The sequence below is a fragment of the Bradyrhizobium sp. WD16 genome, from assembly GCF_024181725.1.
Lineage (GTDB): Bacteria > Pseudomonadota > Alphaproteobacteria > Rhizobiales > Xanthobacteraceae > Bradyrhizobium_A.
Map to the genome: position 1 here is coordinate 5789734 of NZ_CP028908.1, position 57076 is coordinate 5846809.

Consider the following 57076-nt stretch of genomic DNA (forward strand, 5'->3'; position numbering starts at 1 on the left):
GCCTCGTCTCCATCGGCGGCCAGCAGAAGCCGTCGATCCGGGTGCAGATCGATCCGGGCCGGCTCGCGACCAAGGGCCTGTCGCTCGAGGATGTCCGCAGCCAGCTCGCGGTGACCACGGTCAACGGCCCGAAAGGCGCCATCGACGGCGACAAGCGCGCCTATACCATCTACGCCAACGACCAGCTGACGATCGCCAAGGACTGGAACGACGTCATCCTCGCCTATCGCAACGGCGCGCCGCTGCGCATCCGCGATGTCGGCGAGGCGGTCGCCGGACCCGAGGACGTCAAGCAGGCGGCCTGGGCCAACGGCAAGCGCGGCATCTTCCTCGTCGTCTTCAAGCAGCCCGGCGCCAACGTCATCGAGACGGTCGATCGCGTCAAGGCGGCGCTGCCGCAGCTGGAGCTGGCGCTGCCGCCGGCGATCAAGATCGACGTGCTCAGCGACCGCACCCAGACCATCCGCGCCTCGGTCGCGGACGTGCAGTTCACGCTGGCCATCACCATCCTGCTGGTGGTGGCGGTCATCTTCGCGTTCCTGCGCAACGTCTGGGCCACCATCATTCCGGGCATTACCGTGCCGCTGGCGCTGCTCGGCGCCTGCGCGCTGATGTGGATGACGGGCTACACCCTCGACAACCTGTCGCTGATGGCGCTCACCATCTCGGTCGGCTTCGTCGTCGACGACGCCATCGTCATGCTGGAGAATATCAGCCGCTACGTCGAGGAAGGCGAGAACCCGATGAAGGCCGCCTTCAAAGGCGCCAGCGAAATCGGCTTCACCATCTTCTCTATCAGCCTGTCGCTGATCGCGGTGCTGATCCCGCTCTTGCTGATGGGCGGCATCATCGGCCGCCTGTTCCGGGAATTCTCCGTGGTGCTGTCGATGACCATCGTGGTCTCGGCCTTCGTGTCGCTGACGCTGACGCCGATGATGGCCTCGCGCTTCCTCAAGCCGCATACCGGCCACGAGAGCCATAGCCGGATCTACAATGCCAGCGAACGCGTCTTCGACGGCATGCTTGCCGGCTACGAGTGGATGCTCGACCGCGCGCTCAAGTTCCGGCGCATCACGCTCGCCGTGTTCCTGATCTCGCTGGCCGCGACCATCGCCCTCTTCATCATCATCCCCAAGGGCTTCTTTCCGCAGCAGGACACCGGCCTGATCACCGGCCAGACCGAGGCCTCGCAGGACATCTCCTTCAAGGACATGCTGCGCAAGCAGCAGGAGCTCGGCGCCATCGTCCAGGCTGACCCGGCGGTCGCCAGCGTCGCCATGGCGATCGGCGGCGGCGGCGCCAACGCCCTCAATACCGGGCGGTTGTTCATCTCGCTCAAGCCACGTGACGAACGCGACGTCTCCGCCGACCAGATCATCGCCCGGCTGCGGCCGCAGGCCGAGAAGGTCGAAGGCGCACGGCTGTTCCTGCAGGCGGCCCAGGACGTCCGCATGGGCGGCCGCGCGACGCGCACCCAGTACCAGATGTCGCTGCAGGACGCCGATCTCGACGAGCTCAACAGCTGGGCGCCGAAGATCCTCGACAAGCTCAAGACCCTGCCGCAGCTGCGCGACGTCGCCACCGACCAGCAGACCCAGGGCAACACCCTGACGCTGACCATCGACCGCGACCAGGCCTCGCGTCTCGGCATCCAGCCCCAGGTGATCGACGATACGCTCTACGACGCCTTCGGCCAGCGGCAGGTGGCGACCTATTTCACCCAGACCAGCACCTATCGTGTCATTCTCGAGGTGCCGCCGGCGCAGCAGGCCGATCTCGAGACGCTGAACCGGATCTATGTCAAATCGCCAACCACCGGCCAGAACGTGCCGCTGTCATCCTTCGTGCATTGGACGACGCTGCCGGTGCAGCCGCTCTCGATCGGCCACCAGGGACAATTCCCGGCGGTGACGATCAGCTTCAACCTCGCCCAGGGCGTGGCGCTCGGCCAGGCGACGCAGGCGGTCGAGCAGGCCCAGCGCGAGCTGCAGGTGCCCGGCGCGCTGACCATGCGCTTCCAGGGCACGGCCCAGGCCTTCCAGCAGTCGCTCAGCACGGTGCCGCTCTTGATCGTCGCGGCGCTGGTGGTGGTCTATCTGATCCTCGGCATCCTCTACGAGAGCTACATCCACCCGCTGACGATCCTCTCGACGCTGCCCTCGGCGGCGCTGGGCGCGATCGCCGCCCTGATGCTCGGCGGCTACGATTTCAGCCTGATCGCGCTGATCGGCGTCATCCTGCTGATCGGCATCGTCAAGAAGAACGGCATCATGATGGTGGACTTCGCCATCGCCGGCGAGCGCGACCAGGGGATGTCGAGCGAGCAAGCGATCCGCCAGGCGGCGCTGCTGCGCTTCCGCCCGATCATGATGACGACCATGGCCGCGCTGCTCGGCGCCGTGCCGCTGATGCTCGGCCACGGCACCGGCTCGGAGCTGCGCCAGCCGCTCGGCTGGGCGATGGTCGGCGGCCTGCTGGTGAGCCAGGCGCTCACCCTGTTCACGACACCTGTGGTCTATCTCTATCTCGACAAGCTCTCCAACTGGATCAGCCCGCGCCGCAAGGCCGAGCCCGAAGGCGCCGTCGCCGGCGCCGAGAGCGAGGAGCCCGAAGAGCGGCTGCGGACCGCGGCGCGCGGCTGACGCAAGCCGTCGTTGCTCCCCGGCTTTCGCCGTCGCCCTGACGGGCGCCGTTGCCGGATCAAGCCACCCGTTCGGACCGCCGTGCCGGATCTAGTGTGGTGGATCTGACGCTCGTTTCAGTATTGCAGCGAGTTCTTCGAACGAGCGTCAGATCCAAAACCACACTAGAATCATAATGATGCTAGTGTCCCCTTGTTTCCAACGTTCGTATGAGCGCCTGCTGCAATGGGATACGAACGTTGGAAACAGGACACTAGTGTGGCGTCTCGCAATTGCCTATGCCCTTTGCGGCAAGCCCCTGTAGGCAATTGCGAGACATAAGCCACACGAGCTTTTTGATTTTGCTAGTGTCCCGATGTCTCCGAATGACCGTGCGAGGGTGAGGCAAACGAAGCGGTAATTCGGAGACGGGACACTAGTGTCCCGGTTCTAACGTTCGTCCCTTGCAGCGCGCACCTCTACGAGCGTCAGATCCACCGCACTAGTGGCCTTGGCGCGTCCGGCAATCTGTCCTCCAGCGGCTTGACGATGCGCAGCATCCGCCAGTCGCCGGGAATCCCTTCGGCATGAAAACCATGCCGCCGCAGAAAGCCCTGGCTGCGGTCGTTGGTGCGCAATACCTCGGCGACGAGCACGTCAGCGTCGTCGGCGAGCGCGCGCTGCTCGAGTTCGGCCAAGAGCGCGGAGCCGACCCCCTGGCGCTGCCAGGCATCATGCACCGACAGCGCAATCTCGAAGCTGCGCCGCGCGGCGTCGAGATGGGTGCGGGCCTCCGCAATCAGGCTGCGGTAGCCGTCGACCACCGTCTCCACCAGCAGCGCGAAACGGCCGCCCTCGCCTTGCGCCAAGGTCCGCGCCAGTTCGCCCGCCGGCAGCTCGCTGCCGGCGCCGGCCAGACGGTCGTAGCGCGAGCGCGGCGTCAGCGCGCGGAAATAGGCCTGCAGCGCGCCGGCGTCGGCGCGCGCGACCGGCCGGATCAGCAGCACGCGGCCTGAGGGCAGCGCCGTCAGCACCGGGGCGCGCACGTCGTCCAGCGGGATCATCTCGGCATTCGCAGGAGCCGGCAGGGCGAGGGTCACGTCATGCTCTCCAGAACGGCTTGTCGATCTCGTACACGACATCGCCGCGCGACAGGGCGACGTCGTTGAGGTCGCGCTCGGTCCAGGCGGCGAGTTCGCGGCGCTCGGCGGCTCGCCGGCGCCAGGTCCGCAGCAGGGTCGCCATGCGGCTCAGGGGGGATGTCCCATCACCCCCGACATCATGACCAAGATCATGACCAAAGCTCATGTTCGTCGTCTGCAGGCAAGGCATCGCAGCCTCCTTCAACGGGTGATTAGCGGAAGGATCAGCCCGACACTGCCGGTTGACAAACGACACTTTCTCCCCAGATTCATGAGATAATATCATGCGATCGGGAACCCGATGCCGCGCCTGCCCTCCCTCAATGGCCTGCGAGCTTTCGAGGCCGCCGCGCGCCACCGCAGCTTCACGCTGGCCGCCGCCGAGCTGAACGTCACCCAGACCGCCATCAGCCATCAGATCCGCCGGCTCGAGGACGAGCTCGGCGTCAAGCTGTTCGTCCGCGAAGGCCGGTCGTTGTCGCTCACCGCCACCGGGCGCGACTACCTGCCCGGCATCCGCGCGGCGTTTCAGGATCTGCGCCTTGCGACCGACCGGCTGAAGCAGGGCAGCGACGGCCGCGTGCTGACGGTGAGCACGCTCGCCTCCTTCGCCGCGAAATGGCTGCTGCCGCGGTTCGGTGCCTTCCAGGAGCGGCATCCCGACATCGACGTGCGGATCACGACCTCGACGAGCCTCGTCGACTTCAAGAAGGACCGGGTCGATGCGGCGATCCGTTATGGGCGGGGCCAGTGGCCGGGCCTCAACGCCACCTGGCTGATGGCCGATGAATTGTTTCCGGTGTGCAGCCCGGCGCTGCTGCAGGGGCCGAACGCCCTGCGCAAGCCGGAGGATCTCGCCCGCGCCACGCTGCTGCACACCACCGGCTACAGCGACGACTGGCGGCTGTGGACGACCGTATTCGGCGTGCCGCTGCCCGCCGGCGCCCGACAGGGGCCGACCTTCGACCTGTCGCTGATGACCGTGCAGGCAGCGATCGACGGCATGGGCGTCGCCATCGGCCGCAGCGCCTATGTGCGGGACGATCTGGAGAAGGGCCGCCTGGTGGCGCCCTTCGACATGGCGCTGCCGGCCGACGCCGGCTTCTATCTGGTGGTGCCCGAGGGGGCGCCGGCCAATGCGACGCTGACGATGTTCGGCGCCTGGCTGGTCGCCGCCGCGCGCGCCGAGGGCGAGGCTCAGCCCGCCAGCTTGGAGAAGTCGGGCTGACGCCGCTCGGCGAAGGCGGCGAAGGCCTCGCGCGCCTCGGCCGATTTCAGCCTCTCCTGGAAGATCACCCCTTCCCGATCCATCTGGCCGCCGATCACGGCGGCATCGCGCATCAGGCGCTTGGTCGCGGCGAGCGCGCCGAGCGGCCGCCTGCTCAGCGCGACCGCGGCAGCCCGCGCCCTCGCGTGCAGCTCGGCCGACGGCACCACGGCGTTGGCGAGGCCGAGCGCCGCCGCGCCGGCGCCGTCGATGACTTCACCCAGCGCGAACATGGCAAAGGCGCGGGCATAACCGATGCGCGCCGGCATCAGCAGGCTCGATGCCGCCTCGGGCACCAGCGCCAGATTGACGAAGGGCGTCGACAGCCGCGCGCTGTCGGCGACATAGACGAGGTCGCAATGCAGCAGCATGGTGGTGCCGACACCCACCGCATTGCCCTGCACGGCAGCGACCAGCGGCCGCGTCGCGGAGGCAAGAGCGTTGAGAAACCGCAGCACATGGCGCTCGCCCTGATGCTCGCCGCGCGACTGCGCGCTGAAATCGGACAGGTCGTTGCCGGCCGTGAAGCTGTCGCCCTCGCCCTGCAGCAGCACGACGCGGATGGCGGGATCGCTCTCGGCGCGGCCGAGCGCGTCGGCCAACGCGCCATACATCGCATTGGTCAGCGCATTCTTCTTGTCGGCCCGCGACAGCGTCACGGTGAGGATGCCGGCGTCGCATTCGGTCTTCACATGGTCGGTCATCAACGCGGTCCTTGCTGGTCGTTTCTGTCGTGTTCAGGTCACGTCTCTAGGAAATTTCGTCTGCAGGCTGGCGAGCCAGCGCGACACGGTGGCGATCTCCGCGTCGGAGAAGCCCTCGGTCAGCACTGCATTGAGCGCTTCGCTGCGCGCCGCGGCCTGCTTGCGAAGACGGCGGCCGGCGGCTGTGAGATGAATCCGGCAGGCGCGGCCGTCGCTGCCGTCGGACCTGCGCTCGACGAGGCCGGCGCTCGTCATGCGGTCGATCAGCCCGGTCATGGCCGAGGGCACGATGTCGAGCGCCGCGGCGACATCACCGATCAGCGCGCCGTCATGGCTGCCGAGCCAGAACAGCACGCCGGCCTGGGCGGCGGTCAGGCCACGCTCGGCGAGCTGCTTCTCGGTCCAGCGCTGCAGCCGGCGCTGGCCGACGCTCAGCAGGAAAATGAGGCGACGGTCGGGAGCGGTCATTGGCCCCAGGATATATTTCGCACACGAAATATCAACTGGCTTTGCCGGTCCCGGCTGCGACAATCTGCCTTCAACTCCTGTCGATCAACCATCGATTTACCGCTTGATGAAAATTAAGAGGACCTGGAACGGTCATATACGTCTTGACGTACCTGAAGCCTGCTTTGAAGGCTGCGGTTCACGGCCGATGGGGAGCTTGTTGATATAAGCATCCTGAAAATAAGCGGACTGCCGCCGGTCGCATTTGGCGAGCGGTACGAGATCCGCATCGGGTCAGACTCGGTCGTCTCCAATCCCCCCCTGCTCCACCGGCACGACGTCGACCGCGACATCGAGCGCCTGGGCGCCGGAACCGAGAAACACGCCGTAGATCGGCGAGACGTCGGAGAAGTCGCGTCCGGTGGCGAGCACGATGTGATCGTTGCCGACGTCGATCGCATTGGTCGGATCGATGCCGAACCAGCCGATCTCCGGGCCGCACCAGACCGCGACCCAGGCATGGGAGGCATCGGCGCCGGCGAGACGCTGCGCGCCCGGCGGCGGAATGGTGCGGATGTAGCCGCTGACATAGGCCGCCGGCAGGCCGAGGCCGCGCAGCGCGGCGATCATGATATGGGCGAAGTCCTGGCAGACTCCGCTGCGCTGGGCGAAGGCCTCCTCGAGCGGCGTCGACACCGCGGTGGAGCTCGGATTGTAGGCGAAGTCGCGGCGGATGCGCCGGGCGAGATCGCGGGCGCCGTCGACGATGGGACAGCCGCCGGCGAAGCTCGCGACCGCGTAGGCCGTGATGTCCTCGAAGAGCGCGATGCGCGGGCTCGGATAGAGGAAATGCACCGGCGAGCGCGCATCGAGCGTCGTCACGCTCAAGGCGCGCTCGGCCACCGCCTGCCAGGCGGGGCTTGCGCCGGCGAGAAGTCCCACCGGCCTTTGCACCTCCACCCGCGCCGTCGCTTCGATCCGCAGCTCGGTCAGCGCGGTATCGATCAGCACCACGGTGACGTCGTTGCCGAAGAAATCGCGCTCGACGATCGACTGGCGCGGCGCCGGCCGCACGCTCAGCGCATGACCGAGCCGATGCTGGCCGCCACCATCGGACGGGGTCAGGCGCAACGCCAGCTTCGCCGTGGCGACGCGCTGCTCATAGGCGTAACGGGTGACGTGCCGGATGTCGTAGATCACGCCAGCCCACTCTTGGTCCTCGAGCGCAATTCGCCCGGCCGCTGGAGGAAGTAGCGCGCCGCGACCGCATCGGCGAAGCGCATCAGGGTCTGCTCGAAGCCGAGCACCATGGACGGGCCGACCGCATTGGCGCTGACGCTGGCGATCTCGCCGGCGAACAGGTCGATGAAGCGCCTGGGCTCCTCCGGAATGCCGTCGTCGCTCAGGGTCGGCAGCGTGGCGATGTGGTCGCGCAGCTGGTTGACCTGGAAACTCACCGAGCGCGGATTGAACGGGTCGAGCAGCGCCATGTCGCGCACCGGCGCCAGCGCGACGCCGCCGAGATAGCGCGAGCGGTAGGTGATCTGGGAATCGATCAGGTCGAGCAGGATGTCGAGGTCGCCGGCGCTGGCCTTGTCGCCGGCGAAGACGCGCGAGAACCGGCAGGTGTTGATGGCCCGCTCGACCCTGCGGCCGATGTCGAGAAAACGCCAGCCGGCGACGCGGTTGATGTTCTCCTGCGACAGGCCCGACAGCGCGGCGAGGCTGACCAGCGCCCGATCGGCGACGTCGAAGGCGTCGGCTTCCGTGGCGAAATCGCCCGCCTTCACCGAAAGCTGGGCCTCGAGCACGCCGAGCAGTTTCCAGCTGTCGACCGACAGGCGCTCGCGGATCACCGAGGCCGCGCCATAGGCCATGCGCAGGCTGGACAGCACCGAACCGTATTCGGCTTCCGAGCCGATCGCCGCCAGGAGGCGCGTCAGCAGATCCTCGTTGGCGTCAGCGACGGCGACCGCGCCCCAGGCGACCAGCATCCCGCCGAGCCGCTGCAGCGGCTCGACCGCATCGCCGGCGGCGAGATCGAGGTCGGTGGTCCTGGCGCTGAGACATCGGACGATGCGCAGCACCGCCTCGGCGCGTTCGAGATAGCGGCCGAACCAGAACAGATTGTCGGCGGCCCGGCTCGGCAGATTGCCGAGGATGCGGCGGATGGCGACATTCTCCTGCGACGGCAGCAGGCTCTCGGCCACCACCGGGCTCTGCGACACCACCCAGACATCGGCCGACTGGACGCCATCGCCCATGCTGACCGCGCGCGCATCCGCCGTGTCGGAGATCAGGCAGAAGCCGCCGGGCATGACGTGCCAGCCCTCCGGCGTCGCCGCGGCGAAGACCCGCAGCACGAACGGGCGCGGCACCAGGCGCTCATTCTCGAACACCGGCGCCGTCGACAGCCGCACCACCTCCTGGCCGACAAAATCGATGCCGCGCCCGGCGACGGCGGCGCGGATGCGGGCCCGGGCGGAGGGATCGAGATCGGAGGCGATCAGGTTCTGCCGGTCGGGGAAGCCGGGCACGCTGCCCTCGAAGGCGCCGGCGATCGCCATGGTGTCGAGATTGTCCAGCACCTTGTCGCGCGCCTGCGGCTGGCCGCACCACCAGGTGGCGATGTTGGGCATGCGCAGGTCCTCGCCGGTGAGCTGGCGGGCGAGACGCGGCACGAAGCCGAGCAGCGCGCGGGATTCGATGAAGCCGGCGCCGGGCATGTTGGCGACCGTGACGTTGCCGGCGCGGATCGCCGACAGCAGTTGCGGCACGCCGAGGCGCGAGGCGCCGTTGAGCTCGAGCGGATCGAGGAAATCGGCGTCGACGCGCCGCCAGATCACATCCGCCCGCTTCAATCCGGCGATGGTGCGGACATGCACCTTGCCCTCGTGGACCACGAGGTCGTCGCCCTCCACCAGCAGGAAGCCGAGATAGCGCGCGAGGTAGGACTGCTCCGCATAGGTCTGGCTGTAGGGGCCGGGCGTCATCAGGCAGATGCGCGGCTCCGAGCGGTCGGCGGCGGCCGCGAGGCCGCCGCGGAAGGCGCGGAAGAACGGCGCCAGCCGCTGCACGTTCATGCCGGCATAGGCGGCATGATAGGCCCGCGACATCGCCAGCCGGTTTTCCAGCGCATAGCCGGCGCCCGACGGCGCCTGGGCGCGATCGTTGAGCACCCACCAGCGGCCGTCGGGGCCGCGGCCGATATCGGCGGCGTAGAGATGCAGCCAGCGGCCGCCCGGCGGCGTGACGCCGACCAGCGGCCGCATGAATTCGCGGCTGCCGCCGACCACCGCCGCCGGCAGGATGCCGTCGCTGACGAGACGGCCGGGCCCATAGACGTCGGCGAGCAAGGCCTCGAACAGCGCCGCGCGCTGGGTGATGCCGGCGCAGATCTCGTCCCAGTCCGAAGGCTCGATCAGGAGCGGCAGGCTCGACACCGGCCAGATCCGTTCCCTGGCCTCGTCGCCGACCCGGTAGGATACGCCGAGATCGCGCAGATAGCGGCGGGCGAGCGCGGAGCCATGCTCGATTTCCGCCGCGGTCAGTTGCCCGAGCAGGTTGCGCCAGTGCCCCTTCGGCTGGCCGTCGGCGCCGATCAGTTCATCGGGAATCCCGGGCAGCGGCCGGTAGGCCGCCAGGGCGGCGGCCCAGCCGTCGGCCTTGGAAACCTGCGAAATGGGGCTGCCCGCGGCCAATGTCATGCGCTCTTCGGTTCGCCTTGGTCCAATTCATGCCGCCGCCGATACGTCCATCATCGCGCCCGGACAGGTCGTCGCAGGTCGAGCGTCAGCGGAAATTCGCCCGGCGGCTCCTCGGCCGGGGAATCGACCGGTCCGCCAGTATGGCCGTGATCCTGGAACCGCGCCAGCCGCCGCGCCTCCGCCTCATAGGCGTTGACCGGCATGGTTTCGTAATTGCGACCGCCGGGGTGGGCGACGTGATAGACGCAGCCGCCGAGCGAGCGCCGGCTCCAGCTGTCGATCAAATCGAAGGTCAGCGGCGCATGGACCGCAATGGTCGGGTGCAGCCCCGATGCCGGCTGCCAGGCCTTGAAGCGCACGCCGCCGACCGCCTCGCCGGAGACGCCGGTCCCGCTCAGCGGTACGCGGCGGCCGTTGCAGCTGACGACATGGCGGCCGGGCACCAGCCCGCTGGCCTTGATCTGCAGCCGCTCCACCGAGGAATCGACAAAGCGGACGGTGCCGCCGGCCACGCCCTCCTCGCCGAGCACGTGCCACGGCTCGAGCGCCTGGCGCAGTTCGAGCCGGACGCCGCCATAGTCCACCGCGCCGTAGAAGGGAAAGCGAAACTCGCGCTGCGCTTCGAACCAGGCCGGCTCGAGGCGATAGCCGGCCGATGCGAGATCCGCGAGGACGTCGAGGAAATCGGCCCAGACGAAATGCGGCAGCATGAAGCGATCATGCAGCGCCGTGCCCCAGCGCACCAGGTCGCCGCTCCGGGGCGCACGCCAGAACCAGGCGATCAGCGCCCGCAGCAGCAACTGCTGGGCGAGGCTCATGCGGGCATCCGGCGGCATCTCGAAGGAGCGGAATTCGATCAGGCCGAGCCGGCCGGCGGGGCCGTCGGGCGAATAGAGCTTGTCGATGCAGATCTCGGCGCGATGGGTATTGCCGGTGACGTCCGTGAGCAGATGGCGGAACAGACGGTCGACCAGCCACAGCGGAATGTCGCCGGCGGCCGGATCGGGCACCGTCGCGAGCGCGATCTCGAGTTCGTAGAGACTGTCCTGGCGCGCCTCGTCGAGCCGCGGCGCCTGGCTGGTCGGTCCGATGAACAGGCCCGAGAACAGGTAGGACAGCGAGGGATGCCGCTGCCAGTAGATCAGGATGCTGCGCAGCAGATCCGGCCGTCGCAGGAGGGGCGAGTCCGGCGGGCTCGCGCCGCCCATCACTACGTGATTGCCGCCGCCGGTGCCGACATGGCGGCCGTCGACCATGAATTTGTCGGTGCCGAGGCGGCACTGGCGCGCGTCCTCGTAGACGGCGGTGGTGGTCGCCACCGCCTCGCGCCAGGTCGTCGCCGGATGGATGTTGACCTCGATGACGCCGGGGTCGGGCGTCACCTTGATGACATTGAGCCGCGGATCGACCGGCGGCGGATAGCCCTCGATATGCACCGGCAGGCCGCAGTCACGGGCGCTGCGCTCGACGATGGCGATCAGCGCGAGATAGTCCTCGAGCCGCTCCACCGGCGGCATGAAGACGCAGAGAACGCCCTCGCGCGGCTCGACGGTGAGCGCGGTGCGGACGACGCCGCCGATCTCGGACGCCGCGACCGGAGCCGGCCCGGAGCGCGGCGTTGCGACGGGCGGCGGCGGCACCACCTGCAGGCGGGCCAGCTCCGCCGCCGTCGGCAGCGGCGGCAGCGGCTGGGTCGGGTCCTGCTGATGGATATAGGGATAATCCGCGGCGCCGACATAAGGCAGGGCACCGAGCGGCAACCGCCAGCCGATCGCGGAATCGCCGGGCATCAGGAACAGACGACCGCGCCGCAATTGCCAGATCTCGCTGCGCCAGCGCCACTCCCGCGCTTCCGCATTCCACGGCTGCACCGGCAGCACATAGCCGGCCGGCGTGCCGAGGCCGCGCTCGAACGCCCGCACCATGCGCGAGCGCTGCTCGGGATCGTCGATGCGCGGATCGAGCACGTCGACATCGACCGGCAGCTCGCCTTCCTTGAGCAGCCAATGCGCCGGGTCCTCATAGGCCGGCAGCACGTTCTGCGCATCGAGGCCGAGATGGGCGGCGATGGTCGCGATGAACTGTGCGGCCTGCGGCACGGCGGCCGCGTGAGCGTCGCGTTCGCGGGCGACGAGATCCGCATCCTGCCAGATCGGCAGCCCATCCTTGCGCCAATAGAGCGCGAAGGCCCAGCGCGGCAGGCTCTCGCCGGGGTACCATTTGCCCTGGCCGTAGTGCAGCAGGCCGTGCGGCGCGAAGCGCCGGCGCAGCCGCCGCACCAGATCGTCGGCATAGTGCCGCTTGGTCGGACCGACCGCGTCCGTATTCCATTCGGCGCTCTGGAAATCGTCGATGGCGATGAAGGTCGGCTCGCCGCCCATGGTCAGACGCACGTCCTGCGCGGCCAGATCGCCGTCGATGCGCTCGCCCAGCGCGTCGAGCCGCTGCCAGGCCTCGTCGGAGAACGGCCAGGTCACCCGCGGCGCCTCATTGATGCGCGCGACATCCATCTCGAAGCCGAAGGCGGTCTCCGCCGGCTCGACCATGCCGGAGATCGGCGCCGCCGAGCGGTAATGCGGCGCGGCGAACAGCGGAATATGGCCTTCGCCGCAAAGCAGGCCCGAGGTGGCGTCGAAGCCGATCCAGCCCGCGCCGGGAATGTAGATCTCCGCCCAGGCGTGGAGATCGCAGAAGTCGTGCGTGGTGCCGGCGGGACCGTCCAGCGGCGTCACGTCGGCGCGCAGCTGGATCAGATAGCCGGAGACGAAACGCGCAGCGAGGCCGAGATGACGGGCGATCTGCACCAGGAGCCAGGCGGAATCGCGGCACGAGCCCGAGGCGAGCGCGAGCGTGTCCTCCGGCTGCTGCACCCCCGGCTCCATCCGGATGACGTAAGCGATCTCCTTCTGCAGGCGGGCATTGAGCTCGACCAGCATCGACACCGTGGGCGTCGGCCCCTTCGGCACGCGCGCCAGCAGCGCCGAAAGCCGCGGGCCGGCGGGTTCGGGCATGCGGTAGGCGGCGAGTTCGCCGGTGAGGTCTTCGGGATAATCGAAGGGAAAGGTCTCGGCGAACGGTTCGACGAAGAAGTCGAACGGGTTGACCACCGCCATGTCGGCGGTGAGATCGACCTCGACCGCGAAGACCTCCGTCGGCTCGGGGAAGACGAGGCGCGCGAACCAGTTGCCGTGCGGATCCTGCTGCCAGTTGATGAAATGGTTCGACGGCGTGATCCTGAGCGAATAGCTCGGAATGCGGGTGCGGCTGTGCGGCGCCGGCCGCAGCCGGACGATCTGCGGACCGAGCGCGACCGGCCGGTCATAGGCATAGCGCGTGAGGTGGTGGAGCGAGACGAGGATGGACAAATGCTGAGGTCCCGCGTTGATGAGGCCCCGGCAGAGTTGAGCGCAATCGGCACCCTGTCAACGCGCTGTCGGCAACTCAGCGGGGCGAAGACGCGATTATGCCGGCAACGGCGGCACGATGCCCAAAACCAAGGCCGCCGCGGCCTGATTTAGCGGCAGCCCCGGATTACGCTCCCGCGCGCCGGAACCGTTGCCGGCGGCAACCGTTGTCTGCCTCCTGTCCGGTCACGAGGACCCTCCATCGATGCGCCTGTTCAAATGCGCGGTTTGCGCCCAGCTCCTGCATTTCGAAAATACCCGGTGCGAACGCTGCGGCCACGTCCTCGGCTACGATCCGGTTCAGAACCAGCTGCTCGCGCTGCAATCGGGCGGCGAACAATGGCGATCCGTTGCCGCGGACGAGGCCGCCTATCGCTTCTGTGCCAACGCCGACCATGGCGCCTGCAACTGGCTGATTGCGGCCGCGTCCACCGAGCGCTTCTGCCTCGCCTGCCGCCACAACGGCATCATTCCGGACCTGTCGCAGCCGCAGAACCTCACCGACTGGCGGAAGATCGAAATCGCCAAGCATCGGCTGTTCTACACCTTGCTGCGGCTGCGCCTGCCGCTCGCGACGCGCGCGCAGGAGGCGGGAGGACTCCAGTTCAATTTCCTCGCCGAGCTTCCCGCCTCGGCGCAGGCGCCGGTGATGACCGGTCACGACAGCGGCGTCATCACGCTCGCCGTCGCCGAGGCCGAAGACGCCGAACGCGAGCGGCGGCGCGCGCAGATGGGCGAATCCTATCGCACCCTGCTCGGCCATCTGCGCCATGAAGTCGGCCACTATTTCTGGGGCCGCCTGGTGCGCGGCCAGAACGAGCTCGATGCCTTCCGCGCGACATTCGGCGACGAGCGGCGCGACTATCAGGAGGCCTTGCGGATTCATTACGGTACGGGCGCCCCGTCGGACTGGCAGAACGGCTTCGTCAGCGCCTACGCCACCTGCCATCCCTGGGAGGATTTCGCCGAGACCTGGGCGCATTATCTCCACATCATCGACACCCTGGAGATGGCGCGCGCCTTCCATCTCCAGGTCGAACCGCCGCTCGACGAGGGCGGCATTCTCCAGGCCCGCATCGATTTCGATCCATACAGGATCGCGCAATTTGACACCATCATCGACGGCTGGGTGCCGATCACCTTCGCCATGAACAGCATCAACCGCTGCATGGGCCATCCCGACCTCTATCCCTTCGTGCTGTCGCCGGCGGTGATGGGCAAGCTCGGCTTCATCCACGACCTGGTGCGGCAGAAGGCGGCGCCTCTCCCGGCAGGCGCGGCATCGCCGGCGGATTGAGGTCGGAACGGCACAGGACCACCTGCAAGATTTGCGTTTCTCGCCACGGCGGAAACTTGTTAGCATCCGGTCTCATCGAAACATGTGAAGGGTGCATGGTGGGTTCTCATCAGGAGCTTCTGCAGGCAACGGCCTGCGACCTCGTCCGGCGGCTGCGCGACAACGAGCTGCGTCCGCACGATCTGCTCGATGTGCTGGAGACGCGGATCGCGCAGGTCGACGGCAAGGTCAACGCGCTGCCGACGCTGTGCTTCGATCGTGCCCGCAGCGCCGCCGACGCCCTCGTCAGGAGGCCGGCCGCCGAACGCGGCGTGCTGGCCGGCCTGCCGGTGCCGATCAAGGACCTCACCGCCGTCGCCGGCGTCCTCACCACCCAGGGCTCGCCGATCTTCCGCGATCATGTGCCGCAGACGTCGGACATCCTGGTCGAACGGCTCGAGACCAGCGGCGGGCTGGTCTACGCCAAGAGCAACACGCCGGAGTTCGGCGCCGGCGCCAACACCTTCAACGAGGTCTTCGGCGCCACCCGCAATCCGTGGAATCTGGCGCGCTCGGCCGCCGGCTCCTCCGGCGGCGCCGCCGCGGCGCTGGCCAGCGGCACGGCCTGGGTCGCCCATGGCTCCGACATGGGCGGCTCGCTGCGCAACCCGGCGAGCTTCTGCGGCGTCGTCGGGCTGCGGCCGAGCGTCGGCCGCGTCGCCCATACCCCGGAATTCAAGATCGATCGCAGCCTCAGCGTCCAGGGCCCGATGGCCCGCAACGTCGAGGATTGCGCGCTGCTGCTCGACGCCATGGTCGGGGAAAGCGCCGCCGATCCGCTGTCGCTGCTGACGCCGCCCACCTCCTTCCTCGCCGCGGCGCGCTCCGGACGCAAGCCGCGCAAGGTCGCCTATTCGCCCGATCTCGGCATCACCCCGGTCGATCCCGAAGTCGCCGCCATCACCCGCAAGGCGGCGGAAGCCTTCGCCAAGGCCGGCGTGATCGTGGAAGAAGCCCATCCGGACCTGCGCGAGGCCCACGACTGCTTCCAGACCCTGCGCGCCTTCGACTTCGCCGTCACCAAGGCCGAGCTGCTGCGCGAGCACAGCGACCTGCTCAAGCCCGAGGTGATCTGGAACATCGAAAAGGGGCTCGCTCTTTCGGTCGAGGAGATCGCCAAGGCGGAAGCCCAGCGCCTCGCACTCGCCTCGCGCATGCTCGCCTTCTTCACCGACTACGATCTCCTGCTGGCGCCGGCGACCATCGTCGCCGCCTTCCCGGTCGAGCAGCGCTATCTCGCCGAATGCGCCGGCCATCGCTTCGACAACTATGTCGAATGGCTGGCCATCGTCTATGCCATCACGGTGACCTGCTGCCCGGCGCTGTCGCTGCCCTGCGGCTTCACCGCCGAGGGCCTGCCGGTCGGCCTGCAGATCGTCGCGCCGCCGCGCGCCGAAGCCGGCCTGCTCGCCGGCGCCCGGGTGCTGGAGGACATTCTCGGCCTGCGCGGTTCGACGCCGATCGAGCCGCGGGGATAGCGGCGTCGATCTCCTCGTTCTCACCTCGTCCCGCGATCGGCGTCTCGCATCTGGCCCCCCTCACCCGGCGCTTCGCGCCGACCTCTCCCCGCAAGCGGGGCGAGGTGACGATGGGGCGAGGCATTGCCTTCACCTCTCCCCGCTCTTGCGGGGAGAGGTCGGATCGCATCAGCGATCCGGGTGACGGGCGGACGCGGCGCGCTGCGACTTGCGCGCTCAGTCGTCCTTCTTCTCGACGTTCCAGAACACCGGGGTGGCCGGCCCGACGATGAGTCCGGTGATCTCCTTGCGCCAGACGCTCGGCTGGGTGAACTGGCCGAGCGGGATGTAGATCACCTGGTCGTAATTGCGCGCCTGGATCTCGGTCGCGATCTTCTTCTGCTCGTCAAGCGACTTGGCGCGCACGAAGGCGTCACGCAGTTCTTCCATCTTGGCGTCTTCCGCCCAGCCGAACCAGCCGCCGTTCTTGCCCCTGCCGCCGACCGAAACATTGGCGACCGGATTGGCGATATCCGGAGCGGCCCAATTGGTGAAGAACATGTTCCAGCCGCCCTCCTTCGGCGGCTTCTGGCTGACGCGGCGCGTCACCACGGTCTGCCAGTCGGTCGCCTGGACGTCGACCTTGAAGCCAGCCTCGCGCAGCAGCTGCGCCGAGACGATCGGCTGGGCCTTGAGCTGGACGACGTCGCCCGGCGCCATGATGACGACGGGAGTGCCGTCGTAACCCGACTCGGCGAGCGCCTTCTTCGCCGCGTCCATGCCGTTGCCCTTGACGAGGCTCTCCGAGCCGACATCGGTGGCGAGCGGCGTGCCGCAGCCGAACACGGCGCCGCAGAGCTTGTAGTATTTCGGATTGCCGACCATGGCATCGAGCACATCCTTCTGCCGCAGGGCGAGAAGGGCCGCCCGCCGCACCTTGACATTGTCGAACGGCGGATAGAGAAAATTCATCCGGCCGATGGTCTGGAAGCCCATCTCGCTGAGAGTCCTGACGACGAGCTCGTTGTCCTTCTCCAGGACAGGCAGCATGTCCCAGGACGGCTGCTCGACGAAATCGATGTCGCCCGACTGCAGCGCGTTGACCGCGGTCTGCGCGTCGGCCATCGTCACCCACTCGACACGATCGACCTTCACCACCTTGCCGCCGGCGGTCCAGCTCGGCGCCTCCTTGCGCGGCACGTAATCGGCATTCTTGACATAGACGGCCTTCACGCCGGGCTGAAATTCCGCCTGAACGAATTTGAAGGGGCCGGAGCCGATCTGCTCGGTGATCGGCTTGTCCGGCGGCGTCTCGACGATGCGCTTGGGCATCATGAAGGGAACCACCGACGACGGCTTGCCGATCGATTCCAGCACCAGGGCGTAGGGTTCTTTCAGCTTCAGCGTGATGGTCTTGGCATCGGTGGCCTCCAGGCTGGCGGTGAAGTCCATCAGCTTCTGGCCCATGCCGTCGCGCGCCGCCCAGCGCTTGAGCGAGGCGACGCAGTCTTCGGCGGTCACCGGCTTGCCGTCGTGCCACTTCAATCCGTCGCGCAGCGTGAAGGTATAGGTGAGCTTGTCGTCGGAGATCTTCCAGTCCGCCATCTGCGGCTGGACCTTGAAGTTGGCATCCGTCGCCAGCAGCGTGTCGTAGACCATGTAGCCGTGATCGCGGCTGATGTAGGCGGTGGTGATGATCGGGTCGGTCACCCGCAAGTCGGAATGCATCACCGCGACCAGCGTCTTGGTCTTGGCCTGCGCCGGGCTCGCGCCGATCAGGCCCGACCATGCCAGCGCGGCCGCCACCAGCAGCGCACCCAGCGCCGTGCCGCGCTTTGCATGATGAAAGACAGACCTACCCTGCGGCGGGATGCTGACACGGGGGACGAACGACATCGACGATCTCCTCATTGGCTGTCACACGATTGGCCGTCACACGGCTATCGATTGGGCATCACGGCGACTAATTGTGCAGAGCACTGCTGCATAACGCATTGAGCGCGATGACAAATCGAGACTTGCATCAAGCGCGTGAAGCGTCAATCCGGATTTGACGCATGCGCCATCGCCCGACGTCGACGCAGCGGCGCCGCAGCGCCATGCGTGGCGCGAATGCAAAGCGACGCGATTTCCATTGTGCGCCCAACGCGGATCGATATCCTGCCGGCGCCATCGAGCAACGATGCGCAGCGAAAAAATGCAAGGTGCGAGCGAGATGGATCCGTCCAAACTGCCATTCGATGCCGACGTGATGCTGCAGGGCCTGCGGCCATGGGTCGAATGCGAGAGCCCGACATGGGACGCGGCCGCGGTCGAACGCATGCTCGACCTCGCTTGCCGCGACTTCGCCCTCGCCGGCGCCAACATCGAGCGCATCGCCGGTCGCGGCGGCTTCGCGGGCTGCGTCCGCGCGCGCTTTCCTCATCCGAAGCAGGGCGCGCCGGGCCTTCTGATCGCCGGCCATCTCGACACCGTGCACCCGATCGGCACGCTGGCGCAGCTGCCGTTCCGGCGCGACGGCAGCCGTTGCTACGGGCCCGGCATCCTCGACATGAAGGGCGGCAATTACCTCTCGCTCGAGGCGGTGCGGCAATTGCAGCGCGCCGCGATCGCGACACCGCTGCCGGTGACGTTCCTGCTGACGCCGGATGAAGAGGTCGGCACACCGTCGACCCGCGATCTGATCGAAGCCGAGGCCGCCCGCAACAGATATGTGCTGGTGCCGGAGCCGGCGCGCGGCGAGACCGGCGTCGTCACCGGGCGCTACGCCATCGCCCGCTTCAATCTCGAGGCCGCCGGCAAGCCGAGCCATGCCGGCGCAACGCTTGCCGCCGGGCGTTCCGCCATCCGGGAAATGGCGCGGCGGATCATCGAGATCGACGGCATGACCACCGCGGACTGCACCTTCAGCGTCGGCATCGTCCATGGCGGCCAATGGGTCAACTGCGTCGCCTCGCACTGCACCGGCGAGGCGCTCAGCATGGCCAAGCGCCAGGCGGATCTCGATCGCGGCGTCGAACGCATGCTGGCGCTGTCCGGAACGGAGAACGAGGTGACCTTCACCGTCACCCGCGGCGTGACGCGGCCGGTGTGGGAACCCGGCGAGAAGACCATGGCGCTGTTCGAGACCGCCCGACGCGTCGCCAGGACGCTCGGCATCGAACTCACCCACAGCAGCGCCGGCGGCGGCTCCGACGGCAATTTTACTGGCGCCATGGGCATCGCCACCCTCGATGGCCTCGGCGTCCGCGGCGACGGCGCCCATACGCTGCAGGAACATATCGAGGTTGAGAGCCTCGCCCAGCGCGGGCGGCTGATGGCCGGCCTGCTCGCGGTCCTGGAGTAGCCGGCCGCTTCGCGGCAGTGCGGCAGAGCCCTGTGCAGAAAACCAGAAGCGCTTGCAGCGCAAGCCGGGTTGGCACAGTATTTGCTGCCTGAAATCAGCGAAATAGCATGAAGAGCGTCATGTCCTCTGCCCTCTCTCCAATCCTTGGCCGTCACGGCGATCGCCCGGCGCGTGATCCGCAGGGCGGCTCGGCGCCCAACTCCGCGCGAAACTGAAGGCAGCACATGTTCGCCTATCTCGTTCGTCGCCTGCTCGCCTCGATTCCCGTCATGGGCATCGTGGCGCTGTTCGTCTTCCTGCTGCTGCGGCTGACGCCGGGCGATCCGGCGGCCATCATCGCCGGCGACATGGCGACACCGGAGCAACTCGATCGCATCCGCACCTCGCTCGGTCTGAACGAGCCGCTGCACATCCAGTTCATCACCTGGATCGGCAAGATCCTCCACGGCGATCTCGGCGTGTCGCTGATCTCGAATGTGCCGGTGCTGACCATGATCCATCAGCGCCTCGAGCCGACGCTCAGCATCGCGATCACCACCATCGTGCTGGCCGTCGCCGTTGCCGTGCCGCTCGGCGTGGTGGCGGCGTGGCGTCACGGCACCTTTATCGACCGCTTCGTCATGGGGCTGAGCGTGCTCGGCTTCTCGGTGCCGGTGTTCGTCGTCGGCTATGTGCTGGTGCAGGTTTTCGCCATCGACCTGCGCTGGCTGCCGGTGCAGGGCTTCCGCAGCATCAGCAAGGGGATCGGGCCGTTCTTCGAGCGCGCGCTGCTGCCGACGCTCGCGCTGTCGTTCATCTATATCGCGCTGATCGCGCGCATGACCCGCGCCTCGATGCTCGACGTGCTCGGCGAGGACTATATCCGCACCGCACGCGCCAAGGGTCTCGGCGAACTGCCGGTCCTGCTGCAACACGCCCTGCGCAACGCCGCGGTGCCGGTCATCACCGTGATCGGCACCGGCTTCGGCCTCCTGATCTCCGGCGTCGTCGTCACCGAAAGCGTGTTCAACCTGCCCGGCATCGGCCGCCTCACCGTCGATGCGGTGCTGGCGCGCGACTATCCTGTGATCCAGGGCGTCATCCTGCTCACCAGCGGCCTCTATGTGGCGATCAACCTCGCCATCGACGTCGCCTACACTGCCCTCGATCCGCGGATTCGCTACTGATGGCGCTCGAACCCATGCCCGATACCGCGCCGGTCGCCCTTGCCCTGCCGCGCGCCACGCGGCTGAACTTTCTCACCGCGAGCCCGATCGTCACCACAGCCACGGTCTGTCTGCTGCTGGTCGTTGCCTCGGCGGTGTTCGCGCCCTGGCTGGCGCCGCATGACCCGCTGCAGCTCGCCCCGGCGCTGCGGCTCAAGCCGCCCGGAGACGGATTTCCCCTGGGCACCGACGCCTACGGCCGGGACCTGCTGTCGCGCATTCTCTATGGCGGCCGGATATCGCTGCTGATCGGCATCGGCGCCGCCGTCGTCAGCGTCGCCATCGGCCTCGCCATCGGCCTCGTCTCCGGCTTCTTCAAATGGGTCGACGCCGTGGTGATGCGCATCATGGATGGACTGATGGCGATCCCGAGCATCCTGCTCGCCATCGCCGTGATCTCGCTGTCGGGCGCCAACCTCAAGACCGTGCTGATCGCCATCGTCATCCCCGAGATTCCCCGTGTCGTCCGGCTGGTCCGCTCGGTGGTGCTGAGCGCACGGGATGAGCCTTATGTCGAGGCGGCGATCGCCATCGGCTCGAGCCTGCCCAAGATCCTGTGGCGGCACCTGATGCCGAACACCTTCGCGCCGCTGATCGTCCAGGGCACCTATATCTGCGCCTCGGCGATTCTCACCGAGGCGATCCTGTCCTTCCTCGGCGCCGGCATCAGCCCGGAAACGCCGACCTGGGGCAACATCATGGCGGAGGGCCGCGCCGTGTTCCAGATCAAGCCGTCGCTGATCTTCTGGCCCGGCCTGATGCTGTCGGTCGCCATCCTGTCCATCAACCTGATCGGCGACGCGACCCGCGACGCGCTCGATCCGCGCATGAAGAAGCGCGAGGGCGGGGCATGATCGCGCGTCGACGCCGGAATTGGGTGCGGACGCATCAAGAGCCCCTCGCCCGGATCGCTGACGCGATCCGACCTCTCCCCGCTGCCGCGGGGCGAGGTGAAGACGGCCATCATGGGTTGCACTTCACCTCTCTCCGCTTGCGGGGAGAGGTCGGCGCGGAGCGCCGGGTGAGGGGGATTCGATGAAAAGTCCCGGCCTCATGGTTCAAAGGGTTCGACTCGTCGGAGAACGAAGGCACCGTGAGTGAGCATAACGTGATCAAGGACGCGACCGCGCCGGTTCTCGGCATTCAGAACCTCGTCGTCGAGTTGCGCGCCAGAGGCGGCCAGCAGCGGATCATCGACGGCATCTCGCTGGACGTCCATCCGGGCAAGACGCTCTGCATCGTCGGCGAAAGCGGCTCGGGAAAGTCGGTGACCTCCCTCGCCGTGATGGGATTGCTGCCGAAAGCATCCCTCACCGCCTCCGCGGGCAGCATCCGTCTCGCCGGCGAGGAGATCCGCACCGCCGGCGATCGGCGGCTGCGCCAGCTCCGCGCCACCCGCATGGCGATGATCTTCCAGGAGCCGATGACGGCGCTCAATCCCGTGGTGCCGGTCGGCCGCCAGATCGACGAGGTGCTGCGCACCCATACCTCGCTCGACGCCAGGACGAGGCGCCAGCGTATCCTGGCGATGATGGAGCAGGTGCATCTGCCGGACGTGAAGCGGATCTTCGCCTCCTACCCCCACCGCCTCTCCGGCGGCCAGCGCCAGCGCATCATGATCGCCATGGCGCTGATCCTCGAGCCCAAGCTCCTGATCGCCGACGAGCCCACCACCGCCCTCGACGTCACCACCCAGAAGCAGATTCTCGGCCTGATCCGCGAATTGCAGCGCAACCACGACACCGCGGTGCTGTTCATCACCCACGACATGGGGGTCGTCGCCGAGATCGCCGACGAGGTGGCGGTGATGCGCGCCGGCCGCGTCGTCGAACGCGGTCCGTTGCGCCAGGTGCTGAGCCGGCCGACCCAGGACTACACCCGCAATCTCCTCGCCACGGTGCCGAGCCTCGTGCCGCGCCCGCCCCGGCCGGAGCAGAACGAGCCGGTGGTCCTCGACACCACCGGCCTCGGCAAGGTCTATCGCGAGCGCTCGATGTTCGGCGCCGCGCGCGAAGTCATCGCCGCCGCCGACGTCAACCTGACCTTGCGCAAGGGCCGCACCCTCGGCATCGTCGGCGAAAGCGGTTCAGGCAAGTCCACCGTGGCGCGCTGCATCGTCCGCCTGATCGATCCGACCTCGGGCGGCATCCGCCTCCGCGGCAACGAGATCTCGTTCCTGTCGCGCCGGCTGCTGCAGCCGCACCGCAAGCGCATCCAGATGATCTTCCAGGATCCCTACCGCTCGCTCAATCCGCGGCTGACGGTGGGCGAGACCATCGCCGAAGGCCCGGTGAATTACGGCCTGCCCCACGGCGAGGCGCTGGCACGGGCGCGCGAGCTGTTGCGCCTCGTCGAGCTGCCGGGCGATGCCATCAGGCGCTATCCGCATCAGTTCTCGGGCGGCCAGCGCCAGCGCATCGCCATCGCCCGCGCGCTCGCCATGGAACCCGACGTGCTGGTGGCGGACGAAGCGGTGTCGGCCCTCGACGTTTCCGTCCAGGCGCAGGTGCTCAAGCTGCTCGACGACATCCAGGCGCGTCTCGGCATCGGCTTGTTGTTCATCACCCACGACCTGCGCGTCGCGGCACAGATCTGCGACGACGTCGTGGTGATGCAGCATGGCCGCATCGTCGAGCAGGGTCCGGCTGGAGAAATCCTCAGCCGGCCGCAGCAGGCCTATACGCGGCAGCTCATCGATGCCGCCCCGGGCCGGGAGTGGGATTTCGCCAATTTCCGGCCGGTGGCGGCGGCGCCGGCGTTGTCCTGAGACATTCCGGTCATGCCGTAACACGCCTTCCTTCGGTGCTGCCGAGATGCGAGCCTGACGCCTCTTCAAGGATGAACGGTCCGAGCACTTCAGCTGACGTAGAGAGCGTTCAAGACGATCAAGAACAAGGCCAGCATCACACCATGACCGCATTCCGCATCGCCATCGGCGGCTTTCTCCACGAGACCAACACCTTCGCCCCGACCAAAGCCAGCTACGAAGGCTTCGTGCATGGCGGCGGCTGGCCGGCGATGGCGAGCGGCGAAGCGGTGCTCGCGCGGATCCGCAACATCAATGTCGGCGCCGCGGGCTTCATCGACGAGGCCGAGGCGCGCGGCTGGCAACTGATCCCGACCCTGTGGTGCGCCGCGAGTCCCTCGGCCCATGTGCGCGAGGACGCCTATGAGCGCATCGCCGGCGAGATTGTCGGCGGCATCGCCGCCGCCGGCCGGATCGACGCCGTCTATCTCGACCTGCACGGCGCCATGGTGGCCGAACATCTCGACGACGGCGAGGGCGAGGTGATCGCGCGCGTGCGGCGACTGATCGGCCCCGACGTGCCGCTGGTCGTCAGCCTCGATCTTCACGCCAATGTCACGCCGAGAATGGTGACCGAGGCCGACGCGCTGATCGCCTACCGCACCTATCCCCATGTCGACATGGCGGACACCGGCCGCGCCGCGGCGCGGCACCTCGCCTTGCTGCTCGGCACCGGGCGCCGCTTCGCCAAGGCGTTCCGGCAGCTGCCCTTCCTGATTCCGATCAGCTGGCAATGCACCATGATCGAGCCATGCCGCTCGATCTATCAGCGCCTCGCCGCGCTGGAGAGCGAGGCGGTGCCGACGCTGTCGTTCGCGCCCGGATTTCCCGCCGCGGATTTTCCCGACTGCGCTCCGGCGGTGGTGGCCTATGGCGCCACCCAGGCCGATGCCGATCGCGCCGCCGATCAGGTCTACACTCTCGTCGCTGATGCCGAGAACGCCTTCGACGGCCGCATCTTCGATCCTGACGAGGGAGTCCGCCATGCCATGATGCTGGCGGCTCGGGCCACCAGGCCGGTGGTCATCGCCGACACCCAGGACAATCCGGGCGCCGGCGGCGATTCCGACACCACCGGCATGCTGCGAGCCCTGCTGCGCAACGGCGCGACCCGCGCTGCGATCGGCGTCGTCGTCGACCCCGAGGCGGCGAAACTCGCCCATCAGGCCGGTGCCGGCGCCACCGTGCGGCTCGCGCTCGGCGGCAAGTCGGGCATTCCCGGCGACGCGCCGCTGGAGGAGACCTTCACGGTGGAAACCCTGTCCGACGGCTGCTTCATCGCACCCGGCCCCTATTTCGGCGGCGGCGAAATGAATCTCGGGCCGTCGGCCTGTCTGCGCATCGGCGATGTCCGCGTCGTGGTCGGCTCGCGCAAGGCGCAGCTCGCCGACCAGGCGATGTTCCGCTTCGTCGGCATCGAGCCGACCGAGCAGGCCATTCTCGTCAACAAGTCGTCGGTGCATTTCCGCGCCGATTTCGAGCCGATCGCGGAGACCATCATCGTCTGCGCCGCGCCGGGGCCGATGCCGGCGGACACCGCCGCGCTGCCGTGGACGCGTCTGAAGCCGGGCATCCGCGTCCGGCCGAACGGGCCGCCCTTCTCCGGCCACTGAGTCCTCTCACCCCCTTCTGTCTCTCATCTGGATCCTTTCCCATGGCCACCATCGACCGCATCGAAAGCTTCGCCGACGAACTGACCGCGATCCGCCGCGACATCCACGCCCATCCCGAGATCGGCTTCGAGGAGCACCGCACGTCGGGCATCGTCGCCGACAAGCTCGCGGCCTGGGGCGTCGAGGTCCATCGCGGCGTCGGCGGCACCGGCGTCGTCGGCGTGCTCAAGGGCAAGAGCGACGGCACGAGGCGGATCGGCCTGCGCGCCGACATGGACGCGCTGCCGATGGACGAGAACACCAACCTGCCGTGGCGCTCGACCGTCCCCGGCCGCTTCCACGGCTGCGGCCATGACGGCCACACCACGATGCTGCTCGGCGCCGCGCGCTATCTCGCCGAGACCCGCGATTTCGCCGGCACCGCCGTCTTCATCTTCCAGCCGGCGGAGGAAGGCCTCGGCGGCGCCCGCGCCATGCTCGCCGATGGCCTGTTCGAACGCTTTCCCTGCGACGAGATCTACGGCCTGCACAACTCCCCCGACCTCGAGCCCAACCAGGTCACGATCTTTCCGGGGCCGAGCATGGCGGGCGCCGACTTCTTCGACATCACCATCCACGGCTACGGCAGCCACGGCGCCATGCCGGACCGCGCCAAGGACCCGGTGGTGATCGCGATCGCTCTCGGCCAGGCGCTGCAGACCATCGTCAGCCGCAACGTCAATCCGCTGCAGTCGGTGGTGCTGTCGATCACCCAGATCCATGCCGGCTCGGCCTACAACGTCATTCCCGGCGAGGCGAGGCTCGCCGGCACGGTGCGGGCCTTCTCCGACGACGTCCGCAAACTGGTGCGCGAGCGCATGCGAGCCATCGCGGCCGGGATCGCGGCAGCGTTCGATGTCGAGATCGAGGTCGACATCCGCGACCTGTTCTCGGTGCTGGTCAACCACGAGGAGCATGCGGACGCCGTCGCCGCGGTGGCGCGCGAAGTCGTCGGCGCCGACAAGGTTTCCACGGCGACGCTGCCGAAGATGGGCAGCGAGGATTTCGCCGACATGCTGCAGGCGGTGCCCGGAGCCTATTTCTGGATCGGCCACGAAGGCAAGGTGCCGCTGCACAATCCCGGCTACGTGCTCGACGACGGCATCCTGCCCGTCGGCGCCAGCCTCTATTCGCGCATCGTCGAGACGCGGCTGCCGCTGGGAAAATCGTAAACGGGCGGCGCGTCCCTCATAACAAGAGCCCCTCACCCGGATCGCTTGCGCGATCCGACCTCTCCCCGCAAGCGGCTCTCAGATTCACGCATTCGGGTGGCGACCGAGGCGCCCTGACCTTCATTCTCGTCATGGCCGGGCTTGTCACCGGAAGTCGGATGTTTCCGACTTCCGGCACGAGAAAAAGAACGCGATCCGGCCAGAGCCGGATCGCCATGCCATCCACGTCTTTCAGGTCGAGAGTCCCCAAAGTCGTGGATGCCCGGCGCAAGGCCGGGCATGACGATAGAAAGGCCGAAAGAGTGGCCGCTTTCTCGCCTGCGGATCAGATCTGTGAATCTGATAGCCGCATGGCGGGGAGAGGTGAAGAACCCGCTCAGGTCGGCTTGAGCTCGAACTTGGCGACGTCGCGGGCGCGCTCGGAATTGGCCTGGGCGCGGTGATCGGTGGCGATCGCCGAATAGACGGCCGGCAGCACGAACAGCGTGAACAGCGTGCCGATCGACATGCCGGCGACCACCACGAGGCCGATGGAGAAGCGGCTCGCGGCGCCCGCGCCATGGGCCGTCAGCAGCGGCAGCAGGCCCGCCACCATGGCGGCCGTGGTCATCAGGATCGGCCGCAGCCGCACCCGCGCCGCCATCTCGATGGCCGAGCGGCGGTCGAGTCCCTCCTTGAGCTGGAGCTCGTTGGCGAACTCCACCATCAGGATGCCGTGCTTGCTGATCAGCCCGACCAGGGTGAGCAGGCCGACCTCGCTGTAGATGTTGAGCGTCGCCATCCCGAAAAACAGCGGAATCAGCGCGCCGCTGATCGCCATGGGCACGCTGATCAGGATGACGAGCGGATCCCTGATGCTCTCGAACTGGGCGGCGAGCACCAGGAAGATGATGATCACCGCGAATCCGAACGCCACCACGATCTGGTTGCCTTCCTGAACATACTGCCGCGAGTCGGCGAGGAAGTCGTGGTTGAAGCCGGCCGGCAGCTGCTTGGCCTGGTTCTCCAGGAACTCGACCGCCGTTCCCATGGTCACGCCCGGCATCGCCACCGCCGAGAAGGTGGCGGAGTTGAGCTGGTTGTAATGGGTCAGCGCGTTCGGGTCGGTCGCCGTCTCGATCGAAACCAGCGTCGCCAACGGGACCTGCGAGCCGCCCGGCGCCGGAACGTAGTAATTGTCCAGCATCTCCGGCGACAACCGCTTGTCGCGCGGCACCTGCGGGATCACCTGATAGGAACGGCCCTCCAGATTGAAGCGGTTGATGTAGTTGCCGCCCAGCATCACGGCGAGCGTGTTGCCGATCTGCTGCATGGTGATCCCGAGCTCGTTGGCCTTGGCGCGGTCGATCTTCACCCGCACCACCGGCTGGTTGAAGTCGAGGTCGCTGTCGGACACGATGAACAATCCGCTCTTGCGCGCGGCGTCCTTGAGCTTCTGCATCTGCTCATAGACGGTGCGGAAGCTCTGGGTGCTGTTGATCACCATCTGGATCGGCAGGCCGCCCGGACCGCCGGGCAGCGCCGGCAGGTTGAAGGCGAAGGCGCTGACGCCCTCGATCTTGCTGAGCTCGTTCTGCACCTCCTGCTTCATGGCGGTGGAGGAGCGCTTGCGCTCGTCCCACGGCTTGAGGATCATGCCGGCGATGCCCTGGCTGGGCGTCGGCGTGCCGTTGATGACGAAGCGCAGATCGGTCTCGGGGAACTTGGCGAAGGCGGCATCCAGCCGTTTGCCGTAATAATTCAGGTAGTCGATATTGGCGTATTTCGGCGCCTTGGTGATCGAGAACAGGATGCCCTGGTCTTCCTCGGGCGCCAGCTCCTTGTTGGTATTGAGGAACATGAAACCGACGAGACCGAGGATCGTCGCCGCGAACAGCGCGGTGATCGGCCGATAGTCCAGCGAGCGGTCGAGCTGCCGGCCGTACCAGCGCGTCACCGACTGGAAGATGCCATCGACGAGCCGCGCGAAACGCCCCTGTTCGACATGGGTGAGCAGCACCGAGCACATCATCGGCGACAGCGTCAGGGCGATCACCCCCGACACGATCACCGAGCCCGCCAGGGTGAAGGCGAACTCCTTGAACAGCGCGCCGGTGACGCCACCGAGGAAGCCGATCGGCGCGTAGACGGCCGCCAGCGTGATGGTCATGGAGATGACCGGCCCGACGATCTCGCGGGCGCCTTGCAACGAGGCCTGGACGGGCGACTTGCCCTCCTCCAGATGTCGATGGATGTTCTCCACCACCACGATGGCGTCGTCGACCACGAGTCCGATGGCCAGCACCATGGCCAGCAGGGTCAGCAGATTGATACTGAATCCGAGCGAGGTCATGAAGATGCAGACGCCGACCAGCGACAGCGGGATGGTGACGACCGGGATGATCACCGACCGGAACGAGGCCAGGAACAGGAAGATCACCACGACGACGATGCCGACGGCTTCGATCAGCGTCTTCTCGACCTCGTCGATCGAGGACTGGATGAACTTGGTCGAGTCATAGGCCACCGTCATCTTCATCGACGGCGGCAGGTTGCGCTGGAGTTCGGGAAACAGCGCGCGCACGCCCTTGACGATGTTGAGCGGATTGCCCTGCGGCGTCGACTGCACGCCGATGAAGATGGCCTGCTGGCCGTTCATCGCCACGCTGGCGTCGGTGCTCTGGGCGGCGAGTTCGACCGTGGCGATGTCCTCGATCCGCACCAAGGCGCCGTCCTTCGCCTTGACGGTCATGCGCTTGAACTGGTCGAGATTGGTCAGGTCGGTATTGGTGGAGACGTTGCTGACGGTAAGGTAGCCCTTGGTCTGGCCGGCGGCCGCCTGGAAGTTGTTGGCCTGGATCGCCGCCGCGAGGTCCGCCGACGACACGCCGCGGCCGGCCATCCGCACCGGATCGAGCCAGATGCGCATGGCGAAGGTCTGGCCGCCGAGGATGTCGGCGGAGGCGACGCCGTCAACCGTGGACAGGATCGGCTGCACCACGCGCGTCAGATAGTCGGAGATCGCCGAGCCGCCGAGTTCGTCGCTGGCGAAGCCGATATACATCACCGCCGTGGTCTGGCCGGTGGATTTCAGGATCACCGGGTCGTTGGCTTCCTTCGGGATCAGGTACTTCACCGAATTGACCTTCGACAGCACTTCGGTGAGCGCCGCATTGGGGTCGGAATTCAGCTTGATGAAGACCTGGATCGTGCTGGTGCCCTGCACCGAGGACGACGTCATGTAGTCGACGCCCTCGGCCGAGGCCACCGCCTGCTCGATGGGCGTCGTAATGAAGCCCTGCATCAGGTCCGGCGAGGCGCCGGGATAGGCGGTCGTGATGGTCACGACCGTGTTGGACAGCTTGGGATATTGCCGGATCGGCAGCTTGAAGGCGGCCTGGAGGCCGATCAGCAGGATCAGCGCGCTGACCACGACCGACAGCACGGGCCGCTTGATGAAGATATCGGTAAACGACATGCGTTGACTCCCCTGCCGCTCAGTAGCGCGGCGGGTTGGCGGGGATCGGCGGCGGCGGTTCGGACGAGATCGCGACCGCGGCGCCGGACTGGAGCTTGAGCTGGCCGACGGCCGCAACGCGGTCGCCCGCCTTGAGCCCGGTCAGGATGACGGTGCGGCCGTTGACGCGGTCACCGGTGCGCACGAAGGTGCGATCGGCGGTCAGCGTCGTCGCGCCCTTGTCGTCCTTGGCTTCCTTGATGAGGAACACCGAGTCGCCATACAGCGTGTAGTCGACCGCCGTTTCCGGCACCGTCACCACCGCCGGCTCCGGCGGCAGCACCACCGTGGTGGAGGCGAACATGCCGGGCTTGAGGCTGTGGTCCGCATTGTCGATCGTCGCCTGCACCTTGATGTTGCGCGTGTCCGAATTGATCTGCGGCTCGATCGTGGTGATCTTGCCCTCGAACGTCCGGTTCGGAAAGGTGTCGACCTTGACGCGCACGGTCTGGCCCACCGCGATCACCGCGCGCTGCTTCTCCGGCAAGGTGAAGTTCAGGAACACCTTGGACAGGTCGGTGAGCGAGACGATCTTGCTGCCGGCGCCGAGGAACTGGCCGACCTCGACGAGACGAACGCCGAGATCGCCGCCGAACGGCGCCTTCACCAGCTTCTGAGAAATGATCGCCTCGGTCTTGGCGATCGCCGCATTGGCCTGATCATAGGACGCCTGCGTCTGGTCGACCGTCGCCTGCGGCCCGAACTGGCGCGACGCCAGCGACTTGGCGCGCTCCAGCGCCAGCTGGGCGGCGGTGGCCTGAGCCTTGTAGCTCAACAAATCGGCCTGATCAGGCTCGTCAAAGATCTGCAGCAGCGGATCGCCGGCATTCACATGCGCGCCCGCCTCGAACAGGATCTTGGTGACGCGGCCGGCGACGTCGTTGCTGATATCGACCTGATGCACGGCGGCGAGATCGCCGATGCCGTAAAGCAGGTTCGGGACCACCTCGGACGTCGCCTCGGCGACCGACACCGCGACCGGCGGCGGCTTCATGCTGGCGAAGAACTTGGCGATCATCATGTTGCGGAAGGCATTGAAGCCCCACAAGCCGCCGGCGAGCACCACCAGCAACAGGCCGACGATGATGAACCAGCGCCGCATACGCACCGGGCGGGCGTGCGGCTTTTCGTCGATGCTCTTGGCCGAGATGGGAGCCTGGGTCGATGAGATGCTCATGGCTGTGCGCTTTCGGAAACAAAGGACTTGGCGGTCTCGGCAACCTGTAATGGCTCCGGGAAATACGTCGCGATTGCGTGCTCTTTGAGGCCCATTCCGCGGAGCAGGAACTCGCTGACCTGCAGCTCCAGGCCGTGAATATCACCAAAGGCCAGGGTTGCGGGCCGCGGGATATACGACAGGGCGATCATTTGAATCAACTGGTGAGCGAACCAGAACAGATTCATCCGGGGGCCCGGCAGCGGCGACGCGTCACCGTCGGCGATCGCGCGCTGCAGGGAGGCGGTGAAGATCGGCTCGATGATGGCGCCGACCTTGGCATGCAGCAGGCGGGCGAACTCGCCATCCTCGAGATGGCTGGACACCAGCAGCTTGATTCGCTGGATCTCCTCCTCGTCCGGACGCTCCACCACCGCCTCGAGAAAGTGGCGGACCATGTCGTGGACGGCTCGGACCAGCGTCGCGGTGGACGGCTCCAGCGCCTGCAGCCGCTGCAACTCCGGATCGGCCTCGCAGGCCTCCCGCAGAATCTCGGCGTAGAGCGCCGACTTGCTGGGGAAGTGCTTGAACAGCAGCGCCTCGGAGATGCCGGCGGCGGCGGCGACGCTGCGCGTCGTCGTCCCGGCGAAGCCGTGGCGGGCAAAGCAGGCCCGCGCGGCGGCCACAATGGCCTCGCGGCGGGCTTCGTTGGTCAGGCGGACGGGGCGCGTCGGACGCATGGTGCGCTAAGTAAGCGCTTACTTAGAAAAATCAAGAAATATCTCGCAACTGCGAAGGCGTCCGCAAGGAGCGAGCGGCGGTATAATAATACCAGCGATCGAGGCAGTCCTCGCGCGAGCCTTGGTCCTTCGCTGCTCTCACTGCACACCGGGCAAGCGCTGATCCGCCTCGCCTTTGCAACGGCATCGCAGTAAGCGGAGGAGCTGACGGATTCCAGATGAGGAGAACGATCCGATGGTGCTACGTGCGGGCCGCGAATTCCTGGCCATTCCCGGCCCGACCACGATGCCCGACGAGGTGCTCGCGGCAATGCATCGCCCGGCCATGGACATCTACGCCGGCGAGCTGATCGCGATCACCGACAGCCTGCTCGCCGATCTGTCCAGGCTGTTCCGTACCGCCGGCCGCTCCTACATCTATATCGCCAACGGCCACGGCGCCTGGGAGGCCGCGCTTACCAATGTGCTCTCCCGCGGCGACAAGATCCTGGTGCTGGAGAGCGGCCGCTTCGCCGTCGGCTGGGGCGAGGCCGCCGCCAGGCTCGGCGTCGAGGTCGAGATCCTGCCCGGCAGCTGGAGCCGCGCGGTGCGCCCCGAAGCGGTGGAAGCCCGGCTGAAGCAGGACAGCGGCAGCCGCATCAAGGCGGTGCTGGCGGTGCAGGTCGACACCGCATCGGGGGTCGTCAACGACATAGCCGCCATCGGCCAGGCGATCCGCGCCGCCGGTCACGACGCGCTGTTCATGGTCGATGCGGTCGCCTCGCTCGGCTGCATGCCGTTCGCGATGGACGACTGGCGCATCGATGTGGCGATGTCCGCCTCGCAGAAGGGCCTGATGACGCCGCCCGGCATCGGCCTCGTCGCCGCCGGACCGCGCGCCCGCGACGTCCATCTCAAGGCCGATCTGCGCACGCCCTATTGGGACTGGACCGCCCGCGAAGGCGAAGAGCACTACATGAAGTATTCCGGCACGCCGCCGGTGCACCTGCTCTACGCCTTGCGCAAGGCGCTCGACATGCTGTTCGCCGAAGGCGCCGAGAACACCTTCCGCCGCCATCGCCTGCTGGCCGAGGCGGTGCGCCAGGCGGTGAGCGTCTGGGCCGAACGCGAACGCCTCGCCTTCAACATCACCGCGCCCGGCGAGCGCTCCGACACCGTGACCACGGTGCTGGTGCACGGCACGCCCTCGGCCGACGATCTGAAGGATTTCTGCCGCGACACCTGCGGCGTCGTGCTCGGCAACGGCATCGGCGCCCTCTCCGGCCACGCCTTCCGCATCGCCCATATGGGCCACATCAACGCGCCGATGGTGCTCGGCACGCTCGGCGTCACCGAGGTCGGCCTCAACGTCCTGCGGATTCCGCACGGCACCGGCGGCGTGCAGGCGGCGACCGCCTATCTCGGCGACAGCCTGCGCGCTTGACCCTCTCGCCGGCGGGTCGATGGGGGCGTGACGACCATCGACGCCGTCCGCCGAAACTTTCGGCGCCGCATTTTTTTTTGCGTGGCCGTCTGGTCACGCCGCAGAACACCGAAGCTCACACATCTCCGCTTCTCGGTCGAGCGCGGATGGACAACCTCCTGCAAGCCCGCAACTAACGCCCACAACGGGTGTCCCGCCTCCGACCTTCGTCAGCTCCCACGGCTGCATTAACCGGCTCACCAACGCGTATGCGAAGACGGTCCGCGGCCACCGAGGGGACACAATGATGCAGTGATGTCGATGCGAATCAATTCAGATTCGCAACTCGGAAAGGGAAGTCAAATGGGAAAGAACGAGAAGACCGGCGATAAGACGGGGCAAATCGCTTCCAAGGGACTCCGTGATCCAGCCTCCTTGTCCAAGTCGCAGATCAAGACCTTGGCCGCTTCCGCACTCACGCAGCGGCCAGACCACAAGTCGAAGCCGTCGACGAAGAAATAAGCGACACGATCTTCAGCACAGAGGCCGTCGGGATCGTCATCAGTCCCGACGCCTGATCCCATTCGTCATCGCCGTTGCTTGCACCCAAGTTCGGCGCAAGCACTTTTGCATTTTCATCGTCTTGAACGAGAAAGCCCACAGACACGCACTTGTGGGCGCGGCGGCTGCCAATTTCGGATAGCCATTGCCAGCTCGGGATCGGCTGGCCGCTATCGACCCATTCGATCAGTACGAGTTGAGGACGAATTTGCATGGATCGAATCTCGCTGCGTCGTGGTTAGCAGGTTCTTAGCTTCGCGCCCCGTTCGTGTCCGTATTGATTTTTGGGTGTCCAACTCAGGACAGCAGCCCTCGGCGCGACGAAGAACAGACCGAAGGCGGCGGCGGCGAAGCTGATTTCCGCGCGGATGAAGACCATCGCAAGACACGATTGCCGCGATACGCAATGCAGCGAGGCAGGCACACGACCTGTCATTTCGCCGAAGTGACGCGGCCCGGATCGACCTCGGGCTGCTCGCGAGGATCGTCTCGGCCCAGCCCAGCGCCCCAGGCGAGCGCCTCGCCTCCCGGCCCCGCCCCGGAGAGTGCCGGCGAGACGCTGCCCCCTTTCCCTCAATCGCGCGACGGCAGGCCGCGGGTCTTGCCGTCGATCGCCTTCATCAGCTCGCGCAGGCCGTCGCCGACGTGATGCACGGCGGCCAAGTCGAGGCGGTCGCCGTAGAGCTTGGGCAGCGCCTTCGAGAGCAGCCAGCGACGGGTCTCGAGCCGCAGCCGCGAGCGCGCGACATTCACGCGATCGGGCACCAGCACGTTCCCGCCTTCGCGCACGACATGGTCGTTGCTGGAATCGTCGGCGATCTCGAGGAGTTCGTCGGCCATGAGGTGATAGCCGATCTCGCGGGCGCGGCGGTAGCGCCCGGCGAAGCCGTCGACATCGGCAATCATCCATTTGATGATCGTCGACGGATCCGGCATGCCGGCATCTCGGCAGACGGCGCGCAGGGTGCGGCCCTTGGCGAGTTCGTCGCAGACGCGCTCGCTTACCGCGGCACGGTCGTAAAGCGGGACAAAGGTCATGGCGAAGCCTCCTGGCTGTGGGCATGAAAAAACCCGCTGCCGGGATCGGAAGCGGGGTCAGGACTGATCAGCGAATGAAGTGGGACGCCGGCGGCGTGCACTCGTGCACCTGGTGCGGCGGATCCGACGCTCGTTTCAGCATTGCAGCGAGTGCTCGCCGCAAAGGGATACGAACGTTGGAAACGGGACACTAGCAAAATCAAAAAGCTAGTGTGGCTTATGTCTCGCAATTGCCTACGAGAGGCTTGCCGCAAAGGCGGTCGGCAATTGCGAGACGCCACACTAGTGTCCCGTCTCCGAATTACCGCTACGTTTGCCTCGCACTCGCACGGTCATTCGGAGACATAGGGACACTAGCAAAATCAAAAAGCTAGTGTGGCTTATATCTCGCAATTGCCTACGAGAGGCTTGCCGCAAAGGCGGTAGGCAATTGCGAGACGCCACACTAGCGACGATGACCAATTCGGCGTTACCGGTCAAACAGAATGGCGCGGTGGTGGAAAAACCGACGCCTCATCGCCCGGTAAACTTCGCCGGACGCTTCTCGAGGAACGCGCTGACGCCCTCGCGGAAGTCCTCGGCGGCGCCGGCCTGCTGCTGATACTGGCGCTCGAGATCGAGCTGCTGCTCGTAGGAGTTCTCCTCGCTCTGCCAATAGAGCTTGCGGATCAGCGACAGCGCGATGGTCGGCCCGGCGGCGAGATCGCGGGCGAGCGTCATGGTCTCGTCGATCAGCGCGGCATCGTCATGGACGCGGTTGATCAGGCCCCAATCGAGCGCGGTCTGCGCCGGCAGCCGCTCGCCGAGCAGCGACAATTCCAGCGCGCGGGCGCGGCCGACGAGGCGCGGCAGCAGCCAGGTCGAGCCGCAATCCGGCACCAGGCCGATGCGGCGGAAGGCCTGCAGGAAATAGGACGAGCGCGCCGCCAGCACGATGTCGCCCATCAGCGCGATGCTCATGCCCGCACCGGCCGCCGGGCCGTTCACCGCCGTGATCAGCGGACAATGCAGGTTGCGCAGCCGGCGCAGGAAGGGATGAAAGGCGGTCTCGAGCGTGACGCCGGCGTTGCTGCGCGAGCCGGCCTCCATGTTGCGGCCCTGGAGATTGGCGCCGGTGCAGAAGGCGCGGCCGGCGCCGGTGATGACGGCGCAGCGCACCTCGGCGCGGCGATCCTCGATGGCGTCGAGCGCCTCGCCGAGCCCCTGCAGCATGTCGACGGAGATCGCGTTCATGACCTCCTGGTGGTCGAGGCGAATGACCGCGACCGCGCCGTCGAACGTCAGGGTGACGTGCTTGAACTGCATAATCGTCCTCTTTGATTTTCCGCGTCGCGGGCGGCGTTTCCTCGTCGATGTGGCCGCATCATCTGGCGTTCGCGCGGCGCTGTCCATGCCCTGCGCAATGTCGATGCAGCGTGCAGACGCAAGACGGCGGCGAATGATCAGCGGAGTGCCGCAACTCACAGCGGCAGCATGGTGGTGTATTTGAGCTGGCGCAGGGCGAAGTCGGACTGGGCCGAGGCGACCTTGGGATGCGCCAGCAGGCGGTGCATCAGGAAGTCCTCATAGGCCGCGACATCGGCGGCGCGGATGATCAGCACGTAGTCGTGCGGCCCGGTGACCGAGAAGCATTCCAGCACATTGGGCTGATCGGCGATGAAGCGCTCGAACGCCTCGCGCGATTCGGTGCTGTGGTCGCGCAGATTGGCATGGACGAAGACGCAGACCCCGAGGCCGAGGCGCGAGGGATCGAGCAGCGTCACCCGCGAGGAGATCAGACCGCTGGCCTCGAACTCCTGAAGCCGCCGCCACACCGTGGACTGCGACATGGCGAGGCGCTCGGCGAGGTCCTTGAGCGACAGCGTCGCATCGCGCTGGATTTCCCGCAGCAGCCGGCGGTCGGCATCGGACAGGGTCATTGAAAAAGTCTAGTTCAGAAATAATGTTGCGTGAACGGAAATCGTCAGCGATCCCGGGAGCTTGGAACCGGGTCGGCCGATCTCCCGACGGCGCGGTGGCGGCGGCCTTCGCCGCCGCGGCCCTGCACGGCAGCGCCGGAATGGGCGCCTATGCGCCGCCAAAAGCGCGGTGATGCGCCTGACCGAGGCGCTTGCCGCCGAGCTCGGACCGCATGGCATCAACGTCAATTGCGTGCTGCCCGGTGTCATCGACACGCCGCCCAACCGCGCCGCCATGCCAAAGGCCGATCCTGCGACATGGGTGCGGCCGGAGGACCTCGCCGCGGTGGTCAGGTTCCTGGCCTCGGACGAGGCCGGCGCCGTCCACGGCGGGCTGCTGCCGGTGACCGGCCGGCGCGGATCGAGGGTTGCGGTAGATCGATCCCCGGGCGGCGCCGCCGTGGCTTCTCCGGCGGCCCGACAGCATGTAGAGAATCGTCGCATGAACGCGCCCCCCCGCCTGGCCATCCGCCACTCCACCTGCCCGCACGACTGCCCCTCGACCTGCGCCCTCGACGTCGAGGTGATCGACGGGGCGACCATCGGCCGGGTGCGCGGTTCCAAACTGCAGAGCTACACGGCGGGCGTGGTCTGCGCCAAGGTGGCGCGCTATGCCGAGCGCATCCATCATCCCGACCGGCTGCTTCATCCGCTGCGGCGCATCGGGCCCAAGGGCTCGGGCCGGTTCGCGCAAGTGAGCTGGGACGAGGCGCTGGACGAGATCGCCGAGCGCTTCAACGCGGCCGAGCGCGAATTCGGCGCCGAGTCGGTGTGGCCCTATTACTATGCCGGCACCATGGGCCACGTGATGCGCGACGGCATCAATCGCCTCGCCCACGTGAAGAAGTATTCGCGCTTCTACAGCACGATCTGCTCGACCATCGCCTGGGCCGGCTATGCCGCCGGCACCGGCAAGGTCGCCGGCGTCGATCCGCGCGAAATGGCGAAGTCCGACCTGATCGTGATCTGGGGCACCAATCCGGTGTCGACCCAGGTCAATGTCATGACCCACGCGACGCGGGCGCGAAAGGATCGCGGCGCGCGCATCGCCGCCGTCGACATCTACGACAACGACACCATGAAGCAGGCCGATATCAGGATCATCCTGCGGCCCGGCACCGACGGCGCCTTCGCCTGCGGCGTCATGCATGTGCTGTTCCGCGACGGCTATGCCGACCGTGGCTATCTCGCCCGCTATACCGACTGCCCGGACGAACTCGAGGCGCATCTGAAGAGCCGCACGCCGGACTGGGCGGCGGCGATCTGCGGCGTGCCGGCCGCCGAGATCGAGGCCTTCGCCCGCGAAGTCGGCGAGACCCGGCGCACGTTCTTCCGCCTCGGCTTCGGCTTCACCCGCAGCCGCAACGGCGCGGCGCAGATGCACGCGGCGCTGTGCATCCCGGCGGTGACCGGCGCCTGGCAACATGAAGGCGGCGGCGCCTTCTTCAACAACGGCGCGATCTGGAAGCTGAACAAGGCGCTGATCGAAGGCAGCGAGACCATCGACGGCACCGTGCGGCAGCTCGACCAGTCGAAGATCGGCCGCATCCTCACCGGCGACGCGCAGGCGCTGCAGGGCGGGCCGCCGGTCAAGGCGATGCTGATCCAGAACACCAATCCGGTGAATGTCGCGCCCGAACAGGCGCTGGTGAAGCGCGGCTTCGCCCGCGACGACCTGTTCGTCGCCGTGCACGAGCAGTTCATGACCGAGACGGCGCAGATGGCCGACCTCGTGCTGCCGGCGACCATGTTCATGGAGCACGACGATATCTACACCGGCAGCGGCCAGCAGCATCTCTCGCTCGGGCCGAAGCTGATCGAGCCGCCGGGCGAGTGCCGCTCCAACCACGAGCTGCTGCAGGCGCTGGCGCCGCGCGTCGGCGCGGAGCACCGCGCCTTCAAGCTGACGCCGCGCCAGATCATCGACGAGACGCTGAAGGCCAGCGGCCATGGCGACCTCGAGAGTTTCGAGGCCGAGGTGTGGCGCGACCTGCAGCCCGACTTCCGCACCTCGCACTTCCTCGACGGCTTCGGCCACGCCGACGGCAAGTTCCACTTCAAGGCGGACTGGGCCAGGGTGCCGGTGCCGCGCAACATCGCCCTCGGGCCGTGGCAGGACATGCCCGCCCTGCCCGACCACTGGGCGGTGATCGAGACCGCCGACGCGCGCCACCCGTTCCGCCTCGCCACCAGCCCGTCGCGCAGCTTCCTCAACAGCACCTTTGCCGAGACGCCGTCGTCGAAGGCGCGCGAGGGGACGCCGTCGGTGATGATGCACCAGGACGACGCCCGCGCGCTCGGCCTCGCCGACGGCGAAGCGGTGACGCTGGGCAATGACCGCGGCGAGACCACGCTGCGGCTCGTGGTGGTCGAGGGCGTGCGACGCGGCGTGCTGATCGCCGAGTCGATCCACCCCAACCACGCCCATGCCGGCGGCAACGGCATCAACGTGCTGACCGGCGCCGACGCCGTGGCGCCGTACGGCGGCGCCGCGTTTCACGACAACAAGGTGTGGGTGAAGAAGGCGACTCTCTGAGGCTGCGCGCGGCGCAGGTTTCGGGGCCCCTCACCCGGATCGCCGACGCGATCCGACCTCTCCCCGCTGACGCGGCTCTCGTATTCACACATCTGATTCGCAATAAAGCGGCTAATCTCTCAGCCTTTCCATCGTCATGCCCGCGCTCGTCGCGGGCATCCACGTCTTCACGACGCTGCAGCAAGCAAGTCGTGGATGGCCGGGACAAGCCCGGCCATGACGACAGTGGAGCGCAGAGCGCATGTTTTCACTCCGTCGTCGCCGCCCTGATGTGTGAATCCGAGAGCCGCTGACGCGGGGCGAGGTGAAGAAAGCGCTCAGGCGCCCGCCTTGCGCTCGGTCTGGATCACGTCGAAGCCCTCGAAGCGCGGATGGCCGACATAGAGGCTCTCCCCGGTGGCGTTGCCGGCGCGGGCATGCGCCGCCCTGAAATGCTCCGAGCGCGTCCAGTCCTCGAAGGCGGCGCGGCTCGTCCACAGGCTATGACTGGCATAGAGCCGGTGATCCTCCGCCTCCGGCCCCTTCAGCAGGTTGAATTCGATGAAGCCTTCGACCTCGCCGAGATAGCTCTCGCGCGTCGCCCACAGCTGCTCGAACGCCGCCTCCGCGCCCTTCTTCACCTGAAACCTGTTCATTGCGATAAACATCGACGTCGTCTCCTCGAACCGCACCGTGCTGCACCCGGACGGCATGTTGTCGCACGAAGCCCGGACCGAGGATATCAGAGAAACGCCGACGCCAGCGCCGGCGGCTGCTCGAGCGCATGGGCGGCATATTCCAGCGCGCTCCTGATCGCGGCCCGGCCGGTCGGGCCGCCGAGACACAGCCGCACCGCTTCGGGCGGCGGCCCGCCGACGACGAAGGCATCGCTGGCGACGACGCCGATGCCGCTGGCGCGCATGTGCTCGACGAAAGCGGTGCGGGTCCAGGACGGCGGCATCGACACCCAGATGTTGAAGCTGAGCGGATCGCCGCGATAGGAGCCGCCGGGCAGGATCTCGGCGGCGAGCTTCTGGCGCGCGCCGGTCTCGGCGCGGATGAAGCGCAGCAACGTGTCGGCGGTGCCGTCCTCGATCCAGCGTGTCGCCAGGGCGACGGTCAAGGGCGAGGCCATCACCGTCGCCGAACGCAGCGCCGAGGCGAACGGCCAGGCCGAGCGCGTGTCCGGCACCACCACATAGGCGGCGCGCAAGCCGGCACCGATGCATTTGGCGAGCCCGGCGACATGCCAGGTCAGGTCCGGCGCGATCGCGGCGAACGGAGCATGGCCGTGGCCGTGCTCCGGAATGAAGCCGTAGGCGTCGTCCTCGACGATCGGCAGCTTGAAGCGGCGCGCGATCGCGACGATGTCGCGGCGGCGCTGGTCGGGAATGGTCAGGGTCGTCGGGTTCTGCAAGGTCGGATTGAGATAGATCGCCTTGGGCTTGAGCTTCTTGCAGGCGTCGGTCAGCGCCTGCGGTTCGATGCCGTCGCCGTCCATCGGCAGGCCGACCAGCGCGATGCCGAGCTGCGCCGCGATCGAGCGGATGCCGGGATAGGTGACGGCCTCGCACAGCACGGTGTCGCCCGGACGGGCGAGAATGGTGAGAATGCCGAGCAGCGCCGGATGGGCGCCCGGCGAGACGAAGATGCGCTCCTGCGCCGGCACCAGCGCGCGGCGGCCGAGCCAGCTCGACGCGGCGTCGCGATCGGCCCCGGTGCCGCCGAAGCCCTGGTAGCGCAGCAGCGCGACGATATCGCGCGAGACGTGATCGAACCCCGCCTGCATTCGCGCGATCAGTTCCGGATCGTCGGGTTCCGGCGGCAGGTTCATCGACAGGTCGACCGGGCGCGGCGGCAGCGCGGCGAGAACCCGGCGCGGCCGCGGCTTGTCGCGCACGAAGGTGCCCTGCCCGACCTTGGATTCGATCAGCCCGCGCTTGCCGGCCTCGACATAGCCGCGCGCCACCGTGGTGAAATCGAGATCGAGCCGTTTGGCGAGCTTGCGCTGCGGCGGCAGGCGGTCGCCGACGACGAGCCGTCCGGCGGCGATGTCGTCGGCGATGGCGTCGGCAATCGCGAGATAGCGCGGCTTGTCGCTCAGCGACAGATCCGGACGCCAGTCGGCCATGGCTGGGACCCTGTTTTCGAAGTTGCATCACGGCGATACGGCGATGGAGCGGGCACGGCGTCCAGTCAATCCGCGAATTGACTGGACCTTACGGCGCGGGCTCCGGACCTCACGAAACATGACAGATTGTCGGCGCGACCGCCTGCTCATTTGCATGGCGTTCTGCCTAGACTTTGCAGGCAATGGTTTTGCGGACGCCGTGGCAATTCTGCCGCAGCCGGTCAAGTTTCCATTCAAGATTGAATGGATATTTGAATGCAAATTGACTGCTGTGCTGCACCGTTAGGCAGACGCCGTGCTGGCATGGCCGTTGCAATATCCTTCCTGTCCGCGAGACGGATTCAGCGAAGGAGCACACGATGCCCGCAGTCACCATGCCTGCCCGCCAGAAGGGTGATTTTCTGGTCGATTATGAGGAGAAGGTTTTCGAAGACGTCAAAGCCAAGCCGGGCGAAAAGGCACTGGTGACGTTCCACACCGTCGCCTTCGAAGGCTCGATCGGTTTCGTCAACATGCTGCAGGCGACGCGGCTGATGCGCAAAGGCTTCGAGACCTCGATCCTGCTCTACGGTCCCGGCGTCACGCTGGGCGTGCAGCGCGGCTTTCCCAAGATCGGCGACGAGGCCTTCCCGGGCCATCAGAACTTCAACAACACGCTGGTCAAATTCATGGCCGAGGGCGGCAAGGTCTATGCCTGCCGGTTCGCACTGCAGGCGCTCTACGGTCACGGCGAGCCGTCGCTGATTCCGGGCATCCGCCCGATCAATCCGCTCGACGTGCTCGATCTCATCCTGCTGCACCGCCAGGACAACGCCTTCATGCTGAACACCTGGACGCTGTGAGCGGCGCGGGCGGACGGGAGACAGGCATGTCAGGCCAACACAGGGTTCGAGCCGCCGCGGTGCAGATCGCGCCGGACCTCGACAGCGCCACGGGAACGCTCGACAAGGTCCTCGCCGCATTGGCGGAAGCGGCCGGCAAGGGCGTGCAGGTCGCGGTTTTTCCGGAAACCATCCTGCCCTGGTATCCCTACTTTTCCTTCGTCCGCCCGCCGCTCATGAGCGGCGCCGATCACATCCGCCTCTACGACCATGCCGTCACCGTGCCCGGCCCGGTGACCGAGGCGGTGAGCGCGGCGGCGCGGCGCCATCGCATGGTGGTGGTGCTCGGCGTCAACGAGCGCGACCACGGCTCGCTCTACAATGCCCAGCTGGTGTTCGACGCCGACGGCAGCATCCGCCTCAAGCGGCGCAAGATCACGCCCACGTTCCACGAGCGCATGATCTGGGGCCAGGGCGACGGCGCCGGATTGAAGGTGGTGGACACCGCGGTCGGCCGCATCGGCGCGCTGGCCTGCTGGGAGCACTACAATCCCCTCGCCCGCTACGCCCTGATGACGCAGCACGAGGAGATCCACGCCGCGCAGTTTCCCGGCTCCCTCGTCGGCCAGATCTTCGCCGACCAGATCGAGGTGACGATCCGCCACCATGCCCTCGAGAGCGGCTGCTTCGTCGTCAACGCCACCGGCTGGCTCAGCGAGGAGCAGATCGCGGCGATCTCGCCCGACGAAGGACCGCGCCGCGGCCTGCGCGGCGGCTGCATGACGGCGATCGTCTCGCCGGAAGGCAATCACGTGGTGCCGCCGCTGACATCCGGCGAGGGCCTGCTCGTCGCCGACCTCGACATGGCCCTGATCGTCAAGCGCAAACGCATGATGGACAGCGTCGGCCATTACGCCCGCCCCGAACTGTTGTCGCTGCTGATCGACGACAAGCCGGCGCGGACCGTGCACAGCGCCGCCCCCCAGCCCGTCACCATTGCCCAGGGAGAGACATCCCATGAAGCCGCTGACCTCGCACGACCTGCCGACGGCGATGCCGACCGAGCGCCTGATCAACGAATTGCAGTCCAGCGGCGTGAGGCTCGCTGACCCGAAATCGGGCGCGACCAGCCGGCGCGGCGGCGCCGGTCCTTCCGACCACGCCCCGATCACCATCGACGGCATGACCGTGATGGTGCCGATCCACAATGCGCCGGCCTTCGACAGCCCCTATACGATCGACCGGCCCGATGCCTCCGGCGCGAGCCGCGTCAGGCGCGACGGCGTCGAGCTCGGCACGGTCTCCTTCCCGCCGCGGCCGCGCTTCTACGAGCTCTCGACCGCCGACGGCATTCCCTATTCCAAGATCGCGACGCTGCACGGCCGCGACGTGCTCGCCACCACGGTGCTGCAGACCTGCATCCGCTACGAGAGCCGGACCAAGAGCTGCCGCTTCTGCGCCATCGGCCAGTCGCTGGCGGCGGGCCGCACCATCGCCCGCAAGACCCCGGCCCAGCTCGCCGAGGTGGCGCGCGCCGCGGTCGAGCTCGACGGCGTCAAACACATGGTGCTGACCACCGGCACGCCGCCCGGCGCCGACCGCGGCGCCGCCGTGCTCGCCGACAGCGCCGCCGCGATCAAGGCCGCCGTCGACCTGCCGATCCAGGGCCAGTGCGAGCCGCCGGACGACGACGCCTGGTTCGCGCGGATGAAGGCGGCCGGCATCGATGCGCTCGGCATGCATCTCGAGGCCGTCACCGAAGAGGTGCGGCGGCAGGTGATGCCCGGCAAGGCGCAGGTGCCGCTCGCCCGCTACATGGCGGCGTTCAGGGCCGCGGTGCCGGTGTTCGGCCGCAACCAGGTCTCGACCTATATCCTCGCCGGGCTCGGCGATCGCACCGAGGACATTCTCGGGGTCTGCGAACAGCTCGTCGAGATCGGGGTCTATCCCTTCGTCGTGCCCTTCGTGCCGATCGCCGGCACGCCGCTGGAAAGCCATCCCTCGCCGTCGCCCGACGTCATGCACGGCCTGCTCGCCAGGCTGGCGCAGATGCTGGGCAAGGCCGATCTGCGCGCCACCGACATCAAGGCCGGCTGCGGCCGCTGCGGCGCCTGCTCGGCGCTTGCGACTTACGAACGCGGAGCGCGGCGATGATGTTCGAACCGGTCCCGCAGTTCATCGCGCCGGGCTTCCAGATCAAGTTCGCCACGGACGACTGGGAGCGCAAGGCGGCCGCGGCGCTGCGCCGCCAAGTGTTCTGCGGCGAGCAGAGGATCTTCGACGGCGACGATCGCGACGCCGTCGACGAGGTCGCCGTTCCCCTCGTCGCCGTGTCGCTGCTCGGGGTGGCGAGCGGCGACGTCGTCGGCACCGTCCGCATCCATCGCGACGAGGGCGAGCGCGACACCTGGTGGGGCTCGCGCCTCGCGGTCGAGCGCTCCTATCGCAAGGTGGCCGGCATCGGCGCCGGGCTGATCCGCCTCGCGGTGAGTTCGGCGCATGGCCGCGGCTGCCACCGCTTCCTTGCCCACGTGCAGAGCCAGAACGCGCTGCTGTTCCAGCATCTGCACTGGCGCTCGCTCGGCGAATGCGACCTCCATGGCCGGCCCCATCACCGCATGGAAGCCGACCTCGCCCATTATCCGCCCTTCATGACGCCGGAGACCGGCTTCATGTCGCTGGCACGACTGGCGGCCTGACCATGGCGACAGCGGCGCTGCGCAATTGCGATCCCGATCCCGATCTCGCCACGCTGGCCGAGCGCCTGCGCCAAGGCGGTGGCCTCAACGCCAAGCGCGAGATCGCCGCGGTGGCGCGCGCCCTCGGCCTGCCCGGCACGCAGGCGATCGCGGTCGGCGACGACTGCGCGGCGATTCCCGACGGCGACGCCTATACGCTGTTCGCCATCGAAGGCTTCATGAGCGAGTTCGTCGCCGCCGATCCATGGTTCGCCGGCTGGTGCGGCGTGATGGTCAACATCTCCGACATCGCCGCCATGGGCGGCCGCCCGCTGGCGGTGGTGAACGCATTGTGGGCCGACGGCATCAGTGGCGCGACACCGCTGCTGGAGGGACTTGCCGCCGCCGCCCGCAGCTTCGACGTGCCGGTGGTCGGCGGCCACAGCAATCTGCGCGGGGCGAGCGGCCAGCTCGCCGTCGCCATCCTCGGCCGGGCGCAGCGCCTGCTGACGAGCTTCGATGCGAGGCCCGGCGACACCCTGGTCGCAGCCATCGACCTGCGCGGCCGCTATCGTCCGCCGTTCCTCAACTTCGACGCGGCGACGCTGGCCCCGCCGCGCCGGTTGCGCGGCGACATCGAGCTGTTGCCGGCCATCGCCGAGGCCGGCCTCGCCACCGCCGCCAAGGACATCAGCCAGGCCGGTGTCGTCGGCACCGCCGCGATGCTCGCCGAGTGCTCGCGGGTCGCCATCGACATCGATCCCGCCGCGGTTCCCCGCCCTGCCGGGGTTGCGCTCGACCGCTGGCTGATGAGCTTTCCGAGCTTCGGCTATCTGTTGTCGGTGCCGCCCGCATCCACCGCCGCGGTGGTGGCGCGCTTTGCCGCGCGCGACATCGCCGCCGCGGCCATCGGCACCGTCGGCGACGGAACGCAGGTCGCCATCACCGACGGGACGCATCGCGAAGTCATCTGGGATTTCGCCGCCGGGCCCCTGATCGGCTGCGCGCCGCAGCCGACCGCGGAGGGCCGCCCATGACCGCGCATCCGCTCCGCGTCGCCATTCTCACCCATTCGACCAATGCCCGCGGCGGCGTCGTTCATGCCCTCGAACTCGCCCAGGCGCTGGAGCGGCTGGGGCATCAGGCCGTGGTCCATGCGCCCGATCCGAGCGGCGCCGGATTCACCCATCACTCGAGGGCGCGCACCGTCTCCATCCCGGCGGGACCGGCGCCGGCGGATCTCGCCGCCATGGTCGAGCGGCGCGCCGCCGACTACGTCGCCTGGTTCGATGCAGCGCGCTGCCGCGGCTTCGACGTCTTCCATGCCCAGGACGGCATTTCCGGCAATGCGCTGGCGACGCTGAAGGACCGCGGCCTGATCCCCGGCTTCGCCCGCACCGTCCATCACCTCGACGACTTCGCCGATCCGCGGCTTCAGGCGCTGCAGCACCGCTCGATCGCCGCCGCCGATCGCCGTCTCGTCGTCAGCAGGACGTGGTGCGAGCGCATCGCGGCCGATTACGGCGGCGTGCCGGCGATCGTCGGCAACGGTGTCGACACGCTGCGCTTTGCGCCGCGGGCGCGCAGCGGCGACGCCAGCTTGCGCCGACGCCTCTCCTTGCGCGAAGGGCCGGTGCTGCTCAGCGTCGGCGGCATCGAGGAGCGCAAGAATTCGCTCGCCATTCTCGACGCTTTCCGGCAGCTGCACGCGGTGCGACCGGCGGCGCAACTCGTCATCGCCGGCGGCGCCAGCGTGCTCGACCATCACGCCTACCAGATCGAATTCAGGGACCGTCTCGCCGCCGCCGGCGTGCCGCCGAACAGCGTCGTCGTCACCGGCGTCATCGCCGATGCGGACATGCCCGCGCTCTATCGCCAGGCCGACGCCCTCGTCTTCGCCTCGCTGCGCGAGGGCTTCGGCCTTGCGGTGATCGAGGCCATGGCGAGCGGGGTTCCGGTCGTCGTCCCGCACATGGCGCCGTTCACCGAATATCTCACCGGCGACGATGCGGTCTGGTGCGACCCGACGAATGCCGGATCGATCGCCGATGCCATGGCCATGGCGCTCGCCGAGCCGTTGCGCTCGCGGCTCGCCGTCGCCGGCATGATGGTCGCGCACCGCCACGGCTGGCTCGCGGTGGCGAGGGCTCACATGGCGGCCTATGCCGCGCTCGCGGAGATGCAGCATGCCTGAAATGCGCTTTCACATCCGCTGGCCCGACGGCTTTGAGGAGGCGTGCTATTCGCCGTCGCTGGTGGTGCGCGAGCATCTCACCGTCGGCGAGAGCTATCCGCTGGCGGATTTCATCGAGCGCTGCCGCACCGCGCTCTCCATCGCCAGCGAGCGGGTGCGTGCCAGATACGGCGTGCCGTGCAGCCGGGCGCTCGGCCAGCTCGCCTCCCTCGAGGCCAAGGCGCTGCGCCTCAAGGACCATCCCGGCGGCGATGTCGCCGTCCTCGCCTTCGAAGAGTAAAGGAGCCACCAAATGCCGGACCATTCCGCCAGCCACTATCCCGTCATCGTCATCGGCGGCGGCCAGGCCGGGCTCGCCATGAGCCATGAACTGCGCCAGCACGGCATCGACCACGTCGTGCTGGAGAAGAACACCATCGCCCATGCCTGGAAGACCCAGCGCTGGGATTCCTTCTGCCTGGTGACGCCGAACTGGCAATGCAAGCTGCCGGGATTTTCCTATCCCGGCGACGATCCGGACGGCTTCATGCTGCGCGACGAGATCGTCGACTATGTCGAGGCTTACGCCCGCCGCATCGAGGCGCCGGTGCGCGAGGGCGTCGCCGCCACCCGCCTCAGCCGCAGCGGCGGCCGCTTCCTCGTCGAGACCAGCGCAGGCCCCTTGAGCGCCGACCAGGTGGTGCTGGCGGTGGGCGGCTATCACCATGCCAACGTGCCGGCGATGGCCGGGCGCCTGCCGTCGCGGATCGCCCAGCTCCATTCGTCGACCTATCGCAACCCGCAGGCACTGGCCGCGGGCGAGGTGCTGGTGGTCGGCAGCGGCCAGTCGGGTTGCCAGATCGCCGAGGATCTGCACCTCGCCGGACGCAAGGTTCATCTCGCCGTCGGCGGCGCGCCGCGCTGCCCCCGCCTCTATCGCGGCCGCGACAGCGTCGAATGGCTCGATCACCTCGGCCAGTACGACCTGCCGGTCGACCAGCATCCGCTCAAGGAGAAGGTGCGCGGGAACGCCAATCACTACCTGACCGGACGCGACGGCGGCCGCGACATCGACCTGCGCCGCTTCGCCGGCGAGGGCATGAAGCTCTATGGCCGGCTCCGCGACATCAGCGGCGAGACGATCGCCTTCGCCGACGACCTTGCCGCCAATCTCGACAATGCCGACAGGGTCTATAACGGCATCTGCGCGCTGATCGACAACTATATCGCCAGCAACGCCATCGAGGCGCCGCCGCCCTCGCGCTACGCGCCGGTGTGGCAGCCCGGTGAGATCCCGAGCCGGATCGATCTCGCCGCCGCGGGCATCAGCACCATCATCTGGACCACCGGCTTCCGGTCGGACTGGTCGTGGGTCGACCTGCCGATCTTCGACGGCAGCGGCTATCCGACCCACACCCGCGGCGTCACTGCGGCGCCCGGCGTCTATGTGGTCGGCCTGCCCTGGCTCCACACCTGGGGGTCGGGGCGCTTCGTCGGCGTCGGCCGCGACGCCGAATTCATCGCCGGGCACGTCCGCGACCGCTTCGCCGCGACGCAGGCGAGCAATGCGGCGTGAGCCGGCGCAGTTGGTGAAATGCCCTACCCGGCGCGAGGCGCCGGATGGCATGTTTGACCGTCGTGGCCGCCCACGGCTCACGTTTTCCTGATCGGCAATTCTTGACGCACATCAATCGCCTGTCTTCCGGTCGTCCTAATCTTTCGGCGAATGGTGACAGGAGCCTCGCCATGCCCAAACAGGAACTCGTGTGCTTGATGTATGTCGTCCTCATCGGTGTCCTGAATGCTGAGGCTTTCGTTCGAGCCGCCAGATCGTATGTCGATCGGCATGCGCCACTTGGCGCGATGCTGATGGACATACCGCGGATCTGGCACGACGGTCTCCTCGGCCCTTCCACAATACCGGTGGCAGTCGCCTCCCGCAGGTCAGCGCGTCAATAAGCCGGAGACCGGAGCGCTTTGTCTCCCGGCGGCCCGTGGACGGTGTGCAAATGCCTCTTGCCCGGATGGCGATCTCGCTCGCGAGATTGACCCTGCGGAACGGCCTCTTTCGGCCCTCGCCGCTCCTCGATGCCACGACGCGCGCCAAGGCGCCGGGCGGCGACGTCGCCGCCGCCCGCGCGCCATGATGAAGCGACGGCGGCAAGCCGCCGGTCTCAGCTCTCCTTGAAGCCGTATTCCGGCACATTGCCGCTCGCGCCATAGTATTTGTAAGGCAGGAACTTGCCGGACATGGTGATCTTGACGCGGTCGCCCCTGGGATTGGCCTGCCGCTCCATCACCATGTCGAAGTCGATCGCCGACATGATGCCGTCACCGAACTCCTCCTCGATCAGCGCCTTCCAGGCCGGGCCGTTGACCATCACCAGCTCATAGAAGCGGTAGATCAGCGGATCGGTCGGCGGCATCGGCGTGCCGCGCGACGGCGTCTCGTTGAGCAAGGCAGTCTCGGACTTCGACAGACCGAACAGTTCGGCGGCGTTGGCGGCCTGGGGCTTGGTCAGCTTCATCTGGCCGAGAATGGCGCCGACGATCAGCACCTCGGAATAGCCGCCGATCTTGTCGCAGATGTATTTCCAGGTCCATTCGTTGTCGCGCTTGATGTCGAGCAGCTTCTCGGTGAGATCGGAACGCGTCATGATTTCTTCTCCTGTTTGACGGGTGGGCTTAGCCAACGCCGATCTGGCTGGCTTCACTCGCGAGCGGGCTGCGCAGGCCGCTCGCAACAATGACCGGTTCGACAACGGTCGGCTCGCCGAGGCCCGGACGGACCACCGGCACGCGGCGCGGGTCGTGTCCCGTCGTCGTTTCCACGAAGGTCCGGCTGCGGCTGACGAGGAAGTCGACGATGTGGTTGCGCACCGCGTAGTAGTGGGGATGGCGATGCAGGTCGGCCCGCACCCGGTCCTTGGGCAGCGGATTGTCGACGATCTCGGCGAGCACCGCGCCGGGCCCGTTGGTCATCAGGAAGATACGGTCGGCGAGATAGATCGCCTCGTCGACGTCGTGGGTGATCATGAAGGCGGTCTGGCCGGTTTCGAGGCAGATCCGCCGCGCCTCGTCCTGCAGCGTGCCGCGGGTCAATGCGTCGAGCGCCGAGAACGGCTCGTCCATCAGGAGGATCTTCGGCGAGATCGACAGCGCCCTCGCGATGCCGACCCGCTGTTTCATGCCGCCCGAGAGCTCCGACGGCCGCTTGTGTTCGGAGCCGCCGAGCCCGACGAGTTCGATGAAGCTCTGGGCATGGACGCGCACCTGCGCCGCGCTCCACTTCGGCCACTTCGACGATACGGCGAAGCCGACATTGCCGAGCACCGTGCGCCAGGGCAGCAGGGCATGGCTCTGGAAGACCACCGCACGGTCGAGACTAGGACCCTGGATCGCCCGACCATCGACGATGACCGCCCCGTCGTCCGGCGCCTCGAGGCCGGCGAGGATGTTGAGCACCGTCGTCTTGCCGCAGCCGGAATGGCCGATGATGCAGCCGAACTCGCCGCGCTGCATGGTGAGCCAGAGGTCTTCGAAGATCGTCGTGGTGCCGCCGGCCTTGGCGGAATTCTTGACCGGGTAGCGCCGCGCGATGCCTTCGATGGAGATGAAGCCTTTCATTGCGCTCACTCCGGAAAGGTCACGAGCCGCGTGGCGCGGGCCAGGATCTGGTCGAACACCATGCCGATGACGCCGATCAGCAGGATGGCGATGATGACGTTGGTGATCGACAGGTTGTTCCACTCGTTCCAGACGAAATAGCCGATGCCGGTGCCGCCGACGAGCATCTCGGCGGCGACGATCACCAGCCAGGCGATGCCGATCGAAATCCGCATGCCGGTCAGGATGGTCGGCGCCGCCGCCGGCAGCACCACGGTCAAGGCACGGCGCAGCGGCTTGACCTCGAGGGTGCGGGCGACGTTGATCCATTCGCGCCGCACCGAGGCGACGCCGAAGGCGGTGTTGATCAACATCGGCCAGATCGCGCAGATGAAGATGACGAAGATCGCCGAGATGCTGGAGTCCTTGATGGTGTAGAGCGCCAGCGGCATCCAGGCGAGCGGCGAGATCGGCTTCATGATCTGAATGAAGGGATCGAACGCCCGGCTGAGCAGCGGCGACATGCCGATCAGGAATCCGAACGGCAGCGCCACGATCACGGCGAGGAGATAGCCGAGCATCACCCGCCCGATGGAATAGCCGAGCTGGATGCCCAGCCCCTTGTCGTTGGGGCCGTTGTCGTAAAACGGCCGCTTGAGATGCTCCCACAATTTGGCGCCGACATCGAGCGGTCCCGGCATCGCCGACTTGCCCGCGGTCGCCGTGAGGCCCATCAGCTTTGCATATTCCGGGCTCATCGCCGAGGTCGGCGCCGTCGCGCGCGTGGAGAGATGCCACGCGCCGATGAAGACGGCGAAGATCAGGACCGACAGCACCGCGGCCCGCACGGTCAGCGAGCTGAGCATGTCAGGTCGCCTTCCTGATCTTGAAGCTTGCGAGATACCCGTCGGGCTTCGTCGGGTCGAAGGTCTTGCCCATCACCGAGAAACTCTTGCTGGTGGTGTCCGGCGGCGTCATGCCGACCTCCCTCATCAGTTTCGCGGTGTCGGTGGCGAGAAAGACCTGGCGGGCGATGGCGGCGTAATCGACCTCGCCCTTGATCTGGCCCCACCGCTTCATCTGGGTCAGGATCCAGACCGCGAAGGACTGCCAGGGGAAGGGATCGAAATCGACGCGGTCGGGTTGGGTCACCACGTTGCCGAGACCGTCGGCGAACGTCCCTGTCAGGATCTGCTCCAGCACGATCTGCGGCTGGTTGAGATAATTGGCCGGAGCGATGGCTTCGGCGATCTGCTTGCGGTTCTCCGGCTTGTGGGCGAATGCGGTGGCGTCGATGATCGCCTTGAGCAGCGCCGCATAGGTGTTCGGCATCGTGCTGACGAATTCCTCCGAGGCCGCGAAGGCGCAGCAAGGATGGCCCTGCCAGATATCCTTGGTCAGGATGTGAATGAAGCCGACTCCGTCATAGACGGCGCGCTGGTTCATCGGATCGGGACCGAGGAAGCCGTCGATATTGTCGGCGCGAAGATTGGCGACCATTTCCGGCGGCGGTACCGAGCGGATCTGCACGTCGGTGTCCGGGTCGATGCCGTGCTCGGCGAGATAATAGCGCAGCAGGTAGTTGTGCATCGAAAAGTCGAAGGGAATCGCGAACTTCATGCCCTTCCACTGCTTCGGGTCGCGCCTGTCCTTGTGCTTGACCGACAGTGTGATCGCCTGGCCGTTGATGTTCTCCACCGCCGGCATGGTGTAGGGCTGCGGGTTCGAGCCCACTCCCATGGTGATCGCCAGCGGCATCGGCGAGAGCATGTGGGCCGCGTCGTATTCCTTGTTCAGCGTCTTGTCGCGGATCACCGCCCAGCCGGCGGTCTTGATCACCTCCACGTTGAGGCCCTGCTTGGCGTAGAAGCCCATGGGCGCGGCCATGATGATCGGCGTCGCGCAGGTGATCGGGATGAAGCCGACCTTGAGGTCCTTCTTCTCCGGCGCACCGCCGCCTTGCGCGAACACCTCGGTCGCGGTCTCCAGCGGAAAGAACTGCGAAACCGCCGCCAGCGCCGTCGAGGCGCCGATCGCCTTGAGGAAGGCGCGGCGGCCGGCGTCCTGGGGGAAGAGCGCGCGCATCACCGTGGACGCGACCACCTCCTTGTAGTTCTGCTCCGGGGCCGCCGCGACCCGCTCATGTTCGCTCTGGCTGTCATGACGGCCGCAGGAGCAGCCCTTGCGGTTCAGCGGACGGTCGGGATCGAACGGATTGTCGAAGCTGGACATAGGCGGCCCTTTCGCAAAGGAGGTATTCGCCCATCCTTTAGGCAAGCCTCGTACCAAAGCATGCACATTAAAAATGCTTGTATTATCAACGAAGGCGACGGATCATTTCTGACGATTTTTCGTATTTTACGATTTATCATTAAATACTAACGAGATTTCGCGAGACAAATCGGGGCCGGTTGATGGAGACCAGCACGAGGTCGGGAGCGCTCGGCCGTCAGGCGCAAAACCTGTTCGAATTTTCCGCCGAGCCGCTGCTGCTCTGCAATCCGCACGCCGACCTGATCGCCGACGTCAATCCGGCCGCCTGCACCCTGCTCGGCTACGACCGCGCTTTGCTGCGGCAGATGCGGATCAGCGCCCTCCACCCGGGACAACTGCCCGCGCTGATCGTCTTCACCGAGGCGGTGTTCGCGCGCGGCGCCTACCGGACCACGTCGCTGATCCCGCGCCATGCCGCCGGCAAGGAATTGCGCGTCGAATATTCCGGCTCGGCGATTCCGCAGGATGGCGGCCCGCCCTGGCTGCTGCTGACGATCGCCGATCTCGACGAGCGCCGGCGCCGCGCCGTGGATGCCGCCGCCGACGACTTCATGGGCGGCGGCATCGCCGCCTGGCAACGGGTCGAGCGCGTCTTCCGCGACATCGAGCGCGAGAACCAGCTCATCCTGCGCGCCGCCGGCGAAGGCATTTACGGCGTCAATGCCGAGGGCAAGACCACTTTCGTCAATCCGGTGGCCGAACGCATTCTCGGCTGGTCGGCCGAGGAGATGGTCGGGCGCGACATCCATTCCATGGTGCATCACTCCCATCCCGACGGCAGCCATTATGACCACGAGGCCTGCCCGATCTATGCGGCCTTCCGCGACGGCGCCGTGCACAAGGTCGACGACGAGGTGTTCTGGCGCAAGGACGGCACGCCGGTGTGGGTGGAATACACGTCAACCCCGATCCGCGACCGCAACATCGTGGTCGGCGCCGTCATCGTTTTCCGCGACGTCAGCCAGCGTCGCGAGGCCGACGAAAGGCTGCACGCCGCGCTCGCCGAAGTCGACCAGCTGCGCGCTCGCCTCGAGCTCGAAAACGCCTATCTACAGGAGGAAATCCGCACCGAGACCAATCCCCGCGGCATCATCGGGCGCTCGCAGGCGATCCGCGCCGTGCTGCGCCAGGTCGAACTGGTGGCGCCGACCGACGCATCGGTGCTGATCACCGGCGAATCCGGCACCGGCAAGGAGCTGATCGCCCGCGCCATCCACGATGCGAGCAGCCGCGCCGACCGGCCGCTGATCCGGGTCAACTGCGCCGCGATCCCGCGTGAATTGTTCGAGAGCGAATTCTTCGGCCACGTCAAGGGCGCCTTTACCGGAGCACTGCGCGACCGCATCGGCCGCTTCGAACTGGCGGACGGCGGCACCTTGTTCCTCGACGAGGTCGGCGAGATTCCGCTCGAGCTGCAGGGCAAGCTGCTGCGCGTGCTGCAGGAAGGACACTTCGAGCGGGTCGGCGAAGAACGCACCCGGTCCGTCGATGTCCGCGTCATCGCCGCCACCAATCGCGATCTCAAGCAGGAGAACCAGCGCGGCCGCTTCCGCGAGGATCTCTATTTCCGCCTCAACGTCTTCCCCGTCGTCTCGGTGCCGCTGCGCCATCGCCGCGAGGACATCCCGCTGCTGGCGCAGCACTTCCTTTCCAGCGGCAGCAAGGCGCCGAGGAGCGGGCTGCGGCTGTCGGAAGCCGATATGAGGAGACTGTCGCGTTACGACTGGCCGGGCAATGTACGCGAATTGCAGAATGTCATCGAGCGCGCCGCGATCCTCGCCCAGAACGGACGGCTACGCATCGACCTGCCGGACGGCAGCTCCCCGGCGCCGCCTCCCGTGCCCGAACCAGCTCCCGAATTCGGCACCATCCTGACCGACGAGGAGATGCGCCAGCAGGAGCGCGCCAACATCGCCGCGGCGATCAAGGCCTGCAACGGCAAGATTTCCGGCGGTGGCGGCGCGGCGCAGCTTCTGGCGATGCGGCCGACGACGCTGGCCTCACGGATCAAGGCGCTGGGATTGCGCGGCTGCTGAGGACACACTCACGCATTCAGGGCCGCAGCTCCAGGCAGGCTTTGACCTGCCTCGATGGTCCCCTCCTGATCCCCGCGAGACCCACTCTTGTCAGGCTTCGGGCGGCTCGACGACCGCACCCACGAGACTCAGCATCGTCGAGACAAGAAGGGCCCCAAAAGCGGAAACAACCTTTTCTGCCTCACCCGCGACGAGCGGAGGCACCGCCAAGGCCCACACCATGAATGCGAGGGTCGAGGCGATCACCTTCCACCATGGCCACTTCGCCACGGACTGCGGCAGCGCCGGCAGCTTCTGGCTCCGCCGTTTACCAACGTAGATCAGGAGAAACAGAATTGGCGTGAGCGCAACGAAGATCCAGTACAGTCGATAGGGCGTCAGGAACGGGAATGTCGCCGTAAGGCTCGATATCGATGCCGTGGCCGCGACGTATAATGTGATGGATTCGGTCGGGATGTATCTCACCAGTCCATCGAGCGCGTTCGATGACGGCGTCTTCCGGATCGGACTCTGCGCGGCCGGCGACTGGATGACGCCAATCAGCTTATTCACAAAATCCGGATCCAGTCCGCGACTGGACATCTCGAGATTTAGACCGGATTCGATCGCCGGCCTCATATTGACATTGATAGTTTGCCGATCGGTACGCAGGATCTCGTCATCAGCCAACGATGCGATACTCATCTTCGCTTCCCTCCACCGGTATTTTCACGCGATCACCCCGACCCGCCTTTTCGGCGACTGCCGGCCGCACGCCGCAGCTACCAGACCGACGCCTTGGCCGTTCGGCGCCATATCCTGCATGCTTGCGATCGGCACGTCCAAGATCAGCATGCGGCCCCCTGCTGTGTCGTCACGGAGACGGTGCTCGTTGCCGGGAATGCCTTTGCGGAACTGTCGAGCGCCCAGAGATCCGTCAGGATGCTGACGACCCGTGTCGACTTGTCCTGTCCGTCCGGATTGTCCGGAAGAAGCGAGTAGACGGCGCCATGGCTCGCGGCCATGACGGCGCCCGGCGCATATCCTTCGCGAACCTTGAACAGGAAGAACGGAAGACCGCCAAAATCGCGCGGCAACTGATACGCATAGTCGACCGGTGCATTGAGTTCACCGCGCACGATTCCACCGAGATAGCGATAGATCGCCCCGACGGATCTGATCTCGATGTCCCAATTGGTGATGACGGGTTCCGCACCCTTTGCCGTGACCGCCGACGCCCCGCAAAAGCGATAGGGTGACACGATATTATATTGCAGCGCGCGAGGTTCGAAATGATCGACTACCGCGCAGCCCGCGACGAACGACATCGCACAGACGAACAACACTAACCGGACGGACCTGTTCATCTGACCGGACCCCCAAAGGTCAAATCCCGACTCAAAAAAACGAATTGTCGCCGATCCGATCTTAGTTTAGGCTTTTCTGATCGCAACCTATGGTTACGACCACGACATTGAAAAAGCGCGGCAAAAGCCGCCCCCCCCAGACGGCGGTCGACGATCGATACTGCGAATTCGCTGTTCGCCCGCCTTGGAAAGAAGACCGCAACCCTGAGCATTTCGGGGGTGATCGCGCCGGTGCCCGACGATGATAGTCGCGTGATGTTTACGCCGCTGGGCAACGGACGGGACTGGGTGACATTACCCGTCAGCGCGATCAAGGATGCGCGCCTCATCGCGGCCACAGCGTCGGATCCCGCCCTGTCTCACGTCGAGCTCAGCCTGTCGTTGCGGTCCGACGACAACACATTCGCTCATCTGACCAGCATGTTGTCGCCGGAGCTGCTGTCGCTTCGATCGAGCCTGCCGCCCCCGCCGAGCTGTCCCGGCGTCGCGCGGTGGGTCCGCGACCATTGGGAATGCACCTGACGCCGCCCTCGACGGAGAGCACCGTCATTGCAATGCTGGTACGGCTCGTGCGCATTGATTGAAGGCGCGATGGTGCGCCCGAGAACCTGTCATGGCGCGGCAGCTCAGGCGCGGGCGCCTGAGGGGGCCGGCCGACCCTGATCGGCGCGTGCCGGAATCATGCGGTCGAGCTTCGGGCCCTGCTTGATCAGTTGCTCCAGCAACTCCGTGATCCGGTCGGTCTCGGCATCGACTGGTTGATCGAGCTTCGGCTTCGCATTCCTGGACGCTAGCGCCCCGAGCGCCGGCGAACTGGATTCCAGTTCGCCGGGCTCTGGCTTCCTGGTCGCCGGACTCGTCGACTCCAGATCCTTCGGC

At 67.1% G+C, this 57076-nt stretch carries 50 protein-coding genes (2 of these 50 running past the window's edge); 24 read left to right on the forward strand and 26 right to left on the reverse strand.

What is annotated here, in order from left to right; translation table 11 throughout:
• Positions 1-2642 carry the 3' portion of a multidrug efflux RND transporter permease subunit gene (locus DB459_RS26670; RefSeq protein WP_253710296.1) on the forward strand. The gene continues 526 nt to the left of window position 1, outside the view, so 2642 of the gene's 3168 nt are visible here — the last part of the coding sequence; its start codon lies beyond the left edge, outside the window; it ends in the stop codon at positions 2640-2642.
• A gap of 467 nt (positions 2643-3109) precedes the next feature.
• On the opposite strand, the gene DB459_RS26675 is transcribed toward DB459_RS26670, so the two are convergent.
• Together DB459_RS26675 and DB459_RS26680 are read right to left on the reverse strand one after the other, a co-directional pair.
• Positions 3110-3721, reverse strand: coding sequence for a GNAT family N-acetyltransferase (locus tag DB459_RS26675; protein ID WP_253710298.1), 612 nt, complete (start codon positions 3719-3721; stop codon positions 3110-3112).
• Position 3722: 1 nt separating this feature from the next.
• Positions 3723-3866 (reverse strand): DUF1127 domain-containing protein, encoded by a 144-nt coding sequence (locus DB459_RS26680; RefSeq protein WP_253710300.1) that lies wholly within the window; start codon positions 3864-3866, stop codon positions 3723-3725.
• Positions 3867-4064: 198 nt separating this feature from the next.
• On the opposite strand from DB459_RS26680, the gene DB459_RS26685 reads away from it, so the two are divergent.
• Complete coding sequence (locus DB459_RS26685; protein WP_253710302.1) at positions 4065-4991, forward strand: transcriptional regulator GcvA; 927 nt, start codon at positions 4065-4067, stop codon at positions 4989-4991.
• Here the strand turns inward: DB459_RS26685 and DB459_RS26690 are convergent.
• The 5 genes from DB459_RS26690 to DB459_RS26710 form a co-directional block, all read right to left on the reverse strand.
• Positions 4961-5734 carry an enoyl-CoA hydratase-related protein gene (locus tag DB459_RS26690; RefSeq protein WP_253710304.1) on the reverse strand — a complete coding sequence of 258 codons (774 nt, stop codon included), beginning with the start codon at positions 5732-5734 and terminating at the stop codon, positions 4961-4963. The two genes, DB459_RS26685 and DB459_RS26690, sit on opposite strands and share 31 nt — an antisense overlap.
• Before the next feature lie 33 nt (positions 5735-5767).
• The gene (locus DB459_RS26695; RefSeq protein WP_253710306.1) at positions 5768-6202 is read right to left on the reverse strand and encodes a MarR family winged helix-turn-helix transcriptional regulator; all 435 of its coding nucleotides are present in this window, start codon (positions 6200-6202) and stop codon (positions 5768-5770) included.
• A 273-nt stretch (positions 6203-6475) separates the two neighbouring features.
• Positions 6476-7381 (reverse strand): transglutaminase family protein, encoded by a 906-nt coding sequence (locus DB459_RS26700; protein ID WP_253710308.1) that lies wholly within the window; start codon positions 7379-7381, stop codon positions 6476-6478.
• Positions 7378-9888: a circularly permuted type 2 ATP-grasp protein gene (locus DB459_RS26705; RefSeq protein WP_253710310.1), complete on the reverse strand. Its 2511-nt coding sequence runs from the start codon at positions 9886-9888 to the stop codon at positions 7378-7380. The genes DB459_RS26700 and DB459_RS26705 overlap by 4 nt, the downstream gene beginning before the upstream one ends.
• Positions 9889-9938: 50 nt before the next feature.
• Positions 9939-13253: a DUF2126 domain-containing protein gene (locus tag DB459_RS26710; RefSeq protein ID WP_253710312.1), complete on the reverse strand. Its 3315-nt coding sequence runs from the start codon at positions 13251-13253 to the stop codon at positions 9939-9941.
• A gap of 244 nt (positions 13254-13497) precedes the next feature.
• Here DB459_RS26710 and DB459_RS26715 point away from each other — a divergent pair, with 244 nt between their 5' ends.
• Positions 13498-14589 carry a putative zinc-binding metallopeptidase gene (locus DB459_RS26715; RefSeq protein ID WP_253710314.1) on the forward strand — a complete coding sequence of 364 codons (1092 nt, stop codon included), beginning with the start codon at positions 13498-13500 and terminating at the stop codon, positions 14587-14589.
• A 95-nt stretch (positions 14590-14684) separates the two neighbouring features.
• Complete coding sequence (locus DB459_RS26720) at positions 14685-16106, forward strand: amidase (protein ID WP_253710316.1); 1422 nt, start codon at positions 14685-14687, stop codon at positions 16104-16106.
• Positions 16107-16322: 216 nt separating this feature from the next.
• Here DB459_RS26720 and DB459_RS26725 read toward each other — a convergent pair whose 3' ends face one another.
• Positions 16323-17813, reverse strand: a complete 1491-nt coding sequence (locus tag DB459_RS26725) for an ABC transporter substrate-binding protein (protein WP_371927015.1) — start codon at positions 17811-17813, stop codon at positions 16323-16325.
• 487 nt (positions 17814-18300) lie between these two features.
• On the opposite strand from DB459_RS26725, the gene DB459_RS26730 reads away from it, so the two are divergent.
• The 6 genes from DB459_RS26730 to DB459_RS26755 all read left to right on the forward strand — a co-directional run bounded on the left by DB459_RS26730 (position 18301) and on the right by DB459_RS26755 (position 26266).
• Entirely contained in the window at positions 18301-19431 is a 1131-nt protein-coding gene (locus DB459_RS26730; protein WP_253710320.1) for a M20/M25/M40 family metallo-hydrolase, read from the forward strand.
• Positions 19432-19655: 224 nt separating this feature from the next.
• Entirely contained in the window at positions 19656-20597 is a 942-nt protein-coding gene (locus DB459_RS26735) for an ABC transporter permease (protein WP_253710322.1), read from the forward strand.
• Positions 20597-21490 (forward strand): ABC transporter permease, encoded by an 894-nt coding sequence (locus tag DB459_RS26740; RefSeq protein WP_253710324.1) that lies wholly within the window; start codon positions 20597-20599, stop codon positions 21488-21490. The genes DB459_RS26735 and DB459_RS26740 overlap by 1 nt, the downstream gene beginning before the upstream one ends.
• Positions 21491-21729: 239 nt before the next feature.
• On the forward strand, positions 21730-23403 hold the full coding sequence (locus DB459_RS26745; RefSeq protein WP_371926826.1) for an ABC transporter ATP-binding protein: 1674 nt from the start codon (positions 21730-21732) through the stop codon (positions 23401-23403).
• A gap of 143 nt (positions 23404-23546) precedes the next feature.
• A complete protein-coding gene (locus DB459_RS26750; RefSeq protein ID WP_253710326.1) occupies positions 23547-25055 on the forward strand; it encodes a M81 family metallopeptidase in 1509 nt (502 codons plus the stop codon).
• Between the two features lie 41 nt (positions 25056-25096).
• Entirely contained in the window at positions 25097-26266 is a 1170-nt protein-coding gene (locus DB459_RS26755) for a M20 aminoacylase family protein (RefSeq protein ID WP_253710328.1), read from the forward strand.
• A 376-nt stretch (positions 26267-26642) separates the two neighbouring features.
• Here the strand turns inward: DB459_RS26755 and DB459_RS26760 are convergent, their stop codons facing one another.
• From DB459_RS26760 to DB459_RS26770, 3 genes are read right to left on the reverse strand one after another with little or no spacing between them, the layout of a single operon-like run.
• Positions 26643-29723, reverse strand: a complete 3081-nt coding sequence (locus DB459_RS26760) for a multidrug efflux RND transporter permease subunit (protein ID WP_253710330.1) — start codon at positions 29721-29723, stop codon at positions 26643-26645.
• A gap of 19 nt (positions 29724-29742) precedes the next feature.
• Positions 29743-30939, reverse strand: a complete 1197-nt coding sequence (locus DB459_RS26765; RefSeq protein WP_253710332.1) for an efflux RND transporter periplasmic adaptor subunit — start codon at positions 30937-30939, stop codon at positions 29743-29745.
• The gene (locus DB459_RS26770) at positions 30936-31658 is read right to left on the reverse strand and encodes a TetR/AcrR family transcriptional regulator (RefSeq protein WP_253710335.1); all 723 of its coding nucleotides are present in this window, start codon (positions 31656-31658) and stop codon (positions 30936-30938) included. The genes DB459_RS26765 and DB459_RS26770 overlap by 4 nt, the downstream gene beginning before the upstream one ends.
• Before the next feature lie 235 nt (positions 31659-31893).
• Here DB459_RS26770 and DB459_RS26775 point away from each other — a divergent pair, with 235 nt between their 5' ends.
• A complete protein-coding gene (locus DB459_RS26775; RefSeq protein WP_253710337.1) occupies positions 31894-33081 on the forward strand; it encodes an alanine--glyoxylate aminotransferase family protein in 1188 nt (395 codons plus the stop codon).
• A 454-nt stretch (positions 33082-33535) separates the two neighbouring features.
• On the opposite strand, the gene DB459_RS26780 is transcribed toward DB459_RS26775, so the two are convergent.
• The 4 genes from DB459_RS26780 to DB459_RS26795 all read right to left on the reverse strand — a co-directional run bounded on the left by DB459_RS26780 (position 33536) and on the right by DB459_RS26795 (position 36578).
• Positions 33536-33835: a hypothetical protein gene (locus tag DB459_RS26780; RefSeq protein ID WP_253710339.1), complete on the reverse strand. Its 300-nt coding sequence runs from the start codon at positions 33833-33835 to the stop codon at positions 33536-33538.
• A 359-nt stretch (positions 33836-34194) separates the two neighbouring features.
• Entirely contained in the window at positions 34195-34659 is a 465-nt protein-coding gene (locus DB459_RS26785) for a hypothetical protein (protein ID WP_253710341.1), read from the reverse strand.
• A 513-nt stretch (positions 34660-35172) separates the two neighbouring features.
• Positions 35173-35964, reverse strand: coding sequence for an enoyl-CoA hydratase/isomerase (locus tag DB459_RS26790; RefSeq protein WP_253710344.1), 792 nt, complete (start codon positions 35962-35964; stop codon positions 35173-35175).
• Between the two features lie 155 nt (positions 35965-36119).
• Positions 36120-36578: an Lrp/AsnC family transcriptional regulator gene (locus DB459_RS26795; protein ID WP_253710346.1), complete on the reverse strand. Its 459-nt coding sequence runs from the start codon at positions 36576-36578 to the stop codon at positions 36120-36122.
• A gap of 61 nt (positions 36579-36639) precedes the next feature.
• On the opposite strand from DB459_RS26795, the gene DB459_RS26800 reads away from it, so the two are divergent.
• Complete coding sequence (locus tag DB459_RS26800; RefSeq protein WP_256519239.1) at positions 36640-39153, forward strand: SDR family oxidoreductase; 2514 nt, start codon at positions 36640-36642, stop codon at positions 39151-39153.
• 317 nt (positions 39154-39470) lie between these two features.
• On the opposite strand, the gene DB459_RS26805 is transcribed toward DB459_RS26800, so the two are convergent.
• Complete coding sequence (locus DB459_RS26805; protein WP_253710350.1) at positions 39471-39800, reverse strand: antibiotic biosynthesis monooxygenase; 330 nt, start codon at positions 39798-39800, stop codon at positions 39471-39473.
• Positions 39801-39874: 74 nt separating this feature from the next.
• Positions 39875-41263 carry a PLP-dependent aminotransferase family protein gene (locus DB459_RS26810; RefSeq protein WP_253710352.1) on the reverse strand — a complete coding sequence of 463 codons (1389 nt, stop codon included), beginning with the start codon at positions 41261-41263 and terminating at the stop codon, positions 39875-39877.
• On the opposite strand from DB459_RS26810, the gene DB459_RS26815 reads away from it, so the two are divergent.
• The 9 genes from DB459_RS26815 to DB459_RS26855 all read left to right on the forward strand — a co-directional run bounded on the left by DB459_RS26815 (position 41262) and on the right by DB459_RS26855 (position 48511).
• Positions 41262-41549 (forward strand): hypothetical protein, encoded by a 288-nt coding sequence (locus tag DB459_RS26815; protein ID WP_253710355.1) that lies wholly within the window; start codon positions 41262-41264, stop codon positions 41547-41549. The two genes, DB459_RS26810 and DB459_RS26815, sit on opposite strands and share 2 nt — an antisense overlap.
• A 73-nt stretch (positions 41550-41622) precedes the next feature.
• Entirely contained in the window at positions 41623-42105 is a 483-nt protein-coding gene (locus DB459_RS26820) for an MSMEG_0572/Sll0783 family nitrogen starvation response protein (RefSeq protein WP_253710358.1), read from the forward strand.
• Between the two features lie 26 nt (positions 42106-42131).
• Entirely contained in the window at positions 42132-43193 is a 1062-nt protein-coding gene (locus DB459_RS26825) for a Nit6803 family nitrilase (RefSeq protein ID WP_253710360.1), read from the forward strand.
• Entirely contained in the window at positions 43102-44238 is a 1137-nt protein-coding gene (locus DB459_RS26830) for an MSMEG_0568 family radical SAM protein (protein ID WP_253710362.1), read from the forward strand. Before DB459_RS26825 ends, DB459_RS26830 begins: the two co-directional genes overlap by 92 nt.
• Entirely contained in the window at positions 44235-44783 is a 549-nt protein-coding gene (locus DB459_RS26835) for an MSMEG_0567/Sll0786 family nitrogen starvation N-acetyltransferase (RefSeq protein WP_253710364.1), read from the forward strand. The genes DB459_RS26830 and DB459_RS26835 overlap by 4 nt, the downstream gene beginning before the upstream one ends.
• Positions 44784-44785: 2 nt before the next feature.
• The gene (locus DB459_RS26840; RefSeq protein ID WP_253710367.1) at positions 44786-45799 is read left to right on the forward strand and encodes a sll0787 family AIR synthase-like protein; all 1014 of its coding nucleotides are present in this window, start codon (positions 44786-44788) and stop codon (positions 45797-45799) included.
• A complete protein-coding gene (locus DB459_RS26845) occupies positions 45796-46956 on the forward strand; it encodes an MSMEG_0565 family glycosyltransferase (protein ID WP_253710369.1) in 1161 nt (386 codons plus the stop codon). The genes DB459_RS26840 and DB459_RS26845 overlap by 4 nt, the downstream gene beginning before the upstream one ends.
• On the forward strand, positions 46949-47236 hold the full coding sequence (locus DB459_RS26850) for an MSMEG_0570 family nitrogen starvation response protein (protein WP_253710371.1): 288 nt from the start codon (positions 46949-46951) through the stop codon (positions 47234-47236). Before DB459_RS26845 ends, DB459_RS26850 begins: the two co-directional genes overlap by 8 nt.
• Positions 47237-47248: 12 nt before the next feature.
• Positions 47249-48511, forward strand: coding sequence for an MSMEG_0569 family flavin-dependent oxidoreductase (locus tag DB459_RS26855; protein WP_253710373.1), 1263 nt, complete (start codon positions 47249-47251; stop codon positions 48509-48511).
• A 77-nt stretch (positions 48512-48588) separates the two neighbouring features.
• On the opposite strand, the gene DB459_RS26860 is transcribed toward DB459_RS26855, so the two are convergent.
• Positions 48589-48828, reverse strand: coding sequence for a hypothetical protein (locus DB459_RS26860; protein WP_253710376.1), 240 nt, complete (start codon positions 48826-48828; stop codon positions 48589-48591).
• Positions 48829-48944: 116 nt separating this feature from the next.
• Here DB459_RS26860 and DB459_RS26865 point away from each other — a divergent pair, with 116 nt between their 5' ends.
• Positions 48945-49082 (forward strand): hypothetical protein, encoded by a 138-nt coding sequence (locus tag DB459_RS26865; RefSeq protein WP_253710378.1) that lies wholly within the window; start codon positions 48945-48947, stop codon positions 49080-49082.
• A 27-nt stretch (positions 49083-49109) separates the two neighbouring features.
• On the opposite strand, the gene cynS is transcribed toward DB459_RS26865, so the two are convergent.
• The 4 genes from cynS to DB459_RS26885 are packed head-to-tail and all read right to left on the reverse strand — an operon-like array spanning position 49110 to position 52773.
• Complete coding sequence (gene cynS, locus DB459_RS26870) at positions 49110-49592, reverse strand: cyanase (protein WP_253710380.1); 483 nt, start codon at positions 49590-49592, stop codon at positions 49110-49112.
• A 28-nt stretch (positions 49593-49620) separates the two neighbouring features.
• A complete protein-coding gene (locus DB459_RS26875; RefSeq protein WP_253710382.1) occupies positions 49621-50562 on the reverse strand; it encodes an ABC transporter ATP-binding protein in 942 nt (313 codons plus the stop codon).
• A gap of 5 nt (positions 50563-50567) precedes the next feature.
• A complete protein-coding gene (ntrB, locus tag DB459_RS26880) occupies positions 50568-51407 on the reverse strand; it encodes a nitrate ABC transporter permease (protein ID WP_253710384.1) in 840 nt (279 codons plus the stop codon).
• A gap of 1 nt (position 51408) precedes the next feature.
• On the reverse strand, positions 51409-52773 hold the full coding sequence (locus DB459_RS26885; RefSeq protein ID WP_253710386.1) for a CmpA/NrtA family ABC transporter substrate-binding protein: 1365 nt from the start codon (positions 52771-52773) through the stop codon (positions 51409-51411).
• Between the two features lie 182 nt (positions 52774-52955).
• On the opposite strand from DB459_RS26885, the gene DB459_RS26890 reads away from it, so the two are divergent.
• Positions 52956-54851 carry a sigma 54-interacting transcriptional regulator gene (locus DB459_RS26890; protein ID WP_253710388.1) on the forward strand — a complete coding sequence of 632 codons (1896 nt, stop codon included), beginning with the start codon at positions 52956-52958 and terminating at the stop codon, positions 54849-54851.
• Positions 54852-54941: 90 nt separating this feature from the next.
• Here DB459_RS26890 and DB459_RS26895 read toward each other — a convergent pair whose 3' ends face one another.
• Genes DB459_RS26895 through DB459_RS26900 form a run of 3 tightly spaced genes read right to left on the reverse strand, consistent with a single transcriptional unit; the run spans position 54942 to position 56197 of the window.
• Entirely contained in the window at positions 54942-55535 is a 594-nt protein-coding gene (locus DB459_RS26895) for a hypothetical protein (protein ID WP_253710390.1), read from the reverse strand.
• A gap of 24 nt (positions 55536-55559) precedes the next feature.
• On the reverse strand, positions 55560-55685 hold the full coding sequence (locus DB459_RS27450; RefSeq protein WP_256519240.1) for a hypothetical protein: 126 nt from the start codon (positions 55683-55685) through the stop codon (positions 55560-55562).
• A complete protein-coding gene (locus DB459_RS26900) occupies positions 55679-56197 on the reverse strand; it encodes a hypothetical protein (protein WP_253710392.1) in 519 nt (172 codons plus the stop codon). Before DB459_RS26900 ends, DB459_RS27450 begins: the two co-directional genes overlap by 7 nt.
• Before the next feature lie 255 nt (positions 56198-56452).
• Between DB459_RS26900 and DB459_RS26905 the strand changes: the two genes are divergently transcribed.
• Complete coding sequence (locus DB459_RS26905; protein ID WP_253710394.1) at positions 56453-56719, forward strand: hypothetical protein; 267 nt, start codon at positions 56453-56455, stop codon at positions 56717-56719.
• A gap of 104 nt (positions 56720-56823) precedes the next feature.
• Here the strand turns inward: DB459_RS26905 and DB459_RS26910 are convergent, their stop codons facing one another.
• Positions 56824-57076 carry the 3' end of a hypothetical protein gene (locus tag DB459_RS26910; protein ID WP_253710396.1) on the reverse strand. 947 nt of this gene lie beyond the right edge of the window, so only the last 253 of its 1200 coding nucleotides appear in the window; the start codon falls outside the window, past its right edge; its stop codon occupies positions 56824-56826.

What these genes read in the sequence shown, in the direction of transcription:
- DB459_RS26680 (WP_253710300.1), bottom strand. Translation starts at nt 3,866, where the DNA reads ATGGCGACCCTGCTGCGGACCTGGCGCCGGCGAGCCGCCGAGCGCCGC.
- DB459_RS26685 (WP_253710302.1), top strand. Translation starts at nt 4,065, where the DNA reads ATGCCGCGCCTGCCCTCCCTCAATGGCCTGCGAGCTTTCGAGGCCGCC.
- DB459_RS26690 (WP_253710304.1), bottom strand. Translation starts at nt 5,734, where the DNA reads ATGACCGACCATGTGAAGACCGAATGCGACGCCGGCATCCTCACCGTG.
- DB459_RS26695 (WP_253710306.1), bottom strand. Translation starts at nt 6,202, where the DNA reads ATGACCGCTCCCGACCGTCGCCTCATTTTCCTGCTGAGCGTCGGCCAG.
- DB459_RS26705 (WP_253710310.1), bottom strand. Translation starts at nt 9,888, where the DNA reads ATGACATTGGCCGCGGGCAGCCCCATTTCGCAGGTTTCCAAGGCCGAC.
- DB459_RS26715 (WP_253710314.1), top strand. Translation starts at nt 13,498, where the DNA reads ATGCGCCTGTTCAAATGCGCGGTTTGCGCCCAGCTCCTGCATTTCGAA.
- DB459_RS26720 (WP_253710316.1), top strand. Translation starts at nt 14,685, where the DNA reads ATGGTGGGTTCTCATCAGGAGCTTCTGCAGGCAACGGCCTGCGACCTC.
- DB459_RS26725 (WP_371927015.1), bottom strand. Translation starts at nt 17,813, where the DNA reads ATGCATTCCGACTTGCGGGTGACCGACCCGATCATCACCACCGCCTAC.
- DB459_RS26730 (WP_253710320.1), top strand. Translation starts at nt 18,301, where the DNA reads ATGGATCCGTCCAAACTGCCATTCGATGCCGACGTGATGCTGCAGGGC.
- DB459_RS26735 (WP_253710322.1), top strand. Translation starts at nt 19,656, where the DNA reads ATGTTCGCCTATCTCGTTCGTCGCCTGCTCGCCTCGATTCCCGTCATG.
- DB459_RS26740 (WP_253710324.1), top strand. Translation starts at nt 20,597, where the DNA reads ATGGCGCTCGAACCCATGCCCGATACCGCGCCGGTCGCCCTTGCCCTG.
- DB459_RS26750 (WP_253710326.1), top strand. Translation starts at nt 23,547, where the DNA reads ATGACCGCATTCCGCATCGCCATCGGCGGCTTTCTCCACGAGACCAAC.
- DB459_RS26755 (WP_253710328.1), top strand. Translation starts at nt 25,097, where the DNA reads ATGGCCACCATCGACCGCATCGAAAGCTTCGCCGACGAACTGACCGCG.
- DB459_RS26760 (WP_253710330.1), bottom strand. Translation starts at nt 29,723, where the DNA reads ATGTCGTTTACCGATATCTTCATCAAGCGGCCCGTGCTGTCGGTCGTG.
- DB459_RS26765 (WP_253710332.1), bottom strand. Translation starts at nt 30,939, where the DNA reads ATGAGCATCTCATCGACCCAGGCTCCCATCTCGGCCAAGAGCATCGAC.
- DB459_RS26770 (WP_253710335.1), bottom strand. Translation starts at nt 31,658, where the DNA reads ATGCGTCCGACGCGCCCCGTCCGCCTGACCAACGAAGCCCGCCGCGAG.
- DB459_RS26775 (WP_253710337.1), top strand. Translation starts at nt 31,894, where the DNA reads ATGGTGCTACGTGCGGGCCGCGAATTCCTGGCCATTCCCGGCCCGACC.
- DB459_RS26780 (WP_253710339.1), bottom strand. Translation starts at nt 33,835, where the DNA reads ATGCAAATTCGTCCTCAACTCGTACTGATCGAATGGGTCGATAGCGGC.
- DB459_RS26785 (WP_253710341.1), bottom strand. Translation starts at nt 34,659, where the DNA reads ATGACCTTTGTCCCGCTTTACGACCGTGCCGCGGTAAGCGAGCGCGTC.
- DB459_RS26790 (WP_253710344.1), bottom strand. Translation starts at nt 35,964, where the DNA reads ATGCAGTTCAAGCACGTCACCCTGACGTTCGACGGCGCGGTCGCGGTC.
- DB459_RS26795 (WP_253710346.1), bottom strand. Translation starts at nt 36,578, where the DNA reads ATGACCCTGTCCGATGCCGACCGCCGGCTGCTGCGGGAAATCCAGCGC.
- DB459_RS26805 (WP_253710350.1), bottom strand. Translation starts at nt 39,800, where the DNA reads ATGTTTATCGCAATGAACAGGTTTCAGGTGAAGAAGGGCGCGGAGGCG.
- DB459_RS26815 (WP_253710355.1), top strand. Translation starts at nt 41,262, where the DNA reads ATGGCTGGGACCCTGTTTTCGAAGTTGCATCACGGCGATACGGCGATG.
- DB459_RS26810 (WP_253710352.1), bottom strand. Translation starts at nt 41,263, where the DNA reads ATGGCCGACTGGCGTCCGGATCTGTCGCTGAGCGACAAGCCGCGCTAT.
- DB459_RS26820 (WP_253710358.1), top strand. Translation starts at nt 41,623, where the DNA reads ATGCCCGCAGTCACCATGCCTGCCCGCCAGAAGGGTGATTTTCTGGTC.
- DB459_RS26825 (WP_253710360.1), top strand. Translation starts at nt 42,132, where the DNA reads ATGTCAGGCCAACACAGGGTTCGAGCCGCCGCGGTGCAGATCGCGCCG.
- DB459_RS26830 (WP_253710362.1), top strand. Translation starts at nt 43,102, where the DNA reads ATGAAGCCGCTGACCTCGCACGACCTGCCGACGGCGATGCCGACCGAG.
- DB459_RS26835 (WP_253710364.1), top strand. Translation starts at nt 44,235, where the DNA reads ATGATGTTCGAACCGGTCCCGCAGTTCATCGCGCCGGGCTTCCAGATC.
- DB459_RS26840 (WP_253710367.1), top strand. Translation starts at nt 44,786, where the DNA reads ATGGCGACAGCGGCGCTGCGCAATTGCGATCCCGATCCCGATCTCGCC.
- DB459_RS26845 (WP_253710369.1), top strand. Translation starts at nt 45,796, where the DNA reads ATGACCGCGCATCCGCTCCGCGTCGCCATTCTCACCCATTCGACCAAT.
- DB459_RS26850 (WP_253710371.1), top strand. Translation starts at nt 46,949, where the DNA reads ATGCCTGAAATGCGCTTTCACATCCGCTGGCCCGACGGCTTTGAGGAG.
- DB459_RS26855 (WP_253710373.1), top strand. Translation starts at nt 47,249, where the DNA reads ATGCCGGACCATTCCGCCAGCCACTATCCCGTCATCGTCATCGGCGGC.
- DB459_RS26865 (WP_253710378.1), top strand. Translation starts at nt 48,945, where the DNA reads ATGCCTCTTGCCCGGATGGCGATCTCGCTCGCGAGATTGACCCTGCGG.
- cynS (WP_253710380.1), bottom strand. Translation starts at nt 49,592, where the DNA reads ATGACGCGTTCCGATCTCACCGAGAAGCTGCTCGACATCAAGCGCGAC.
- DB459_RS26875 (WP_253710382.1), bottom strand. Translation starts at nt 50,562, where the DNA reads ATGAAAGGCTTCATCTCCATCGAAGGCATCGCGCGGCGCTACCCGGTC.
- ntrB (WP_253710384.1), bottom strand. Translation starts at nt 51,407, where the DNA reads ATGCTCAGCTCGCTGACCGTGCGGGCCGCGGTGCTGTCGGTCCTGATC.
- DB459_RS26885 (WP_253710386.1), bottom strand. Translation starts at nt 52,773, where the DNA reads ATGTCCAGCTTCGACAATCCGTTCGATCCCGACCGTCCGCTGAACCGC.
- DB459_RS26890 (WP_253710388.1), top strand. Translation starts at nt 52,956, where the DNA reads ATGGAGACCAGCACGAGGTCGGGAGCGCTCGGCCGTCAGGCGCAAAAC.
- DB459_RS26895 (WP_253710390.1), bottom strand. Translation starts at nt 55,535, where the DNA reads ATGAGTATCGCATCGTTGGCTGATGACGAGATCCTGCGTACCGATCGG.
- DB459_RS27450 (WP_256519240.1), bottom strand. Translation starts at nt 55,685, where the DNA reads ATGCTGATCTTGGACGTGCCGATCGCAAGCATGCAGGATATGGCGCCG.
- DB459_RS26900 (WP_253710392.1), bottom strand. Translation starts at nt 56,197, where the DNA reads ATGAACAGGTCCGTCCGGTTAGTGTTGTTCGTCTGTGCGATGTCGTTC.
- DB459_RS26905 (WP_253710394.1), top strand. Translation starts at nt 56,453, where the DNA reads ATGTTTACGCCGCTGGGCAACGGACGGGACTGGGTGACATTACCCGTC.